The 56,579-nt window shown below is 66.3% G+C and carries 53 protein-coding genes and 1 tRNA gene (1 of these 54 running past the window's edge); 22 read left to right on the forward strand and 32 right to left on the reverse strand.

Features of this window, described 5'->3' with window-relative positions; all coding sequences use genetic code 11:
* The first annotated feature begins 180 nt into the window (after window positions 1-180).
* The 4 genes from AB0M74_RS11785 to AB0M74_RS11800 all read left to right on the forward strand — a co-directional run bounded on the left by AB0M74_RS11785 (window position 181) and on the right by AB0M74_RS11800 (window position 3,978).
* On the forward strand, window positions 181-555 hold the full coding sequence (locus AB0M74_RS11785) for a rhodanese-like domain-containing protein (protein WP_364905120.1): 375 nt from the start codon (window positions 181-183) through the stop codon (window positions 553-555).
* 93 nt (window positions 556-648) lie between these two features.
* Entirely contained in the window at window positions 649-1,752 is a 1,104-nt protein-coding gene (locus tag AB0M74_RS11790) for a DUF4328 domain-containing protein (RefSeq protein ID WP_364905122.1), read from the forward strand.
* Entirely contained in the window at window positions 1,749-2,507 is a 759-nt protein-coding gene (locus AB0M74_RS11795; protein WP_364905125.1) for a glycerophosphodiester phosphodiesterase, read from the forward strand. The genes AB0M74_RS11790 and AB0M74_RS11795 overlap by 4 nt, the downstream gene beginning before the upstream one ends.
* A gap of 550 nt (window positions 2,508-3,057) precedes the next feature.
* Window positions 3,058-3,978: a DUF5926 family protein gene (locus AB0M74_RS11800; RefSeq protein WP_364905127.1), complete on the forward strand. Its 921-nt coding sequence runs from the start codon at window positions 3,058-3,060 to the stop codon at window positions 3,976-3,978.
* 302 nt (window positions 3,979-4,280) lie between these two features.
* Here AB0M74_RS11800 and AB0M74_RS11805 read toward each other — a convergent pair whose 3' ends face one another.
* The 5 genes from AB0M74_RS11805 to AB0M74_RS11825 all read right to left on the reverse strand — a co-directional run bounded on the left by AB0M74_RS11805 (window position 4,281) and on the right by AB0M74_RS11825 (window position 8,811).
* On the reverse strand, window positions 4,281-4,829 hold the full coding sequence (locus AB0M74_RS11805) for a ferritin (protein WP_364905130.1): 549 nt from the start codon (window positions 4,827-4,829) through the stop codon (window positions 4,281-4,283).
* Between the two features lie 71 nt (window positions 4,830-4,900).
* The gene (locus AB0M74_RS11810; protein ID WP_364905133.1) at window positions 4,901-5,449 is read right to left on the reverse strand and encodes a ferritin; all 549 of its coding nucleotides are present in this window, start codon (window positions 5,447-5,449) and stop codon (window positions 4,901-4,903) included.
* A gap of 9 nt (window positions 5,450-5,458) precedes the next feature.
* Window positions 5,459-6,661: an LCP family protein gene (locus AB0M74_RS11815; RefSeq protein ID WP_364905135.1), complete on the reverse strand. Its 1,203-nt coding sequence runs from the start codon at window positions 6,659-6,661 to the stop codon at window positions 5,459-5,461.
* Window positions 6,662-7,208: 547 nt separating this feature from the next.
* On the reverse strand, window positions 7,209-8,003 hold the full coding sequence (locus tag AB0M74_RS11820; RefSeq protein ID WP_364905138.1) for a CPBP family intramembrane glutamic endopeptidase: 795 nt from the start codon (window positions 8,001-8,003) through the stop codon (window positions 7,209-7,211).
* Between the two features lie 46 nt (window positions 8,004-8,049).
* Window positions 8,050-8,811 (reverse strand): DUF2470 domain-containing protein, encoded by a 762-nt coding sequence (locus AB0M74_RS11825; RefSeq protein WP_364905139.1) that lies wholly within the window; start codon window positions 8,809-8,811, stop codon window positions 8,050-8,052.
* Between the two features lie 146 nt (window positions 8,812-8,957).
* On the opposite strand from AB0M74_RS11825, the gene AB0M74_RS11830 reads away from it, so the two are divergent.
* From AB0M74_RS11830 to AB0M74_RS11840, 3 genes are all read left to right on the forward strand, one after another.
* Window positions 8,958-9,386, forward strand: a complete 429-nt coding sequence (locus AB0M74_RS11830; protein ID WP_364905142.1) for a hypothetical protein — start codon at window positions 8,958-8,960, stop codon at window positions 9,384-9,386.
* Between the two features lie 195 nt (window positions 9,387-9,581).
* Window positions 9,582-10,496 carry a prephenate dehydratase gene (gene pheA, locus AB0M74_RS11835; RefSeq protein ID WP_364905144.1) on the forward strand — a complete coding sequence of 305 codons (915 nt, stop codon included), beginning with the start codon at window positions 9,582-9,584 and terminating at the stop codon, window positions 10,494-10,496.
* A complete protein-coding gene (locus AB0M74_RS11840; protein WP_364905146.1) occupies window positions 10,493-11,158 on the forward strand; it encodes a histidine phosphatase family protein in 666 nt (221 codons plus the stop codon). The genes pheA and AB0M74_RS11840 overlap by 4 nt, the downstream gene beginning before the upstream one ends.
* Window positions 11,159-11,163: 5 nt before the next feature.
* On the opposite strand, the gene AB0M74_RS11845 is transcribed toward AB0M74_RS11840, so the two are convergent.
* From AB0M74_RS11845 to AB0M74_RS11870, 6 genes are all read right to left on the reverse strand, one after another.
* Entirely contained in the window at window positions 11,164-11,994 is an 831-nt protein-coding gene (locus AB0M74_RS11845; protein WP_364905148.1) for an ESX secretion-associated protein EspG, read from the reverse strand.
* Window positions 11,991-13,139 carry a PPE domain-containing protein gene (locus tag AB0M74_RS11850; protein ID WP_364905151.1) on the reverse strand — a complete coding sequence of 383 codons (1,149 nt, stop codon included), beginning with the start codon at window positions 13,137-13,139 and terminating at the stop codon, window positions 11,991-11,993. The genes AB0M74_RS11845 and AB0M74_RS11850 overlap by 4 nt, the downstream gene beginning before the upstream one ends.
* Before the next feature lie 43 nt (window positions 13,140-13,182).
* Complete coding sequence (locus AB0M74_RS11855; protein ID WP_364905154.1) at window positions 13,183-13,503, reverse strand: PE family protein; 321 nt, start codon at window positions 13,501-13,503, stop codon at window positions 13,183-13,185.
* 155 nt (window positions 13,504-13,658) lie between these two features.
* Entirely contained in the window at window positions 13,659-14,009 is a 351-nt protein-coding gene (locus AB0M74_RS11860; RefSeq protein ID WP_364905156.1) for a metallopeptidase family protein, read from the reverse strand.
* Between the two features lie 16 nt (window positions 14,010-14,025).
* Window positions 14,026-15,162, reverse strand: coding sequence for a septum formation family protein (locus AB0M74_RS11865; RefSeq protein WP_364905158.1), 1,137 nt, complete (start codon window positions 15,160-15,162; stop codon window positions 14,026-14,028).
* 95 nt (window positions 15,163-15,257) lie between these two features.
* Window positions 15,258-16,964, reverse strand: a complete 1,707-nt coding sequence (locus AB0M74_RS11870) for an aldehyde dehydrogenase family protein (protein ID WP_364905160.1) — start codon at window positions 16,962-16,964, stop codon at window positions 15,258-15,260.
* Between the two features lie 159 nt (window positions 16,965-17,123).
* Between AB0M74_RS11870 and serS the strand changes: the two genes are divergently transcribed.
* The 3 genes from serS to AB0M74_RS11885 all read left to right on the forward strand — a co-directional run bounded on the left by serS (window position 17,124) and on the right by AB0M74_RS11885 (window position 22,071).
* Window positions 17,124-18,386, forward strand: coding sequence for a serine--tRNA ligase (gene serS, locus AB0M74_RS11875; protein WP_364905162.1), 1,263 nt, complete (start codon window positions 17,124-17,126; stop codon window positions 18,384-18,386).
* A 225-nt stretch (window positions 18,387-18,611) separates the two neighbouring features.
* Window positions 18,612-20,474, forward strand: a complete 1,863-nt coding sequence (locus tag AB0M74_RS11880; protein WP_364905164.1) for a bifunctional diguanylate cyclase/phosphodiesterase — start codon at window positions 18,612-18,614, stop codon at window positions 20,472-20,474.
* Between the two features lie 157 nt (window positions 20,475-20,631).
* Complete coding sequence (locus AB0M74_RS11885; RefSeq protein ID WP_364905166.1) at window positions 20,632-22,071, forward strand: MFS transporter; 1,440 nt, start codon at window positions 20,632-20,634, stop codon at window positions 22,069-22,071.
* 68 nt (window positions 22,072-22,139) lie between these two features.
* Here AB0M74_RS11885 and AB0M74_RS11890 read toward each other — a convergent pair whose 3' ends face one another.
* Window positions 22,140-22,784, reverse strand: coding sequence for a TetR/AcrR family transcriptional regulator (locus AB0M74_RS11890; protein WP_364905168.1), 645 nt, complete (start codon window positions 22,782-22,784; stop codon window positions 22,140-22,142).
* Window positions 22,785-22,897: 113 nt separating this feature from the next.
* On the opposite strand from AB0M74_RS11890, the gene AB0M74_RS11895 reads away from it, so the two are divergent.
* From AB0M74_RS11895 to AB0M74_RS11910, 4 genes are all read left to right on the forward strand, one after another.
* The gene (locus tag AB0M74_RS11895; protein ID WP_364905171.1) at window positions 22,898-24,154 is read left to right on the forward strand and encodes an oxygenase MpaB family protein; all 1,257 of its coding nucleotides are present in this window, start codon (window positions 22,898-22,900) and stop codon (window positions 24,152-24,154) included.
* 317 nt (window positions 24,155-24,471) lie between these two features.
* Window positions 24,472-25,428, forward strand: coding sequence for a DMT family transporter (locus tag AB0M74_RS11900; RefSeq protein ID WP_364905173.1), 957 nt, complete (start codon window positions 24,472-24,474; stop codon window positions 25,426-25,428).
* A 183-nt stretch (window positions 25,429-25,611) separates the two neighbouring features.
* Window positions 25,612-26,601: a MauE/DoxX family redox-associated membrane protein gene (locus AB0M74_RS11905; RefSeq protein ID WP_364905175.1), complete on the forward strand. Its 990-nt coding sequence runs from the start codon at window positions 25,612-25,614 to the stop codon at window positions 26,599-26,601.
* Window positions 26,602-26,720: 119 nt separating this feature from the next.
* Window positions 26,721-27,056 carry a calmodulin gene (locus AB0M74_RS11910; protein ID WP_364905177.1) on the forward strand — a complete coding sequence of 112 codons (336 nt, stop codon included), beginning with the start codon at window positions 26,721-26,723 and terminating at the stop codon, window positions 27,054-27,056.
* 176 nt (window positions 27,057-27,232) lie between these two features.
* Here AB0M74_RS11910 and AB0M74_RS11915 read toward each other — a convergent pair whose 3' ends face one another.
* Complete coding sequence (locus AB0M74_RS11915) at window positions 27,233-28,774, reverse strand: MBL fold metallo-hydrolase (RefSeq protein WP_364905179.1); 1,542 nt, start codon at window positions 28,772-28,774, stop codon at window positions 27,233-27,235.
* Between the two features lie 42 nt (window positions 28,775-28,816).
* Window positions 28,817-29,806: a hypothetical protein gene (locus AB0M74_RS11920; RefSeq protein WP_364905182.1), complete on the reverse strand. Its 990-nt coding sequence runs from the start codon at window positions 29,804-29,806 to the stop codon at window positions 28,817-28,819.
* A gap of 135 nt (window positions 29,807-29,941) precedes the next feature.
* Here AB0M74_RS11920 and AB0M74_RS11925 point away from each other — a divergent pair, with 135 nt between their 5' ends.
* Entirely contained in the window at window positions 29,942-30,694 is a 753-nt protein-coding gene (locus tag AB0M74_RS11925; protein ID WP_364905184.1) for a lysophospholipid acyltransferase family protein, read from the forward strand.
* Between the two features lie 60 nt (window positions 30,695-30,754).
* Here AB0M74_RS11925 and AB0M74_RS11930 read toward each other — a convergent pair whose 3' ends face one another.
* Window positions 30,755-31,630, reverse strand: coding sequence for a helix-turn-helix domain-containing protein (locus AB0M74_RS11930; RefSeq protein ID WP_364905187.1), 876 nt, complete (start codon window positions 31,628-31,630; stop codon window positions 30,755-30,757).
* 85 nt (window positions 31,631-31,715) lie between these two features.
* On the opposite strand from AB0M74_RS11930, the gene AB0M74_RS11935 reads away from it, so the two are divergent.
* Window positions 31,716-32,654 carry an SDR family oxidoreductase gene (locus AB0M74_RS11935; protein WP_364905190.1) on the forward strand — a complete coding sequence of 313 codons (939 nt, stop codon included), beginning with the start codon at window positions 31,716-31,718 and terminating at the stop codon, window positions 32,652-32,654.
* Between the two features lie 477 nt (window positions 32,655-33,131).
* Window positions 33,132-33,203, forward strand: a tRNA-Gly gene (locus AB0M74_RS11940).
* A gap of 436 nt (window positions 33,204-33,639) precedes the next feature.
* Here the strand turns inward: AB0M74_RS11940 and AB0M74_RS11945 are convergent.
* The 6 genes from AB0M74_RS11945 to AB0M74_RS11970 all read right to left on the reverse strand — a co-directional run bounded on the left by AB0M74_RS11945 (window position 33,640) and on the right by AB0M74_RS11970 (window position 40,385).
* Window positions 33,640-35,967 carry a heavy metal translocating P-type ATPase gene (locus tag AB0M74_RS11945; protein ID WP_364905193.1) on the reverse strand — a complete coding sequence of 776 codons (2,328 nt, stop codon included), beginning with the start codon at window positions 35,965-35,967 and terminating at the stop codon, window positions 33,640-33,642.
* A gap of 82 nt (window positions 35,968-36,049) precedes the next feature.
* The gene (locus tag AB0M74_RS11950; RefSeq protein ID WP_364905195.1) at window positions 36,050-36,370 is read right to left on the reverse strand and encodes a heavy metal-associated domain-containing protein; all 321 of its coding nucleotides are present in this window, start codon (window positions 36,368-36,370) and stop codon (window positions 36,050-36,052) included.
* Between the two features lie 29 nt (window positions 36,371-36,399).
* A complete protein-coding gene (locus tag AB0M74_RS11955) occupies window positions 36,400-37,356 on the reverse strand; it encodes a hypothetical protein (RefSeq protein ID WP_364905198.1) in 957 nt (318 codons plus the stop codon).
* A gap of 28 nt (window positions 37,357-37,384) precedes the next feature.
* On the reverse strand, window positions 37,385-37,606 hold the full coding sequence (locus AB0M74_RS11960) for a heavy metal-associated domain-containing protein (RefSeq protein WP_364905201.1): 222 nt from the start codon (window positions 37,604-37,606) through the stop codon (window positions 37,385-37,387).
* A gap of 72 nt (window positions 37,607-37,678) precedes the next feature.
* Window positions 37,679-39,097: an MFS transporter gene (locus AB0M74_RS11965; RefSeq protein WP_364905203.1), complete on the reverse strand. Its 1,419-nt coding sequence runs from the start codon at window positions 39,095-39,097 to the stop codon at window positions 37,679-37,681.
* Window positions 39,098-39,623: 526 nt separating this feature from the next.
* Entirely contained in the window at window positions 39,624-40,385 is a 762-nt protein-coding gene (locus tag AB0M74_RS11970) for a carboxymuconolactone decarboxylase family protein (protein WP_364905206.1), read from the reverse strand.
* A gap of 118 nt (window positions 40,386-40,503) precedes the next feature.
* Between AB0M74_RS11970 and AB0M74_RS11975 the strand changes: the two genes are divergently transcribed.
* Entirely contained in the window at window positions 40,504-41,061 is a 558-nt protein-coding gene (locus tag AB0M74_RS11975; protein ID WP_364905209.1) for a TetR/AcrR family transcriptional regulator, read from the forward strand.
* 59 nt (window positions 41,062-41,120) lie between these two features.
* On the opposite strand, the gene AB0M74_RS11980 is transcribed toward AB0M74_RS11975, so the two are convergent.
* The gene (locus AB0M74_RS11980; RefSeq protein WP_364905211.1) at window positions 41,121-41,837 is read right to left on the reverse strand and encodes a GNAT family N-acetyltransferase; all 717 of its coding nucleotides are present in this window, start codon (window positions 41,835-41,837) and stop codon (window positions 41,121-41,123) included.
* 346 nt (window positions 41,838-42,183) lie between these two features.
* On the opposite strand from AB0M74_RS11980, the gene AB0M74_RS11985 reads away from it, so the two are divergent.
* Window positions 42,184-42,843 (forward strand): HAD family hydrolase, encoded by a 660-nt coding sequence (locus tag AB0M74_RS11985; RefSeq protein ID WP_364905214.1) that lies wholly within the window; start codon window positions 42,184-42,186, stop codon window positions 42,841-42,843.
* Here the strand turns inward: AB0M74_RS11985 and AB0M74_RS11990 are convergent.
* Window positions 42,835-43,659 (reverse strand): hypothetical protein, encoded by an 825-nt coding sequence (locus tag AB0M74_RS11990; protein WP_364905217.1) that lies wholly within the window; start codon window positions 43,657-43,659, stop codon window positions 42,835-42,837. The genes AB0M74_RS11985 and AB0M74_RS11990 overlap by 9 nt on opposite strands.
* A gap of 217 nt (window positions 43,660-43,876) precedes the next feature.
* On the opposite strand from AB0M74_RS11990, the gene AB0M74_RS11995 reads away from it, so the two are divergent.
* Window positions 43,877-44,092, forward strand: a complete 216-nt coding sequence (locus AB0M74_RS11995; protein WP_364905219.1) for an FAD-dependent oxidoreductase — start codon at window positions 43,877-43,879, stop codon at window positions 44,090-44,092.
* On the opposite strand, the gene AB0M74_RS12000 is transcribed toward AB0M74_RS11995, so the two are convergent.
* Together AB0M74_RS12000 and AB0M74_RS12005 are read right to left on the reverse strand one after the other, a co-directional pair.
* Window positions 44,078-44,785 carry a sterol desaturase family protein gene (locus AB0M74_RS12000; protein ID WP_364905222.1) on the reverse strand — a complete coding sequence of 236 codons (708 nt, stop codon included), beginning with the start codon at window positions 44,783-44,785 and terminating at the stop codon, window positions 44,078-44,080. The two genes, AB0M74_RS11995 and AB0M74_RS12000, sit on opposite strands and share 15 nt — an antisense overlap.
* Before the next feature lie 24 nt (window positions 44,786-44,809).
* Complete coding sequence (locus AB0M74_RS12005; protein WP_364905225.1) at window positions 44,810-45,532, reverse strand: FadR/GntR family transcriptional regulator; 723 nt, start codon at window positions 45,530-45,532, stop codon at window positions 44,810-44,812.
* A 166-nt stretch (window positions 45,533-45,698) separates the two neighbouring features.
* On the opposite strand from AB0M74_RS12005, the gene AB0M74_RS12010 reads away from it, so the two are divergent.
* Window positions 45,699-46,043, forward strand: a complete 345-nt coding sequence (locus AB0M74_RS12010; protein WP_364905227.1) for a YrdB family protein — start codon at window positions 45,699-45,701, stop codon at window positions 46,041-46,043.
* Between the two features lie 158 nt (window positions 46,044-46,201).
* Here the strand turns inward: AB0M74_RS12010 and AB0M74_RS12015 are convergent, their stop codons facing one another.
* Window positions 46,202-47,215 (reverse strand): WYL domain-containing protein, encoded by a 1,014-nt coding sequence (locus AB0M74_RS12015; RefSeq protein WP_364905230.1) that lies wholly within the window; start codon window positions 47,213-47,215, stop codon window positions 46,202-46,204.
* Window positions 47,216-47,309: 94 nt separating this feature from the next.
* Here AB0M74_RS12015 and AB0M74_RS12020 point away from each other — a divergent pair, with 94 nt between their 5' ends.
* Window positions 47,310-48,548, forward strand: a complete 1,239-nt coding sequence (locus AB0M74_RS12020) for an FAD-dependent monooxygenase (protein ID WP_364905233.1) — start codon at window positions 47,310-47,312, stop codon at window positions 48,546-48,548.
* Between the two features lie 136 nt (window positions 48,549-48,684).
* Here the strand turns inward: AB0M74_RS12020 and AB0M74_RS12025 are convergent, their stop codons facing one another.
* The 6 genes in view from AB0M74_RS12025 to AB0M74_RS12050 are tightly spaced (at most 33 nt apart) and all read right to left on the reverse strand, a layout consistent with a single transcriptional unit that may run on beyond the window.
* Window positions 48,685-49,347 (reverse strand): hypothetical protein, encoded by a 663-nt coding sequence (locus AB0M74_RS12025; protein ID WP_364905236.1) that lies wholly within the window; start codon window positions 49,345-49,347, stop codon window positions 48,685-48,687.
* A complete protein-coding gene (locus AB0M74_RS12030) occupies window positions 49,344-51,011 on the reverse strand; it encodes an ABC transporter family substrate-binding protein (RefSeq protein WP_364905239.1) in 1,668 nt (555 codons plus the stop codon). The genes AB0M74_RS12025 and AB0M74_RS12030 overlap by 4 nt, the downstream gene beginning before the upstream one ends.
* 11 nt (window positions 51,012-51,022) lie before the next feature.
* A complete protein-coding gene (locus AB0M74_RS12035) occupies window positions 51,023-52,702 on the reverse strand; it encodes an ABC transporter family substrate-binding protein (RefSeq protein WP_364905242.1) in 1,680 nt (559 codons plus the stop codon).
* A 33-nt stretch (window positions 52,703-52,735) separates the two neighbouring features.
* Complete coding sequence (locus AB0M74_RS12040) at window positions 52,736-54,445, reverse strand: ABC transporter family substrate-binding protein (protein ID WP_364905244.1); 1,710 nt, start codon at window positions 54,443-54,445, stop codon at window positions 52,736-52,738.
* Between the two features lie 25 nt (window positions 54,446-54,470).
* Complete coding sequence (locus AB0M74_RS12045) at window positions 54,471-56,321, reverse strand: ABC transporter ATP-binding protein (protein WP_364905247.1); 1,851 nt, start codon at window positions 56,319-56,321, stop codon at window positions 54,471-54,473.
* A protein-coding gene (locus tag AB0M74_RS12050; RefSeq protein WP_364905250.1) for an ABC transporter permease crosses the window boundary here: on the reverse strand, window positions 56,318-56,579 show its 3' portion. The gene runs 659 nt beyond the window's last position; only the last 262 of its 921 coding nucleotides appear in the window; the start codon falls outside the window, past its right edge — the gene reads right to left on this strand; it ends in the stop codon at window positions 56,318-56,320. Before AB0M74_RS12050 ends, AB0M74_RS12045 begins: the two co-directional genes overlap by 4 nt.

The following is a 56,579-nucleotide window of genomic DNA, read 5'->3' on the forward strand; positions in this document are numbered from 1 at the left end:
TCCGATGGAGATTTGCACAAGCGACCCCGTAGCGGGGGGTCCGACAGGATCCAGAAGGACAGAACATACCCGAGATATCCGGCCGCTGTCGAGGCCATTCCCTGTCATGGCGGGGGAGTCTCCGGTGCAGCGTGCGCCCACAACTCCCCGGCAGTGCGGCGACCATGGCAGGATCGAAGAGTGACGAGCCCTGAGGTCCCGTCGGTGCCGGTGCAAGCCGTGCCCGGCGAATTCGACAATCCCGCTGACGACACCGCGGCCGACGCCGCCCGGGCGATTCTGCTCGACGTGCGCGAGGATGACGAATGGCAGCTCGGGCACGCGCCGGGCGCGATTCACATTCCCATGGTCGACGTGCCCGCTCGGGTAGATGAGCTGGACTACGACGCCGATCTCTATGTCATCTGCAGGCAGGGCGGTCGGTCGATCGAGGTGGTCAAGTACCTCACCCACGTCGGTTTCGACGCGGTGCACGTCATGGGTGGCATGGTGGCATGGCAGCAGTCGGGCCGTCCGCTGGTCGCTGTCGGCGACCACCAGGCGAAGATCTACTGACGGAAAGAGCGAGGTGCTCGGCATGAGCGTCAGGCCCGGAGGCGGCAGCCTGGGTAACCACGGCGGGCCCGCGAATGCCGCAAAGGAGGCACTGTGAGTACGGTGGTGCAACCTTGCGCGCGCTGTGGCGCGCGCTGGGCCGTGCAGACGACCCCGATGCACTGGTGCCCACGCTGCCGAGGCGTGTTGCTGTCACCTGCTCCGATCGACGCCCCCGCCGAGCGCCGCAACTACCGCTGGGTCGCGCGCAGGCCCGACCAACGCGTACGCCGGGCTTCGACCTCGGGACGAGCCGGTCGGTCGGCCGAAACACCGCACTACGCCGAGATGCCTCGGTGGGGACTGTCGGACCCGAAAGCCGAGCCCGCCGCCGCCCCGAAGCGTCGGCTGGCCCCCTTCTCGGACCGGGTTGTTTCACTGCTGCTCGCCACAGCGGCGGTGTACGCCGTTGCGTGCCTCGCCGAACTCGGGCGATACGGGATTCTGCTGCGCAACCGCACCCGGCTGGTGAATCCGATACTGCTCACCATTTCCGACTACGTGCTGTTGATTTCCGCTGTGCTCGGACTGATGCTGGCGCTGGCTACCGCATTGGCGTTGCTCGGCTGGCTGATCGAGACGCGACGGAGCGCCTACGCGCGGTCCGGGCGACGGGACCCTCGATCGGTGCGCACGCTCGCCCTCGGCTGCCTGATTCCGGTGGTGAACCTGTTGTGGCCCGGCGTATTTCTGACCGAGGCCGCGACGGTGTCCGCGCAGGACCGGCCTGCTGATCCTCGACTGTTGCGGGCAATCCGGATCTGGTGGTGCGGCTGGGTGTTCGGCGGCCTTGTCGTGGTCACCGCGCTGCTGTGGCGGACCGCGGATTCTTTGCAGGTCAAGGCGGATGGGGTGATGTTCACCGCGTTCACCGATGCCAGCGCCGTCGGGGTCGCGTTGCTGACCCTGTGGCTGATGCGGGTGATCGAGGGCCGGGATCTGTTCGGCCACACCAGGATCGCGCGCCGCTGGGTGATCGCGGTCGATCCGCAGGTGCCGGTCATCGAGCCGGTGCAGCCGGGCGGCACGGCCGAAGCAGCACAGCTCGGCTCCGCGAATTCAGCGCAGCGTGGTGCTGCGGATACCGTCAGCAGCAAGGATCAGGACAACGCCAGCAGCGCTGTGCACCGTGAGCACGAGGAGGTTATGGCCAAGTGAGCCAGGGCAGTCGCGCACCGTTCGTGGTCGCACACCGGGGAGCCTCGGCGGCGCGACCCGAGCACACACTCGCCGCCTACGAGCTCGCGCTGCAAGAAGGCGCCGACGGTGTGGAATGTGACGTCCGGCTGACCAGGGACGGGCACCTGGTCTGCGTGCACGATCGCACCGTCGATCGAACCTCCTCGGGAACTGGGCCGGTGAGCGAGATGACCCTCGACGAACTCAAGGAGCTCGACTTCGGTGCCGACGGCGCACCATCGGCCGTGCTCACACTCAGCGAACTGATCGAGTTGGTGCTCGACTGGCGCAGCCGGCCCACCAAGCTGTTCATCGAAACCAAGCATCCCGTCCGCTACGGCGCACTGGTGGAGAACAAACTGCTCGCCGAACTCCAGCGTTTCGGAATCGCGACACCGGCTTCGGCCGACCACTCTCGTGCGGTGGTCATGTCCTTCGCGGCCACCGCGGTATGGCGGATCCGCCGCTCCGCGCCACTGCTGCCGACCGTCTTGCTCGGCGAATCATCGCGCTACCTGGGCGGTGGCGCCGCGACCACCGTCGGCGCCACCGCGGTCGGCCCGTCGGTGAAAACCCTGCGCGAACACCCCGACCTGGTCGACAAGGCCGCCGCCGCGGGCCGCGCCACCTACTGCTGGACCGTCGACGACCCCGACGACGTCCGCCTCTGCGCCGACCTCGGCGTCAGCTGGGTCGCCACCAACCATCCCGGCCGCACCAAAGCCCTTCTATAGCTGGGGTTTTTGGCAGCGCCTGCGGCGCCGCGAACTCTAATGCTCGGTCTCGCTGTGCTCGGGAGGTGTCATCGTGCCGAGTGGCCGTGTTGGTCTTTGAGGTTGCGACTTTGGTAGATGCGGTGGGGTTGTTCGGGAGGTGTGAAAGGCCCCGAACTCTAGTGGTTCTCGCTTCGCCTGGGAGGTGTCGTCGTGCCGGGCGGGTGGGTTGGTAGTTGAGTTTGCGACTTTGTGCGCTCCGGTCGTTCGGGAGCGAGACGGGCCGCGAATATTGGCGCCGGTATCGCTGCGTTCGGAAGATGTCATCGTGCCGAGTGGGGTTGTTGGTGACTGAGGTTGCGACTAGGTGGACGCGGTTGGGCCGTTGGAGGTGGGGCCGGGCCGCGAACTCAGTGCTGGTCCTCGCTGTGCTCGGCAGGTGTCATCGTGTCGAATGGTCGCCGGCGTGCGTCGGTTGGTGACACGGGGTGCGCCGCGAGGTCGGCGATGCCTCGGCGCGTCAGGGGCCCGCGAACCGCTGTGCCGACGGCGCTGCAGTAGGTTTTTGCGCGTGGGTAAGAGCAAGCGCAATAGTCCGAAGCCCGGGGGCAACCGGGCGCAGCGTCTCGCCGAGCGGCGGGCGGTGCTGGAGCAGTCGGGACAGGGTGTCGCGCGCCCGTTCGAGGGGCTGGCCGCGGAGTGCGATCTTGTCGCGCTACGTGAGTTCGTGCCGTCGGCGACCGCGACGCTGAAGCTGTCGCCCGATGTCGCGGCGGAGCGGTCGGTGGTGCTGGCCACGGTGCTGCCCGGTGCGGTCGCCGCGTTGGTGCGTGCGGGGGATCAGCCGACCGGCTACGTCGGCACGCAGGTCCAGTTCCAAGGTGCGGATCCGGCTGCCGATCTCGCGGCCGCGATTTTGTGGACGCAGTCGGCGGAGCCGGGCGAATCGCTTTCTGCTGCGCAGAGTGTGGCGGGCGGGCCGCGGCTGGCCGATGTGATCGATCCCGGTGCCGATCTAGAGCTCACAGTGCATCAGGATTTCGACTGGTGGGTGCCCGAAGGCGTGCAGCCCGATCCGCAGGTTGCCGCGACCATCGAGCAGGCCAAGCAGGCGATCATGCCGTCGGCGCGGCTGGATCTGGGCGGCGATTCGATCGGTGCCGCGTGGTGGGTCGATGCGGGTGAGAAGGCGCATGTGCGCTGGGTTCGGCCGGAAGACGAGGATGCGCTGATGCTCGCGCTGGCCAGGCTGCACGCTGCGGGCGGGCTGCACCTGGGCGAGAGTTCGCGTTTCGCTGGGTCGTTCCGTACCCACGGTCTGCTGGTGCCGGTGTTCGATCTCGATCCCGAGCTGCACGCCACCGAATGGACCAAGCCCGCTATCGAGTTCGGCGCGCGGTTGTCGGAGGCGCTGGCGAAGGATGCGCCGCTTTCGGCCGACGAGCGTCGCTCCCGGGATGGTCTGCGGTCGCGTCAGATCACCTTGCGGTAAACCGAAAAAATCTCAGAGAATTTTGTGAAATACCCTCCTTTCTAATCAGCTCTCGGTTAGGTTCTCTTCATCACCGAAAGATGGTGGTGGTGAGGACAACCTCACCGATCTGATGAGGAAGATAGGAACATCATGGAAGCGATCCTCGCACTGCTCAAGACGCTGCTCAGCACCCTGAGTGCCAAGTAAAGCATCTTGCAGAAACGTTGACGGCGGGGTTGTCGACACCGCCCTCGATTTACCAGCGACAGGCCCAGCTCGTCGTGACGAGCTGGGCCTGATTGCATGGAGAATACTTTCGACTAGACGGTGCCGCCCGCAGCGGAAGGAGCGCCGGACGTATCGCTCGGGCCGCTCATTTCCCGCGCGATGAAATCTTCGAGGTCGAACAGGTTCGCCCCGGCACGATCGGCAATGGTGAGCAGTGTCGTCATGTTGGCGACCTCCTCGACCTGTTCCTTGAGGAACCATTGCATGAACTGTTCACCGAGGTAATCGCCCTCTTCGCGGGCAGTGCTCGCCAATTGGATGATCTGGTCGGTGACGGCCTTTTCCTGAGCGAGTGCCAACGCAATGGGTTCGCGGACATTCTCGAATTGGGATTTAGCACTGTCGATACCCGACAGTTCGATGCTGATATCCCGATCGAGGAAGTACTGCACGATCATCATCGCGTGGTTGCGCTCTTCGACTGCCTGCGCATAGAAGCGCTTGGCCAGCTGCGGCAGATCTGCATTGTCGAACCACACCGCGATAGCGATGTATTGATGCTCGGCGTTGAATTCATGCCGGATCTGGTCATGAAGCAGGCCGTGGAATTTGCTGCGCGGGGACTCCGGATGGCTGGACATGGGAGCGACATTAGCGCTGGTCAACGCGCGTGTCATCCAAGTGCAACCTTATTGAGGCTAGTATTGCCTAATTAATTCTTTGCGGCCCCGGCCATTTTCGGCGCGGTGACATCGGCGCGCGGAGCGGTCCGCAGTTCGCGCGAGATGAAATCCTCGACGTCGAACAGATCACCTGCGGCACGGTCGACGACCGTCAACAACGTGGTCATTCCCGCGACGTCCTCCACCTGCTCCTTGAGAAACCACTGGATGAACCGTTCACCGAGGTAGTCACCGGAGGTGCGGGCCGCATCGGCGAGCGCGGTGATCTGCGCTGCGATGGTTCGCTCCGAGTCCAGCAGATGAGCGATCGCGGCACGGGGGGACTCGAAGGTGGACTGCACCTCGTTCAAACCCTCGACCCGGACATCCAAGTCCCGATCGAGCAGATATTGCACCATGCGCAGCGCGTGTGCACGGTTCTCGCCGGACTTGCCGTAGCAGTATTTGGCCAACTGCGGCAGGCGATTCGAATCGAGGTACACCGCGGCGGCAAGGTATTGCTGGGCGGCGGTGAAGCCATGACGGATCTGTGCGCGCAGCAGGTCGGGGAACGGCTGGGCGACGTCGGTGTCGGGCATGGCTCGACGCTACCTCGTCAGCAGGTCCTCCGGTACGGGTTGGTCCTTGGCCAGCGCATCGAAAAACTTGCCCGCCTTGGTCTTGTCCCACAGCAGCACGTTTCCGCTGTCGGTGTCGCTGAAGCCGCCGACCGGGACGGTGGTCGCCACCGTGTCGCCGCGCAGCGCCCACCCGAGCTGCCCCAGGTTCCAGATGTGATCGTCGTTGTCGACCTTCAAGGATTTGGCGGTGTCCCCGGCGAGTGGCCACAACGTGAACGGGTTGGCCAGGGTGGCGGTGCTGGTCGCCTTTTTCAACAGCGCCGCCATGAACAGCCGCTGATTGTTCATCCGGTCGAGATCGGCGAGCGCGGTCGCGCGGCTGCGCACGAAGCCGAGGGCCTCCGGACCGGTGAGCCGCTGGCAGCCTGCGGCCAGGTCGATGCCTGCGAGCGGGTCGTCGATGGGTTGCGGCACACAGACATCGATGCCGCCCAGGGTGTCGACGATACCCGCGAAGCCGCCGAAGCCGATCTGCGCATAGTGGTCGATCCGCAGACCGGTCGCGATCTCGACGGTCTGCACCAGCAGTTGCGGGCCGCCGAACGCGAAGGCGGCATTGAGCTTGTCTTTGCCGTAACCGGGGATGCCGACATAGGAATCGCGCGGCAGGCTGACCAAGGTGGTCGGCCCCGACTTCGGAACGTGGACCAACATGATTGTGTCGGTGCGTTCCGGTCCGACCTCGCCGCCGGTGGCCAGCTGCCGCTCCTGTTCGGGCGACAGGCCCGCGCGCCCGTCGGAACCGACGAGCAGCCAGTTGGTGCCAGGCGTGTCGCCGACGCGGTCGGCATAGTTCGCCAGTGCGTCGATCCGGTTGAGCGAGTTGTCCAGCTTGATTATCGCGCCGACCGCGGCGACCACGAGCACCACGAGCAGGACGAGAGACCAGCGGAACAGATGCAACTTGCGACGACGCCGCGGAGGTCGAGGCGCGCGATCCCGGCGAGATGGCGGTGCGGCAGGTGGGGGCGGGGGTGGCGTCCGGTATTGGCGGGCCCGCTGGGACTGTTGTGGCGCGGGCTCGTGATAGGGGACCGGTTGCTGTGTCGGCTGGTGCGTCGGTGCCGGTCGCGGTTTCTCCATGGGCGGTGTGCGCCGGGCTCCCTGGTCCGGCGGGACCTGGGAGTAAGCCAGGGGCGAGGCGTAGTTCGGCGATCCGTCGCGGTGCATCTTTCGGGTGGGCTCGACGGGGGCCTGCCCCGGCCGATGCGGTCCGGGGGCGTGTGGCTCGGCTCGGTGCGGTCCGGGGGCGTGTGGCTCGGCTCGGTGTGGTCCGGGAGGGTGTGGCTCGGCTCGGTGTGGACCGGGAGGGTGTGGCTCGGCCCGACGTGGACCGGGAGGGTGTGGCTCGGCCCGACGTGGACCAGGAGGGTGTGGCTCGGCCCGGTGCGGTCCAAGAGGGTACGGCTCGGCCCGCTGCGAACGTGGAGTCGGCGGTTCACCGGGTCTACCAGGCGGTGGCGGGACCCGGCGCGTCCGGGCGTTGTGCTGGGGGTCGTCGCCATTCATCACTAGGCACTCTACTGATCGGGGGCCGCGCGGGGTGGTTTCGCGTCGGCCGGATATCGGGTGGGTACAGGGTCGGCGCAATCGGTCCGTTCGAGCGCTCGTGCGTGAATGCGTGTTCGAGCGCTTCGTGGTCGCCGGTGCTCAGCGTCGATCGTGAGCGCCGGATTATTCGGCGCTCCTAGTGAATTCGCGAATAGACCGAAGTTGGTTACGGCAACCAGGAAACGTGCCCGCGCAAGATCGTGTAGCCGATGTAGGCCACCGCGTCGATCGTGGCGTGCGCCACAATCAGCGGCCACAGGCGATCGGTGCGCTGCCAGTACCGGCCGAAGATCACACCCATCACCAGGTTCCCGATGCCGCCGCCCACTCCTTGATACAGGTGGTAGCTGCCGCGCAGCAGCGCCGAGGCCAGCAGCGACGAGTTCTCCGACCAGCCGAGTGCGCGCAGCCTGGTGATCAGATATGCGACCACCAGGATCTCCTCGGCCGCCGCGTTCGCGCAGGCGGAAAGGATTAGGGCCGACAGTCGCCACCAGTGGTCGCCGAGCGAGCTCGGCACGATGGTGACGCTGACGCCGAGTGCGTGCGCGGTCAGATACAGGCCGAGTCCGGGTAGCCCGATGATGGCCGCGAGTGCGAGCCCGGGCAGTAGGTCCGAACGCCACCGCAATCGCGCGAGTCCGATCGCCCGCGGTCCGATCCCACTGCGCCACAACAGGTATAGGCCCAACGCCGCCCATCCGGCCAGCCGCAACACCCCGAGTAGCTGAAACAGCAGATCAATCGTCGACTGGGTCGCACGCGACGGATTCAGCGCGACGGTCCGACCGCCGACTCCGCCGGGTGAGAGCGCGCTCTCGATCAGCGACAGCGCGGCATTGAGCCCGCTCAGCCCGAAGGTGACGACCAGAACGACCGCGATCTCGAGCCGGACGGCGAATCGCTCCCGATCCGCCGGCTCGGGCCTGTCCCAGGTGGGAACCGATTCAGCAGCGCACATGCGCACGAATCTATTGCCAACCCGCGGTGCGCGGCACCGGTGGACTTCAGATGCGCCGCAACCCGTTCAGGAAGGGGCAGCCGGCGAGCGTGCGGACGGCGCGGCTCAGGGATTCGATGTCTTCGGCGGGGGTGCTGAAGGGCAAGCGGAAGTCGTGGTCACCATCGGCGCCTTCGATGCGCAGGGTCAGGCCGTATCGGTCGATCGCGAGCGGGTGCACCGAGCCGCGCTGTAGGCGGGGCGGCAGGTGGCGGGCGAGTTGGGCGACGACATCGGCGTGGTCGGCGTCCATGTGCTGCAGCCACGCGGACTCGAGCGCGCAGAATGGGTCGGGCTGGGCGTGGCGGAGTTCGTCGACGCAGACGGATTCGGCGCCGGTCGAGTCGGCCAGCACCGCGGAGTTGATCACCACCCGCAGCAGGGTCGCGGTGTATCCGACATCCAGCAGTCCGGGATGCGGATGGTCCTTGGCCACCTCGGAGGCCAGCGCGCGTTGGGCCTGATTCGGCACGGTGCGCACCCACCCGCGCAGCCAGACCAGTGCCCGCACCGGCTCCCGCAATGTCAGCGGCGAGTGATCGGTGAGCTCGAGTACCGCGGGCGCGCCGGCTTCGCCGGAATTGGCGGCCAGCACGGTAGCCATGGACGCGGTCGGCACCGCGATCACCACATCACCGCATTCCCGCAGGTGATGTACCGAAACCGAGGTCGGATCGATGCCCGGCATCGCGAGGACCGCCTGCTCCGCATGCGCGCACGCGTTGCGAACCCGCTCGGGGGTGGATGGTGCGATGGTCGGGTTCGGCATGCAGACCTCCAGTACTCGGTGTTGCCTCGCTTCGCTGGCGCTAGCTTAGGTAAACCTAAGCTAAGTCACGAGCCGTTGTTGCGCAAGCGCTCGCCGCGGCCTGATCCTGAGATTTCCGTCCGCCCGGCCATGGCTACGGTGAAGAGATGGCGGATGGATCGGGAGAACCGGTGTTGGTTTCATTGACGGCGCCCGCACGTCGCAGCCTGGTCACAGGTCTGGTGTGTGCCACCGGGTTCGGCCCGGGGGATACGACGGCGCGCATCGTCGATGTGGATGTCGCGGATGCGGAGATCGCCGATTTTCTTGCGGAGGTCGCGCACATGGACACCGGTTTCATCGCCCGCACCGCCCATGGCGATCGGGCCCTGGCAATCGTTGCGGCAACCGCCGCTGCGCTGTGTGGCGAGGACATTCGCACCGCCCTCAGCTCCCCGAACATTGCCTTCCTGACCGCACTGAAACCGCCGGCGATCGAGGCTGTTCGCAGCGTCCTGCTTGCCGTCGAAACCGACACTCCTGACGAGGTCACCCGTTCGCTCGCACCGCTCGCTGTCGCCGATTCGCCCAGGTGACAAGCGATTTCGCGAGCACGCGGATAACTCGCGGACAGTGCGGCGAGCAGCCGGACAGCAGATCCGCGCCTGCGCGGCGGTAGCGACCTTGCACCGGCGACGGACGCGGCACGGCAGGGGAGTGTCGGGTGAACACAGCTTCCCAGTGCGCCGAATTTTTCCAGCACACCGGCAACCGCAAGTACTGTCGTAATCGTGCCGCGAATCGCGTACTTCGGTCCGTCCGGAACTTTCACCGAGATGGCCCTTGCCAAGCTCGAATCCTCGGAGGCCTTCGACGGGCCGGTCGAGCGGGTCCCCGCGCCGAGCCAAGGCGCTGCGCTGGAGCTCATTCGGTCCGGTGACGTCGACGGTGCGGTCGTGCCGATCGAGAGCTCCGTCGAAGGATCCATCTCGGCGACCTTGGATTCGCTCGCGATCGGCCCGCGACTGCAGATCGTCGCCGAGACCGAATTGGAAGTGACCTTCACAATTCTCGCCAGGTCGGGCACCGAGCTCGCCGATGTGCGGACACTGGCCGCCTATCCGGTTGCCGCGGCGCAGGTGCGCATGTGGGTCGCGCGCAACCTGCCGAACGCGCAGTCGTACACCTCGGCATCGAACGCTGCCGCCGCCGAGGATGTGGCTGCCGGTCGTGCCGACGCTGCGGTCTCCACCGTTCTGGCGGGCGAGCGCCTCGGGCTGACGGCGGTGGCTTCGGGTGTGGCCGACCACGACCAGGCGATCACTCGGTTCGTCCTGGTCACCAAGCCTCGATCCGCGCCGCACGCCACCGGCGCGGATCGCACGTCGATCGTGCTGGAACTGCCCAACGAGCCGGGTTCACTGATGCGCGCGTTCGCCGAATTCGCCACTCGCGGTATCGATCTGACCAGAATCGAATCCCGGCCCACCCGGACGGGTTTCGGCACCTATCGCTTCTATCTCGACTGCGTCGGGCACGTCGATGACGCGGCGGTGGCGGAGGCGCTCAAGGCGCTGCACCGCACCGCGCGGATCAGGTTCCTCGGCTCATGGGCGGCGACGTCGGCGACGGGGACCCCGCCGCCATCGGATGAGGCGGCCGCGGAATGGCTGACCCAGCTACGAAAGGGGGTGGCGGATCTATGAGCGGAAAGCTGATTCTGGTCCGGCACGGTGAGACCGAAGGCAATGTCGCCAAGATCCTCGACACCAAGGTTCCTGGTCTGCCGCTCACCGAACGTGGTGCGGCGCAGGCGAAGATGTTCGGAGCGAGTCTGCTCGCGGAGCCGCGTGCGGTGTTCTGCTCGACGGCGCTGCGCGCCAGACAGACCGCGGGTTACATCGAGGCGGCGACCGGCGTGCCCGCCGAAGTGCTCGAAGGCGTACACGAGGTGCAGGTCGGCGACCTGGAGGGCCTGGCAACCCGGCAGGCGCACGAGACCTTCCAGCGGGTGTACCGGGCCTGGCACGAGGGCGATCTGACACAGCGAGTGTCCGGCGGCGAGTCCGGGTACGACGTGCTCGCCCGCTTTCTGCCGGTGATCGAGACGCTACGGACGACCTACCTGGCCTCCGACGCCGTCGACGGCGATGTGCTGCTTGTCAATCACGGCGCCGCCATGCGATTGGTCTCGCGAACCCTCAGCGGGGTAGCGCCGCCGTTCACCACCAACAACCATCTCGATAACACCGAGACCATCGAATTGGTGCCCCGTGCCGTTGGCGGCTGGGAGTGCGTCCGCTGGGGCCGTTTCACGCCGCCGTTCGGCTACGAGGTCGCACCGACCGCCGACGACCCGATGGGTTGACCGGGTCAGGTCAATGCCGGGTTGCTCGGGAAGTCCTCGCGTTCCGGCAGCGTAGTGATCAAATCTTGCAGTGCGGTCCGCAACCGCCCCGTGGTTCCGCTGCTCAGCGACGTCCACTTCGTGCCGTCGTCGGAAACGCTTGCGGTGGCGATGAATCGGCCGCCCCGGGTGTTGAAGACAGCGATGTGGTTCTCGGCATAGTCCTTGTGGCCGTCACCGTAGATGACCCCGACGATCTCGGCGTGCGAGTGGATCTCCACCATCGCCGAGGCGATCGCCTGTGCGTCGGTAGCGGGATGTCCTACCCTGGCGAGCCGGGCAGCGGTCGCCTTCGCGTCGCCGGCGTCGTCGAAGATCGGGACGAGCTGCTCGGTCTCGGCACGCATGCCGGTCAACTCGAGCGGCTCGGCAGGCCCGAGCGCGGTGATCACCGGTCCGGCCAGATCGTCCTCGACCTGGTCGATGACATAGGAGTGTGGCCCGCGAAGGGCGACGGCAACGAAGTCGTCGCCCTTCGCCAGGCACATGCGACTCGCATTGCCTTCCACGAACAGCCGTATCGCGACCACCCAATGGGGTCGGTACAGCGCCCGCAGCCGGTCTTCGAGCTCTTGATGAACCGAGTCATCGATCAGCAGTTCCCGATCGCTGAGCGACTGAGCAGCCACGGCCATCGCCGCATCGTGATCGGTCACGTTGTCGTAGCGTCCCATCGCCTGGAGCACGATGGGCAGCTCGTCGATCTCCAGCTTCTCCAGGAGAAATTGCATCTCGTCGAGCGACAACACAACCGCCGCGAGCATCGACGGGCCGTGGCCCGCACCCAGCACCGTCACTTAGCCGTCCCGGCGGTGTCCGCACCGATGACGCCGTCGGCCATGTAGCGACCGTCGTTGAAGTTATCGGCGCGCAGGTAGTCGGTTGACTTGTGCTCGGCCTCGTCGTCTTCACCGTCGTGCACCCGGTTGCCGAGCAACGGGCTGCTCGAGGGCGCCGCCGGGCGAACCGGGGGGGCATCCACACGCACGTTGACGGACTCGGCTACCGCGGCCGTGGCAGGGCCGCCGACTGCGGCGCCCGCACCCCAGCCTTCGGGGAGCGCGAGCGATCCATGGGGGTTGGCGCCCGGGGCGGATGCCGCCGAGCGGGTCGCCGCAGCGGCGGAGACCGCCGTACCGACGCCCATCATCGACATCGGCGCGGCGGCCATCCCGCCCATGGACGGCGCCGCGCTGGTGACGGCCGAGATCGCGTTGGCGCCGAGGGTGCCGACCGTGCTGACACCCGAGGTCGCTACCGAGCCGATGACGTTCGCCGCCTGTGTCGCGGCGCTCGCGATGGCCGGATTGTTCACCAACCCGGCTACCGCGGCGATCCCGGACGACACCGGATCACCCTGGAACGTGGCCTCGGCCGAGCCAGGGTCCGCGGTTCCGGCGCCGTTGGCGATCGCGGGCGGTGGCACGAACTCGCCGGGGGTCGCCACGGTCGCGGTGGTGGCCGCCTCGTAGGTCTCCATGGTCAGTGCGGCGCGCAGATCCAGAGCGGCCTTGGCGGCCTCCGCGGCCTCGGAGCTGCCGTTCAGGACGCCGCCGGTGGAGGCAGCCGCGACCCGGGCGCCGTCGACGAATGCGATCTCCGGGAGGCTCGGCATCGCCAGCGACGCAACGGTGTACGCGGTCGCGTTCGCGACGGCCTTCGCGCCCAAGGTGGCCGCCATGACGCTCTGCTGCTCGGCCCATCCGGTGAAGCCGGCGAGCCTGCCGAGCGCGGCGACGCCGTTGACACCCTGCATGCCGATGCCCAACTCGGCCATCACCCGGACGACGGTCGTGGTGGCGTCGATCCAGGCACCGGTCAATCCGCCCCAGGCGACAGCCGCTGCCGAGATCGGGGCGCCGTGTGTGCCCGCGTTGAGCGCGATGGAGTTTGCTTCTGCCATGCGGGGCAGCCAGAACACCCCGGTCATACCTGCGGTCATGCTTGTTTCTCCCCTTTTTTCGTAATCAGAGCTGTCCGCGGGCCTACAGGCCGAGGGTCATCTCGGTGGCCTTCATCATGCCCGCCCGGAGGATGTCCTCACCGACATGCGTGGCGAGCTGCACGCGCAGCGTGGCAGCAGCGTGATGCAGCTCGAGGATCGCCTGGGCGACCGACTGGTCGTGGGTCATCGCGCCGCGGTTGAAGTGATTGGCTGCCAGCAGCGACACCTCGTCCACCCCGGACGGGAGCACGTGGGTCGCCGCGGCGCTCGCTACGTGCGCGGCGGCCAGCCGGTCGGCAACCAGATCCAGCTCTAGCGCTGCGGCCAGGACGGCTTCGGGTGTGATGTCTACACCAAACATGACTCGACTCCTTCTAGTGGCGGCTACTGGGCGGAACCACGAGAATTCCCCCTACGAGTGATAGGACGCGACAGCCAGGCAATCGGTTCCATCGAATCCCCAATTTTCTTTCGTGCTTTGACAGCTGCGCTCCGGTCCCACAGCTGCGTAAAAGCCTAGCCCCATCCCAACTGATGCAACCGGTCTTCGTCAATCCCGAAATAGTGTGCAATCTCATGGATCACAGTGATCGCTACTTCTTCGACGACTTGGCTCTCATCGTCGCAGATTTCGAGGAGCGCGTCGCGGTAGATCGTCACTGTGTCGGGCAGTGATCCGCCGTAATGGCTATCGCGTTCGGTGAGTGCGATCCCGTGATAGAGACCGAGCAGCCGCGAGTCTTCCGAATTGCGAGCCTCGATAAGCACAACCACATTATCGATGGCACCGGCCAACTCCGGTGGAATGAGATCGAGCGCATCGCCGACCAGTTCTTCGAACCGGTCCTCGGACATGGTGACCGACATGAGACGGGCGGCCTGCCTAGCGCGGCTGCGGCGGCAGCGGCGCCGCACCCGGCAGCGGCGCGGGCGTCGAGCGGCCCGTGTTCGGCGGCGGCACCGGTGCCTGGCCGTTGATCAAGATCTCGCCCTTCGCGGAGCCGGTGATCGGCGCGAAGCCTTCGCGGTCGGTCCCTTTGCCGATCATGCAGTCCAGCCTGCGACTGCCTGCCAGCCAGCTGCGGGCATCGACATAGTCGAAGAACAGCGTCAGCGTCTTGTTGCGCACCTGGTCGGGTGACCCCAGATAGTCGGTCGCGGAGCGGGCGCACTCCTCCTCGACGAACCGGTCCTGCTCCTGCTTGGCCGGCGGCCCTCCGGGGAATCGAGCCGCGAGGTCGATGGTGGACACGATCTCGACGGCGTGTGCCTGCGTGCAGTCCACCGGATCGGTCGGCAGGTTCTGGTTGATACCGAGGCAGGTCCCCGCCTCGAACACCTTCGACTGATCGTGTTCTATGGCACTGCCCGTCGACGGCAGCGGGCTGCCGGTGCTTCCGGAGTACTGCAACCCGCAGCGCAGCGTCCGATCACCGTGCTTCCACCCGTCGGGGCTCGGGTACATCAGCCCGACGACATAGCGACCGCGCGGATCGAAACGCCCGCTCATGTACTGCTGCACTGCGGGGACGCAATGCTCTTCCTTGAGCTCGGTGAGTCGCAGCGAGTCCGGGAACCGCGAGCCCGCGCCGAATTCTTTGCCCGGGTACTTGCTCATGTCGATGTCGGCGGCGACCTCGAACAGATGTTTGTTCGAGCACGCCACTTTTACCAGGTCGCCGCGGTCCGGTTTGGTCCAGCTGAGGCAGTCGCCTCTGGCCGCGGTGCCGAACTCCTTGTCGAGCACTGTGTCGACCGGCGACCCTGGAGTGTGCGCCTCCAGGCCCGTTTCGTTGTCGAACCCCGTCACGAACAGGGTGACCATGGCCGCGATGACGGCGCCCGTCGCGACGGCGAGCAGCCCCCAGCGCAGGGTCGGCGCGGACAGGTGCACGTTGCTACCCGTGAGCAACGCGCGGGCGTCATCCAGCGACCGTGGAATCGAGCCGAGACGCGATGGCGTGGCGCCCGAGGGATGCTCGGTCGCCCGCGGGGGCTGAGGCACATCATCGGAGGACATCGCGATCCATCATGGCAGCGTCTGATCTCCGTTGCCACGACCTGGTCGATCAGGCGCGGGCGATGGCGGGCCGACACCGCCGTGACGGCGTGATCTCAGCCGCGAAACGCCGACACGAACACGCCCGGCAGTCGCGCCGGGTTGCCGCTCGCGTAGAACTCCGTCAGTTTGCGCCCGGTCGCTGCGGCGGTGGCATTCGTGATGAACCACGGCGGCTTCGGAGACAACGCGAGTTCACCGTGCACCAGTGACCGTGGCGCCGGCCGGAACGGCCCGCTCACCACCGTGCGCTCCACATCGTCGAGCAGGAAAGCGTTGTGTACCACGCCGATTCCGCTCTGCACGTCGTCGATGGTGTGGCCGGGATAGGCGCCCCACGAGGCCCGTGGCGCGAGGAAGGCCAGCGCGGTCCAGGCATTGACCGCGATCGCGCCGTAGCGCAGCCGTTCGATCGCGTCGTCGAAGGCGACGCCGAGCCGCTTGATGGTGCTCGGGTGCGCGATCACATTGACGCCGAGCGTGCCGGTGAGTTCGGTATTCGCGAAATCGACCGCGTGCTGGAGGAATTCGCCGCCGCCATGGGGTAACTCGACGACGCCGAGCACCGGTGCGAAGTACTCGGTGCGCAGCAGCGGGGTCTCGGTCTGTGGCAGATTCTCGACCAGCAGCCGACGCTGCCCCGGCCCGAGCCGTTGCGCATCGGGATACGCCGCGGCGGCATCGGCGACCCGGTTGTCGCTGCCCGGGTAGTAGGCCGGACGCTGCGGTGCCTTGTCGATCGCGGTGCGCAGTTCGGCGAGGAATTTCTCCTTCTGCGGCCAGTTCGCGCTCAGTACCACGGCTTGGGTGGCGACGCAGTTGTAGCCACCGTTGTGCAGTCGCTGGGTCGCGACATGTTCGGCCTGGAAACGCAGATCGGCGTCGCTCCATTCGCCTGGCACGACGATGGTCGGCGAGACGCCGCCGAGTTCACTGGTAATCGGCTTGTCCAGCAGCGGGCGCTTGTCGGACTTGCGTTCCTGTCCCGCAGGCCCCGGCCCCCAGACGATCGCGTCATGGGTGTGCGCGCTGCCGGTCATGTGCACATGCGCCACATCGGGATGCCGCACCAGATACCCGCCCGTATCTACCCCACCGGTCAAAATCCGCAGCACGCCGAGCTCGATGAGCGGCGCGAAGATCATCTCGAGCACCGTGAACAGCGGATCGGTGATCGGGTTCAGTTTGAGCGCGACCACCCGGTTGTGCGCGTACAGCTCGTACAGCGCGTCCAGTGGCGGAATCGAGGTGATATTGCCTGCGCCGAGTATCGCGCCGATGCCCGCGGTCGCGGTCGGATCGAGCTGGGCGAGCCCGGCGCGTCGGCGCGCGGTGTCGGCGTCGACGCCGGGCCGCAGCCACACCTCGCCCCGGAAGCCGCTGAGCAGCAAACGGTCGTAGACATCCAGCGGCAGGATCGGCACCGCGACCCGGCCCCCGGGCGCCGCCGTCAGCGCGCGTCCGTCGAGCGGACTGCGCCCCTGCTCCAGCGCCGTCAGCGTGGCCGACAGCGCGGCTGTGGCCTGCAGCAGCGTCATCGGTCCCGATATCCACTCCTCACCGACCAGCGGTGAGTCCTCGTCGAGACCTTTCCAGGTGCGAGCGGCGCGCACCCAGTCTGCGGCGAAGCGTCCGGTTCGGGTGTGGATTTCGTCGAGAAGTTCGCGACGGCGGCGCAGCGAGGTCTGGGCCCACGCCTTCTCGCCCGCGATCAGATCCGACAGTGCGCTATCGATTTCTGTTTCGTCGAAAGTTGTGCCCACAAACCAACTATGCGCGCGAACAGGGCCCGATGGACCGCGTCCTGGGATATCGGCGTGAAACAGCAACACCGCGCCTATGAGGCGGCTGCTTGTCTTCGCTCGGCCCGGCGCGGACTGCGGTCGGACAACGTCCGGCTGCGCCTATTAGGCTGGTCACCCATGATCGACCTCCGATTCCTGCGGGACAACCCTGACGTGGTGCGCGCCTCGCAGCGCGCCCGCGGCGAAGACCCCGCCCTCGTCGACGCCCTGCTCGAAGCGGACGCGGCGCGCCGTGCGGCGGTGGCCACCGCCGACAACCTGCGTGCCGAACACAAGGCTATGGGCAAGCTGGTCGGCAAGGCGAGCCCGGAGGAACGGTCCGCGCTGCTCGCGCGGGCACAGGAGATGTCGGTGAAGGTCAAGGAGGCCGAGGTGGCGCAGCACGCCGCCGACGCCGACCTGGACGCCGCGCAGCGCGCCCTGTCGAATGTCGTACAGGAGGGCGCGCCCGCGGGCGGCGAGGCCGACTACATCGTCCTGGAGACCATCGGTACGCCAACGGAGTTCGATTTCGAGCCGAAGGACCACCTGGAACTCGGCGAGTCGCTCGGGCTGATCGACATGGAGCGCGGCGCGAAGGTCTCGGGCGCGCGCTTCTACTTCCTCACCGGATACGGCGCGCTGTTGCAACTGGGGCTGCTGCAGCTGGCCGCGCAACGAGCGGTGGCCAACGGCTTCACCATGATGATTCCGCCCGTGCTCGTCCGGCCGGAGATCATGGCGGGCACCGGGTTCCTCGGCCAGCACTCGGCGGAGGTCTACCACCTCGCCGACGATGACCTGTACCTGGTCGGCACCTCGGAGGTGCCGCTCGCCGGCTACCACTCGGGTGAGATCCTCGATCTGAGCGACGGTCCGAAGCGATACGCGGGCTGGTCGTCGTGCTTCCGTCGCGAGGCGGGCAGCTACGGCAAGGACACGCGCGGGATCATCCGCGTGCACCAGTTCGACAAGGTCGAGATGTTCGTCTACACCACGCCGGAGCAGGCCGACGCGGAGCATCGGCGGCTGCTGGCGTGGGAGCAGGACATGCTGGCCGCTGTCGAGGTCCCTTATCGGATCATCGATGTCGCGGCAGGCGATCTCGGCAGCTCGGCGGCGCGTAAATTCGACTGCGAGGCGTGGGTGCCCACCCAGCAGGCCTACCGAGAACTCACCTCGACCTCGAACTGCACCACCTTCCAGGCGCGCAGGCTGTCGGTGCGATACCGGGACGAAAACGGGAAGCCGCAGATCGCGGCCACGTTGAATGGCACACTGGCGACCACGCGCTGGATCGTGGCGATTCTGGAGAACAACCAGCAGGCCGACGGCTCGGTACGGGTGCCCGCCGCGTTGGTTCCGTTCGTCGGAACCGACGTACTGCGACCGACCAAATAGGCGATGGCCGAACATTCGTCCGTCCGAGCGCCCTCGGCCAACCATCCGTCGGGCACTGGGGCAGCGTTATCGGGGGAGACAGGCATCGTAGGTGAATGGCGCTAGCCGAATGCGTAGCCGGACCCAATAGCCGCTGGGTCGCCGGACCCCATAGCCGCTGGTTCGCCATGCCGGATTCACGGGATGTGGCAACCAGTGCGAATCGTTACCTCTAGGCTATTGCCCGTGCGAGGAATCGGGGCGCGCGGCGATACCCGAACCCGGGTGCGGGCGGCATCGGCGCTGGCGACAGCTATGGTCATGGCTCGGACCACCGGGGCGTTCTACGTCATGGGTGGTGTGCTTGGCCTGATCATTACTGCCATCGCTCCGGGCGACGAGGGTAATCGACCGCTGGTCGGTACAGCTGCGGCGATTGCGCTGACGCTGGGACTCACGCTGCTCGCGTGGGGGCCGCGACTGCCACATTCCATTCATCACGGGTACGTCGCCATCGCGACGGTCCTGGTGACGATCGCGGTGCATTCGTTCCCGAACACGGTCGGCGCGATCAGCCTCGCCTCGTTCTATGTCTTCGTCGCCTGTGACGCGGCGTTGTTCTTCGCCTGGTCGCAGGCGCTCGCGCATATTGCCTTCGCCATGGTGTTGTGTCTGTGGGTGCTGCCGGCGCGGCCCGTTGTCCCCGGTCTGCCCTGGTGGTCCGGGTTGATTCCGGCCGGCGTGACCTTCGGTGTCGGTGTCGTCGTCGGCGTTCTGACCAGGATGGCCTCCGAAGCCGACATCGATGTGCTCACCGGGCTGCTGAACCGGCGTGGCTTCGACCGCGCGCTGAACACCGCGATCGAGCACGCCACCCGCAGCGGGCAGGGCCTGGCGCTGGTGCTCGTCGACCTCGACCGCTTCCAGAAGATCAACGATCACCTCGGCCATCGCGCCGGTGACGCGGTACTGCAGCGCGTTGCCGACACCTGGTCCAAGCTACTTGCTCCTGATCAGCGGCTGGCCCGCTACGGTGGCGACGCTTTCGCGCTGCTGCTGCCGAATACCACTGAGCAGGCCGCGATTCTGCTGACCGAACAGCTGCGGGCCGCGGTGACCACCGGGTGTTCCGCGGGCGTCACGTCGTGGCAGCCGGGAGAGTCGGGTTCGCTGCTGGTCAGCCGCGCCGATGTCGGCCTCTACCGGGCCAAGCAGGCCGGTCGAAACCGCACGGTGCTCGAGTCCTCGCGGCAGCTGCCGCTGGCCGTCGAGCTGCGCGAGGCGATCGACCGCGGCGCGTTGGATGTGCATTACCAGCCGATCGTCAGCCTGACCGAGGGCGGCGGCAAGGCGGTTGGTGTGGAGGCGCTGCTGCGCTGGTCGTCGAGCGCGCAGCCCGACGTCACCACCGAGGGTCTGATCCGGGTCGCCGAAGAATATGACCTCATCTCCGACCTCGACGAGCTGGTGTTGCGCCGGGCCTGCGCGGATGCGGCGCGGCTGCAGGAGACCTTCGCCCAGCTCGATCTGACGTTGAATGTGAACGTCAGCGGTCTGGAGCTCGCCGAGACCGGCTACGCCGATCGGGTTGCGAACATTCTCGCGAGCACCGGCTGGCCCGCCGATCAGCTGGTGCTCGAGGTCACCGAGAGCGAACTCGCCGCCGAATCCCAAACGGCTATCGGCAATCTGCACACCCTGCGGGAGCGGGGCGTGCGGATCGCCATCGACGATTTCGGCACCGGCTACTCCTCGCTGAGCAGGCTCGCCACCCTGCCCAGCGACATTCTCAAAGTCGATCAGTCCTTCGTGGCCGCGATTCGCTCGGATTCCCCTGCCCCGCCGCTGCTCGGCGTCATCGCCGCCCTGAGCAGCGCGTTGGACCTGCAGGTTATCGCCGAGGGCGTGGAAACCGAGTACCAGGCCGCGGTCCTGACCGAGCTCGGATTCGCCCTCGCACAGGGCTACCACTACAGCGATTCACACCCCGTCGCCGACCTGATCAGCGACCTCAACGAGCACCACGGCCGAGTCGGCCCCGGCGCGTCGGACCGTGAGATCGGCGACGGCGACCTGCACACCGCCAACGGATGGGTGCCACTCGGGTGAGCTGCGCCGTGGAAATCACTTGACGGGCTGCGGCGGGGCGATCAGGCTGAGCATCATGCGGTTGCTCTTCTACGGCTGTTGAACCGATAGGTCGCTACCCGCCCGGTTGACGGGTCGCGCCCACAAACTCAGCCTTCAGGCGCTCACGATTCGGACGGTGCTCTTCAAGGGCATCGGTGACCTCATTCCGCTGTATGCGCTGTACGCGTTGTTGTTCGCGGATCATGGGTTGACTACCGGGCAGATCTCCTCGCTGTTCGCGATCTGGTCGACCACCGCGTTCCTGCTCGAGGTGCCCTCCGGCGCCTGGGCGGACACCGTGTCGCGGCGAGCTCTGCTGGTGTTCAGCGGTGTGCTGCTGACCGCGGGATTCGTGGCATGGACCTTGGTTCCCTCCTACCTCGGTTTTGCGGCCGGTTTCGTCCTGTGGGGTGTGTCCGGCGCATTGCAGTCCGGAACCTTCGAGGCACTGCTCTATGACGAACTCGCCGCACAAGGCCAGCGCGCGGCCTACCCGCGCATCCTCGGTTACGCGCGAGCCGCCTCGGAAGCCGCGATAGTGATCGCCATCGTCGCTGCGACACCGTTGTACATCTGGGGTGGATACGCCCTGCTCGGCTGGTCGAGCGTCGTCATCGCGGCAACCCACACCCTCATCGGCCTATCGCTCCCGAGCGCGCCGAAGGCAGTGTCGGCCGCAGCTGTCGAGGACCTGGAAGACGATGTCGCCGAAGCCGATCCCCCCGGTTCGCCGCGACAACGCCAGTACGCGCCTGGGGGTGAGCGCTCGACCATGTCGACGGCGGACCTCGACGAGCTGGAGCGCGCTGTCGCCGCGAACGAGCTGTCTCGTCCCGCAACGCCGGTAACGGGCCGACCCGCGGCCGAGCATCGTCATTCGACAGTTTCGTGTGATGCGGTGCTGGTCGACCAGGCCTTGCCCGAACCGGCGGTATCCAGGCCGTTCGCCAGGTATCTGACGATGCTGCGCACCGGAGTCGGTGAGGCGATTCGGGTGCGGGCCGTGCGAAACGGTGTGCTGTTGGGGGCGCTGCTATCCGGGATCACGGCGTTCGACGAGTACTTCGCGCTGCTCGCGGAGTCGGTCGGTGTGTCGACTGCCGTAGTGCCATTGCTGGTCGGAGTGACGGTGCTCGGCTCATTGATCGGTTCGATGTCGGCCGGACGCACCGAGGCGATGGCGGCGCGGACGATGGCCATTGCGGTCGGGGTAGCCGGTGTGCTGTTTGCCGGTGGCGCACTGATCGCCGGTCTGGCGATCGGTTGGCCCAACGCTGTGTATGTGCTTGCCGGCATCGGCTTTACCGCGATCGGCGTCTCCTACGGCATCGTCTACAACGCGGGCATCGTGGCCGGAGCGCGGCTACAGGATGCCATCGAAGGGTCCGCCCGTGCGACGGTCACCTCGGTGTCCGGCCTCGCCTCGGAGGTGGTCGCGCTCGCGGTATTCGGCTTCGCCGCGGCCGCGGCCCCCTGGCTGTCGATGCCCGTGACAGTCGCCCTACTCGGCGCGACAATCCTGCCGATCGCGCTGGCCACCCCCTCGTGGCTACCCCGCCGTCGACGCACCGACTGATCCGTCGTGCGCCCCTAGGTAACGAGGTCTACCCCGGTCTTCGCCGCGGCCGGATGCCGGTCAGCAGGTCAGTCGAGGGGGCTGCCGATGAGATGGCTTGCGGTGAGCAGGAATTGGTCGGTGGAGCGGTCGATGAGGGTTCGGCGGGTGATGAGGAGGGTGCCCGCCAGCCAGCTGTTGGTGGTTTCCCAGAGGCCGCCGAGGAGGTGGGTTGCGGCGAATTCGGCATGGTCGCCGGCATTTTCGACGACGTCGGCGCCGACTTCTTCGGCACATACGGCCAGCATGATGCCTGCGAACGAACGCATCACCTCGGCCCTGCGTCTCAGCAGGGTCGGGTTCAGCTGAGCCTCGACGGTGGCGATGCGCGCCTTGCGTGGATCGTCGGCGATGAGGTCGACGGCGGCGGCGATGGCGGCTCTGGTCTTCGCGCGGATATCGGCGCCGGTTGTCATGAACGCGGTGACGACGGCCTGGCCGATCTCGTCGACGATCCGGTCGAATAGTTCGCTGAAGACGGAGTCGAGGTCGGTGAAGCTCTCGTAGTAGTAGCGCTCCGACAGCTTGGCCTTGGTGCACAGGCCGGAGACGGTCAGTTTGGCAAAACCCGAGGTCCCGATGATTTCCAGGGCCGCATCCAGCAGTGTGGCGCGCCGGCGCGCCCGGCGCTGTTCGATCGGCACACCGCCATAGGACCGCGAGGTGGTAGTCATCGCCACCATTCTGGCATGGATTCTTGCCAGAATTTCGATTCTGTGAGACGTTCTTGTCAGAAGGTGCCCGAGGCGCGCACCGACGCAAACCTCGAACTGATGGGTGAAGTGCAATGACGCATGACAACCAGCTGCTACCCACGCCGCCGCTGTTCACCGAGTTCCCCTTCCGGCAGGCTGTTGCGGTCCTCGCGCCGGGCGATCTGCGCTGCACCGCCGCTCAGCGCGATTCGTTCCGCCGCTTCGCGCAGGTCGGCGATCGGCTGGCCGACGATGTGGTCGCGATGATCCAACGCCTGCCGGTCGGCGAGGGCCGCCGGATGTTCGAGATCGCCGTCGAGCAGGGCGTCGATGCGGTGCCGGACGCGCCGAACGAGCTGCGGGCATTCTTCGAACAGGTCGAGGCGGACCCGTACTGGCTCGACCGCGGCAAGATCGATCGCGGTGCCCGCGTCGTCGGCCGCACCAGTGTGTGGGGCGGCATCGCCATGGGTATGTTCGCCCTGATGGGTGGCTATCTCGCCTCCCGTGCGGACAAAACACTCGTCGGCACCGGCGACCTGAACGCGATGGCGCCGCGCCGACTCGCCGAAACCACACAGTGGTGGCTGGATGTCACCACTCCCGGTGGGCTGCAACACAATCGGGTCGGATACCAGAGCGTGCTGCGGGTGCGCCTGATGCACGCACTGGTGCGCGCGGGCATGAATCGGCGGCCCGACTGGGATTACGCCGCATGGGATCAGCCGGTGAACCAAGTGCTCACCGTCGGCACTCTCGGCCTGTTCTCCATGGCGAATCTGGTTGGCGCGCAGGCGCTCGGACTGCGATTCTCCGCCAAGGAAAAGGACGCGGTCTTCCACCTGTGGCGCTACGTCGGATTCTTGCTCGGCATCGACGCCGAGATCCTGCCGACCTGTGAAACCGACACCTGGCGCGCCTTCTGGATCCTCGCCGATACCGAATTCATCCCCGACGAGGACTCCCGCCGCTTGGCTCAGGCCCTCGTCACCGCGGCGGGCGGCTTGTTCGTCGGCAACGACACCGCGCCGCGGCGCCTGGTCCGTAAGGCGGTCACCGGCTATATGGTCGCCTACAGCCGAATAATCCTCGGCCCGACCAACTCCGACTTCCTCGGCCTACCGAACAACAAACTTTTCCAGAGCACGGTCATGGCCACCGCCGTCGTCAACGGCGTCCTGGAGATCCCCCGCCAACTCCTCCCCGGCGCCACCCGATTCCAAGAAGACCTCGGTGCCCGTATCCGCACCCGCCTGGTCCGCGGCTCCATCGCCCGCAACGGCGGCGACCGCACCTACGCCCGCCACGACACCTTCGCCACCCGCGGCACAGCGCTGCGCACGGGGTAGCTCTACCAGCCCGGCGCCGCGGTGCGCCGCCGATCAACGGTGCGCAACTCGCCGTCCCCACGACGAACCGCATCGTGTCGAGACCGAGTAACCATGCGCATGCGGGCCCGCACCCGGCAGTGCTCGCCCCGCACGCTTTCGGACCCCATGCTCGGCGTGGGAACCGGACACCCACTACCTGCGGGTGTCGGGTTGTCACGCATGGGGATCGAGGCGGGTGTCGCAACCGCCGATGGGTTGGACTCTTCTGCGTAGAGGTGTGGTTGTCACGGTCGGTGGTGGATCGGGCTGCGGGCGGATCGCGGTACGGTGCGGGGGTGACCGGGCGTAGGCAGGTGGGGCTGGTCTTCGGTTTCTGTATCGGGGCCGGGGTGGCGGTGCAGGGGCGAATCAATGGTGCGCTCGGGGCCCGGTTGCAGGACGGAATCGCCGCCGCGTGTATCAGTTTCGGCCTCGGGCTGGTGCTGCTCATCGTTGCGTTCGTTTTCAGTCGCCACCTGCGTGGCGGGCTCGCGCGGGTGCGGGTCGCGCTGGAATCCGGTGAGCTGCGCTCGTGGCAGCTGCTCGGCGGCCTGTGTGGTGCGTTCTTTGTCGCGTGTCAGGGGCTGACGATCGCCGCGATCGGTGTCACCGCGTTCACGGTGGCTGTTGTGGCAGGTCAGCTGGTGAGCAGTCTGGTGGTGGATCGTCTCGGTGTGGCTCCCAGCGGCCGCACCCCCGTCACCACATTGCGCCTGGGCGGCTCTGCCCTTGCGATGGTCGCGGTGGTCCTGGCCGCGGCCGGTCGATCAGGGACGGCGGTCGGTTCTTCGGCCGTCCCGCAGTGGCTGCGTGACGGCCCGGTCGCACTACTGGTCGTCCTGCCCGCGCTGTCGGGCATCGGTCTGGCCTGGCAGCAGGCTGTCAACGGTCGGGTCGGCACTGTCGGCGGTCCCTTCGCCGCCACTCTCGTGAACTTCGGCATCGGCACCGCGGCCCTGCTCGCTATCGAAGCGCTCATTCTCGCCCGCACCGGTTGGCCCACCGAATTCCCCAGTGAGCCTTGGCTCTATGTGGGCGGCGTCATCGGTGTCGCCTTCATTGCCCTTGCGGCCCTCACCGTCCGCTGGATCGGGGTCCTGCTCCTCGGTCTGACGTCGGTGGCAGGCCAACTCCTCGCCTCGGTCCTCTTGGACATCGCGATTCCCACCGGTGCCGGACTGTCCGTCATGCTGGTCATCGGCTGCGCCCTCACCTTCGCGGCGGTTGTCGTCGCCGCCCGCTCCCGAAGCTGAACCACCGAATCTCAACTGATCCGCCACCAGGTCCGGTGGCTGCACCGCAACGCACGCGATCGACCGGCCGAGCGGGTCAGGACGGAGGTCTTCGAGGCCGCTGGCCAACCTGCGGCGACGACCACTGAAAACCGTTCCGTGTTGCATGTCTGCTGGGCATGACCGATGTGGGATGGTGCCGTCATGCTGATCGAATACGGGGTGTGGGTTTCGCGGCTGGCGGTGAGTGCGGTGTTCGGTCTGTCGGCGGTGGGGAAGCTGATGGACCGGGCTGCGATGCGGAAGTCGACGGCCGACTTCGGGGTACCGATCCGATGGGTGCCCGTCGTGGCGTGGGGGCTACCGGTGTTGGAGGCGGTGATCGCGGTGGCGGTGCTGCCGCCGTGGACGGCGGTGGCGGCGGCCATGCTTGCCACGCTGGTGCTCGCGGTGTTCACCGGTGCCGTCCTTCGACTGCTGGTGCGGGGAAAGCGACCTGCCTGTTCGTGTTTCGGTTCGCTGAGCGACGCGCCGATCGGCGCCTGGACCGTTGCCCGCAATGGGGTGTTGATGGCGCTCGCGGTGCTGGTCGGCTGGGGTTCACTCGCGTATCCGCGGGTGCCGGTCGGGCTGCCCGCCGACAATGCGGTCGGGCTGGGCGTGGTCGCGGCGCTCGTCACGCTGCTGGTCTGGATATTCGGTGAGGTCCGCGGGTTGCGGCGGCGGGTGGACGAGCAGGCGCTCTCGACCCTCGGCGCAGAAGGGCTGCCGGTGGGGGCCGTCGCGCCCGAGTTCGAACTGTTCGACGTCGACGACGGCCGCACGACTCTGGAATCGTTATTGGTCCATGGGCGCCGAGTATTGCTGGTGTTCGTGCATCCCAGTTGTGAGCTGTGTGCCGCACTGGCTCGGGAGTTGCCGCGGTGGCACTCGCGCACCGCCGAGGCACTGACCATTGTGGTTGTCGGCAACGGCGACGCCGCCGAGCAGGCCGAATGGGCGCGGGAGCAGGGGCTCGACGGCATTGCGGCGCTGGTACAACAGGGTAACGAAGCCGCCCTTCGCTACCGTGTCCGCGGCACGCCGTCGGCCGTGCTGATCGACGCCGAAGGCCATATCGTCGCGCCGGTCGCCAGGGGTGCGATGGCGGTCCGGGAACTGATCATGACATCGAAGAAGGTTGTACGGCAGTGAGGAAATACCACATTTCATGAGCAAATCCCATCGCACCAGGTAGTCGAGTCGATACGATCGAAGAGCTAGGTTCCTCCAATGAAACTCGGTTTGCTCTACTCGACAGAGGGGAAATCATCATGGCGGACTTTGCATTCACTGACTATTCCGGCAAGGAATTTGTCATCCGGCTCACCAACGAACAACGGATATCCGAGGCTCGCCGAATTCTGTCAGGCGAGGAAACTATGTCGGTCCATGTGATGGGCCGTATCAGGAAGATGCCGGCGCAGTACAACCCGGGCTGGAACTTCCACCTCGATCCGGACACCATCACCTTTTTCACCATGGCAATCGAGGTCTGCGACGCGAGTATCAACTACGTAGACGACCATCTCGACGAAGCTTGCGGCGCCTTCTTGCCGGGTTGCTTCTGGTGTCCATGGTCCTCGAAGCTCACCCGCGAGATCGCCTGAGCAAGCCTTTTCGGAGAGCTTCGCCCGCGGTCCGGTGCTGTCCGGCGCCCGGCGGGAACCGCTTGTTTCTTATCGCTGGTCAACCGCGTGCGCAGCGAGGCTGCGCACGCGGTTCAGGCGGTCGATCGACCCTCCGCGCCGCGAATTAGGTGCTCGACCAAATTATCGAGACCGATTCAGGCCAGCTTGCGAGAACGAAGTTCGTGACCCTTCGAGGTTTTACAACGCCCCGATTCGAGATCCCACTGCCACCCGTGCAAATTGCAAAGGAGCGTATTGCCCTCGACGACACCGAATTTCGAAAGATCGGCCTTGAGGTGTGGACAACGCCGCTGCACTTCCCAGCCGTCGAGTTCGGTGGACGCGGAATCGTCGTGTGCCTCGGCGAACCAGCCGTCGGCATAGGCGATGCGCTCGTCGGTCAGGCACTTGAAGAACGTATAAAGGAATTCGTTGTAGCCACCGATGCGCCATGCCTGGAATCGGGTGGACAGGAAGATGGTGTTCACCCAGTCCGGCTCGTTGTCGCGCAAGACTGTGCGCACCAATTCCGGGGCGATACGGAAGCCGTAGCGGTACTTGCCTTCGCCCTCGACCGGACCGCGCACCACGCGCTCGGGGAAGTCCAGCACCACGGTCTCGTCACCGAGGACGAGCCCGACGGGGTAGCCGATGCCGTCGCAAATCAGGTCACTCTGCGCCATGATCGGCTCGAACAGGGCTTTCAACGGCTCCAGCAGCGGCTCGCCCGTCGCGGGCGCCCAGCTGGCCTTCTCCGCGGCCAGCACCGGCGCGAGACGCTGCGCCATTTGTTCGATGTATTCGGCCTTGTTGTCGTAGATCAGGCCCGGTTCGAACGGATGGGTCAACTCCAACTCGGAACCGCGCACATCGGCGACGGAGCCGGGGATCATCAACACCCCGCCCTTGTTGCCGTGGATGCGCATCTGTTCCAGGAACACCATCTGGTCCGGGAAGATATTGCCTTCGTCGTCGCGGTCGTCGTTGAGATAGCGCAGCTCGTCGTCCAGGAACACCGGCGGCCCCGCCGACGGCACCACCCAGGTGGCACCGACCTGCTCGATATAGCTGCGGCACCGGTCCATGCCACGCTGCCGCTTCTGCTTGCCGAAGTTCGACTTGGTGCGGCTCGGGATGTCGTAGACCATCGGGTACCAGATGGCGCCCGAGTACTGCAGCAGATGAATGTCGATCCGGCCGAACGCGTCGTGCAGCACATCCATGTCGACCGGCCGCGCGTCGTTCATGTTGAAACAGGTGGTCCTACCGTCGGAGACGACAATCCCGGAGTCACCGATCGGACCGTCCGCCGGCGCGCGCAACGCGATGATCATGATGTCCAGGTCGCCGCCCGGACCGGTGATCGTGTGCTTGACCGAGTCCTCGGTCTCGACGAACTTGGTGAAGCCGAGCAGCTCGAGTTCGCGCTTGAGATCCGGCACCGGGTAATCCGGCAGCAGCACGGTCGCGTCCTTGTTGACGTGCTCGGCCAGCGTCACGGCGTCGAAGTGGTCGCGGTGCAGGTGCGAGACGTAAAGGAAGTCGCAATTGCCCAGCTCATCCCAGTCGAGCTGGGTGTTGTCGGGGAACGGGAACCACGAACCGAAGTAGGCGGGGTTGACCCAGGGATCGCAAAGGATCGACCCGGCCGCGGTGCGAATATGGAATCCGGCGTGTCCGACGCTGGTGATTTGCACGAGCTGTTCCTCCTAGCCGTTACCAGCCATCCAGAGTAATGGCTACGGTGAAACGTCCCCGATGCAGTAGCCCTTGGAGCCCTCGTGGCCATCGGTCAGGGTGAAAGTCCGCGTCTGGGTGACCCCGGCGGCGTTGGTGACCGGCACCTGTACCGCGATGTAGTCCGCGCGCAGTCGCTCCGATTGTATTTCCTGGTCGGCGAACTTCGTGGCGCCGGTCAGCTTGCCTGTGTTGTTCGCCAGCGGCGCGGCGATCGGCTTGCCGGTGCCGGTGGGGTCCCAGGTCGCCGGGCTCGCCTTGCACACCAGCGGGTAGGTGCCCTCCTTGTCGGCGGGGTCGAGCGGAACGCCGACGGATCGGGCCAGATACCGGCGCACGGTGTGCCGGGCGTCGGCGTCGTTCAGGCCGGAGTCCTCGCCCGTCGCAAACACGCGTGGGCAGGCATAGCCGGTGTCGGCGGCGGTGCGGTCGATGGTGACGGTGGTCGTCCTGGTCTTCCAGGTGACGGTGTCCTCGGTTGCGACGCCGGGCTGGGTGAGGGCGCTGAGGATGGCCTGCTTGCCCTCGTACATGTCGGCCACATTCCCCGGGGCCATGGTCCAACACTTGGCCTGCAGCGCGGTGATCGTTTCGGTTTGCAGGTCGGCGGCCCAGCGCTGTACCGCGGGTGCGGCGGCAGGGAGGCCGGGCACGGCTGCGACCTGCGGGGCGTTCGCGGGAATCGGCGGGAGGACCGAGGTGCTCGGTGTGGTCGGGGCGAGGGTCGAGGGTGTGGTGGTGTGTGCTGTGGCGCGCGTGGGCTCCTCGTTGGGGATGCCGACGGCCGAGTCGCAGCCGGCGAGCAGGACCGCTGCGGCGACGACGAGTCCGCCGACCAGGCTCCCGCCGATACGTGGCGTTGTCCGCAGGTCGCCATGGCGCGGGGTGCGGCGCTGCTGGTGCGCTGCCGGGTGCTCGAATTGCCTTGTCCGGTGGCGATGACGCGGGTCTTTCCGGTCGCGTTCACGCGTTATCGGTCGGGCGCGGTCCACTTCGAAGGTCCTCTTTCGTAGGTCTTGCTGTCGGGGCCTGTCGTGCGAATTCCATGTCCGGTTCGGCGCTCGCGAGACAACGTGCGCGGCGGCGCTCTGCCGGATGGGACAGTCTGCGACTACGCTAGCGGAATTGTGGAACCCGTCTACCGGACGATCGTCGGCCTGGCCCGTACCGTCTTCTTCGTCGAAGGTCTGAAATTCACCGTCAAGGGTGAGGAGAATATCCCTGCCCGGGGTGGTGCTGTGATCGCGGTCAACCACACCGGATACATGGACTTCACCTACGCCGGGCTTCCGGTGCGCACACCCAAGCGCTATATCCGCTTCATGGCCAAAAAAGAGGTGTTCGACAACAGCATCTCCGGGCCGATCATGCGGGCGCTCAAGCACATTCCCGTGGACCGATCGGCGGGTGCCGACTCCTACCAGGCCGCGGTCGAGTACCTGCGCAAGGGTGAGCTGGTCGGTGTGTATCCCGAGGCGACCATCAGCCGCAGCTTCGAGATCAAGGATTTCAAGTCCGGCGCCGCGCGCATGGCGATCGAGTCCGATGTCCCGATCATCCCGATCGTCATCTGGGGTGCGCAGCGCGTATGGACCAAGGGTTTCCCGAAGCGCCTCGGCCGCACCAACACTCCGATCTCCATCGCGGTCGGCGCGCCGATCCAGCCCTACGAACCCGCTGCGGACCTCACCGCCCAGTTGCGTTCCACCATGCAGGAAATGCTGCTCGATCTGCAGCGCGACTACCCGCACGAGCCGGGCGCCTACTGGGTTCCCGCCCGACTCGGGGGCAGCGCGCCGACCCTCGAGGAAGCTGACGCCATGGATGCCGCAGAAGCCGAGGAGAAGGCGGCCCGTCGGGCGGCGAAGGATTCTCGGTAGGGGAGCGACGACGCTATCTCGTACTGCCGAGGGGGAGCGTCGGGCGTCCACTGAACTTGCTCAGGCTGGTCTGGTCACGCCCGAAATCTCACGGCACGGCGCCGGTGGGGGAAGGTTCCCCCGGAAGAACATGGTCGGCGGTACACCCATCAGAGCTTTGAAGTCCGCCGACATATGGGATTGGTCGTAGTAGCCGTTTTCGGCCGCGACCTGGGCCAATGAATTCAGTGGAATCTCGACCTTCGACTGGTCGTAGTAGCCGGTGGTGGCGGCCGGTCGGGCTGCGTGGGCGAGGATGTGGCGGACTCGGCCGATGCGGGCGTAGTGCTTGGGGGAGACGCCGACACCGGTGGTGAAGAGGTTGCGGAGTTGGCGTTCGCTCACGGCCAGGTCGGCGGCCAGTGCGTGGACCGGGGTCGGTGCGGCGGACATCGCGGCGACAGCGGTGCGCAGCAGGGTTCGGTGGGCGCGCTGGGTCGGGTCATCGGAGATGCGTCGGGGAAGGACCTCGGCCAGGAAGGGCAGTACCTCCTCGGGTGCGAGGCGCGTCAGCTCGTCGGCCAGATCGGCTGCGACACCGGGAAAGTCGGCGAGCCGGAACACCCGGTTCGCAAGCTCGGTGGCCGGTACGCCCAGCAGCTGACGAGTGGCTCCCGGTTCGAGGCGAAGGCGCACGCATCCGGCCGGCTTCTCGGCCTTGGCATAGGTTGCCTTGGTTTGCGGGCCGACGACCATCGCCTCACGGTGCCCTGCCGCCTCGGCACGCAGCACAATGGTCGTCGCGCCCTCCGGAACATGCGTGAAGGGCAGTGACACGTCGGCGACGGTCGGGATGTGTCCGAGCTCGGTGATCCACGGCCGCAAGGATTCGGGCGCTGCCACCGTGGTCTCGATGAGCTCGTCGGTCAGCGTGTGCGCCGGATACGTGGTGGTCACTCGATCAACTGTAGGCAGTGCGAGGCCGTCCAGGTGTGCCGAAATTTCCTATAGTCCGCCAGGCGGCGACGGCAGGCTGGCCACCATGATTCTCATTACCGGTGCCACCGGAACCATCGGCAGCGAAATCGTTCGTCAACTCGCCGCGCGCGGCGAACAGGTCCGTGCCGTGACGCGAGACCCGCACCGGGCGCAGCTGCCCGCCGAAGTCGAGGTGGTGCGCGGCGACTACACCGACACCGCATCGATGGTCGCGGCCATGTCGGGCGCGGACGCCGTCTTCATCGTCGGTGTGCTCGGACCCGACGACGCCGAAGCCGACCAGGCATTGGTCGCCACCGCCAAGGCGTCCGGCGTCCGCCGAATCGTGAAACTGTCGGCCATCGGCACCGGCGACCCCGAACTCGGACGAGTCGGCACCTGGCACCTGCCCGGTGAGAACGCCGCGCGTGAAAGCGGCCTCGAATGGACGATCCTGCGCCCGAGTTCCTTTGCCTCGAACACCCTGAGCTGGACCGATGCCATCCGATCCGGACAGCCCGTGCCTAACCTGACCGGTTCGGGCACCCAGGGCGTCATCGACCCGCGCGACGTGGCCGCGGTGGCCGTCGAGGCCCTGCTCGTGCCCGACCACTCGGGCCGCGTCTACACCCTCACCGGCCCGGAACTGCTCACCGGCCCGGACCAGGCTGCCGTGTTGGCCGCCGTCCTCGGCCACCCGGTGGAGTCCATCGACATTGCCGAAGACACCGCCCGCGAACACATGCTTGCCGCAGGCATGTCGGTGGAATTCGCCGATGGCGCCCTTGCCGGTCAGGCTTACGTCCGCGCGGGTGGCAATGCGGTCCTCACCGACGACGTCCACCGGGTCCTCGGCCGCGCCCCCCGCACGTACGCCGAATGGGCCACTGACCACGCGACCGCATTCGGCGCGGTGGCGACCCCGGTTGCTCAGGGATCTCAGTCGTCGCCTGCACCGCTGACCGTGGTCGAGTCCGCTTGGCCGAACCGCGGTCAGCGGTGAGCCGAACTCGGTGGGCAGTGGTCTTCGCCAGGACAGGTGGCAACGCCGCTCGCACCCTACGCTGCCCAAGCGCGCCCGACGCGTCCACTCAGCGCGGCGTTGTGGCAGCCGGAATCCGGTCGTAGTCCAGCGTGGAGTCTCCTCGACTCCGGCCATCCCGTGAAGTCGCGCCGCGATTGGTACCAGAGTCGTGCCCGCCGCACGGCGGTCGGCGCGTCACGCAGTTGCACGCCCGCGTGCACCGTCTTGTAGTCGATGCCCTGCTCGGGTCATCGAGGGCGCGACCACCGTCGTAGATGACTCGAATAGTGTTGCCGTGCACGTGAATACAGATCAAACAGTGCACATCTGACGGCTCATCCGACACGTGCGTACCGACGATGCGCCGTCCCGGATTTCCGAAATCCGGGCAGCACCTACTACAGTTCAACGTCGCAGAACATGCGCGGCCGAAATCGGGTCGCGCAGGCCATGCACGCGGATGTAGCGCAGTGGTAGCGCATCACCTTGCCAAGGTGAGGGTCGCGGGTTCAAATCCCGTCATCCGCTCTTACGGGCCCGGTCCTTCCGGGTCGCTATGCCAGGGTTCACGCACGTCCCGCAGCCTTGGCGCGCTTGGCACCAGGTCCGGCATCGCATCAGCCCCCGCGGTGATCGCGGTGGCAATCGCCGCGCTCTACTCGTTCGCGAGGTGCACTGGGGCAACCGTCATCCGTCTACTGGTGCGCTTCGCCGCCGACGACACCACCGTCGGCGACACCGTTCAGCGCGGAGTCCCGATCCACCTGGCGGCCGACGAGTCTTCCCATCGGGTTTCCTCGTGCACGGCCTTCCACGGCAGAACGGTGACAATCGAAGACGTCGTCGCTGATCACCGGTGCGGCGTGCTCGAGCCTGCGTCGAGGCGGTAATGGCGCAGCGGTTGCCGGACCGATGGGCGGGGCGACCCTTGTCAGCTGCCGCCCCGCCCGATCCTGCCGAGCGACTACCGCGCGGTCGAGCGGAAGCTGCGCAACCGCAGGCTGTTGCTCACCACGAAGACCGAGGAGAACGCCATCGCCGCGCCTGCGAGCATCGGGTTCAGCAGCCCTGCCATAGCCAGCGGGATCGCCGCGATGTTGTAGGCGAAGGCCCAGAACAGGTTGCCCTTGATGGTGCCCAAGGTTTTGCGGGACAAGCGGATGGCATCGACCGCGGCGCGCAGATCGCCACGCACCAGCGTCAGATCGCTTGCCTCGATGGCGACGTCGGTGCCGGTGCCCATGGCCAGCCCGAGATCGGCCTGTGCCAGTGCCGCGGCATCGTTGACACCGTCGCCGACCATGGCGACGACCTTGCCCTCGGCTTGCAGCCGTGCGACGGTGTCCACCTTGTCCTTCGGCAATACCTGCGCGATCACCTCATCGATGCCGACCTGATCGGCGATCGCGCGGGCCGCGGCGGCATTGTCGCCGGTCAGCATGATCGGGGTGAGCCCGAGGGCCTTCAACTGCGAGATCGCCTCGGCGGAAGTGGGTTTCACCGCATCGGCGACAACCAGCACGCCACGTGCCTTGCCGTCCCAGCTCACTGCGACCGCGGTCTTGCCCTGCGATTCGGCTTCGTGCATGGCCCGCTCGAGGTCGGCGTCCAACTGCTGTGACCAGTCGGCGAGCAGCCGGGCGCGTCCGACGATCACCGCGTGGCCGTCGACAACGCCCTGCACACCGAGGCCCTCGATATTCGCGAAGCCCTCGACCGGCTGCAGTTCGCCGACTTTGTCGCGCGCGCCCTTGGCGATGGCCTGTGCGATGGGGTGTTCGGACGAATCCTCCAGCGCTCCAGCCAGTGCCAGGATCTCATCGGCGTCCTCACCGACCGCGGCAACGACATCCAGCAGCGCCATCTTGCCGGTGGTAACGGTGCCTGTCTTGTCCAGCACCACGGTGTCCACCCGCCGGGTCGATTCGAGTACCTCGGGACCTTTGATCAGGATGCCCAGTTGCGCGCCTCGGCCCGTGCCGACCATCAACGCGGTCGGCGTGGCCAACCCGAGGGCGCACGGGCAGGCGATGATCAGCACCGCGACCGCGGCGGTAAAGGCCGCCGCGATGGAACCGCCAGTGCCGAGCCAGAATCCGAGCGTCGCGACCGACAGTGCAATCACAATGGGCACGAAGATCCCAGAGATTTTGTCCGCCAGCCGTTGGGCCTGCGCCTTGCCGGTTTGCGCGTCCTCGACCAGCTTCGCCATCTGGGCCAGCTGGGTATCGGCGCCGACTCGATTGGCGCGCACTACGATCCGCCCGCCGACATTCACCGTCGCGCCGACCACCGCATCATCGGGCCCGACCTCGACCGGCGCCGATTCACCGGTGAGCATCGAGGCGTCGACCGCGGAGGAACCCTCCACCACCACGCCATCGGTGGCGATCTTCTCACCCGGCCGCACGACGAAATGATCGCCGACGACCAACTGGTCGACGGGGATGCGCTGCTCGACCCCGCTGTATCCATCGCCGTGCTCCCGCGGCGCTGTGTGGTCACGCACGCTGCCTCGTGCGGGCCCGTCGCTCGCACGGCGCAGCACCGAAACCTCCTTGGCGCCGAGTTCCAGCAATGCGCGCAGTGCCGCGCCTGCCCGCCGCTTGGACCGGGCCTCGAAGAAGCGTCCGGCCAGGATGAAGGTGGTGACGCCGGCCGCGGCCTCCAAGTAGATGCTGCCGCTGCCGTCCATTCGCGAGATGGTGAACTCGAAAGGATGCGTCATGCCCGGCATCCCGGCGGTTCCCCAGAACAGCGCGTACAGCGACCAGCCCAGCGCGGCCATGGTTCCCATCGACACCAGAGTGTCCATGGTTGCCGTCCCATGACGGAGATTGGTCCAGGCCGCCTTGTGGAAGGGCAGTGCACCCCAGACGACGACCGGTGCCGCCAGCGTCAGTGACAGCCACTGCCAATTGGTGAACTGCAGTGCGGGCACCATTGCCATGGCGATCACCGGCACGGTCAGCACCAGCGATACCAGCAGACGGGTGCGTAGTGACCTGGTCGGATCCGGTTCGGCCGCAGTGGTTTCCGTCGGCGCATCGGTCCTCGGCGCGGGCAGTGCGGCGGTGTAGCCTGCCTGCTCGACCGTGGCGATCAACTCCGCAGACGAGACAGTGCCACTGAAGTCGACTCGAGCCTTCTCGGTCGCGTAGTTCACCGTCGCGGTGACCCCGTCGAGTTTGTTCAGCTTCTTCTCGATGCGATTGGCGCAGGACGCGCACGTCATGCCACCGATCACCAATTCGACCTGGCCGGTGGCGGATGGTTGTGTCGCGGTGGTCATCGTGTGCTCCTGTTCTGTGCGGCACGGTATTCGAAGGGGCAGCTGCGCGGCGATGGCGCCCAGCCGTTGGGCCGAGGCGAGGTCAGCGGGATCGGCAGCAGCCGCTCACGGATTCGGCGATCCGTACCGAGGTCGGTGCGATCGGAATTGTGGTGGTGCGAGCGGATACGACGGTCGACCCCGCGAGTTCGGCGCGGTAGCCGGCCTGCTCGACTGCGGCGACCAGGTCGGCCGGGGAAAGCCCGGCCGGGTGGTCGACGCGGGCGGTCTCGGTCGCGAGGTCAATTGTTGCGGTAACGCCATCGAACTCGTTCAACGCTCTTTCGACGCGGTTGACGCAGGAGCCGCAGGTCATGCCGCTGATCGTCAATTCGACCCGTGTTGTCTGTGCGGTAGTGGACATCAGATGCTCCGTTCTGCTGTGCGAGGTGATCAGTGCCCGTGACCGGGCGAGGCCGGTTCGGGGGTCGTGCTGTGTCCGGAATGTGCGGCGGGGTTCGTGGTACTTGCCTGGGCTGTGTTCACAGTGAATTCGGCTGTGTGGACGACACCTTCGTGCTGGAAGTCGAGGAACAGCCGGAAGTCGCCTGCGCTGGGTGCGGTGACGGCGAAGGTGATGCCGGGACCTGCCGGGGTGGTGCCGTCGCCGGGATGGCCTTCGGGGTGGACGTGCAGGTAGCCGAGGTCGGCGGCCCGCAGCGCGACGAGGTGACCGTAGGCGCCCAGGTAGGGCTGCAGGTCGGTGACCGGCTTGCCGTCTCGGCTCACGGAGAGGGTGACCGTGGCGGCTTGTCCTGGCGTCACCGCGCCGGTCAGCGTGACCGTGTAATCGCCGACCGTGCTGGTGGCCGCCGCAGCGGGCAGTGGTTGTGCGTCATAAGTGCCCGCCACCCGCAGGTCCGCGCCGAGGGTGAGATTGTCGCCGCCCTCCGCGGTGAAATCGGCGAATACCCGGTAGTCACCGGCGCGAGTGAGATCCAGTGGGACGCTCCATGTTCCGGCCTGGTCGAGAGTGGGGTGCACGTGCTGGAAGCCGACCATGTCGCGGCGAACCACGATCAGATGCAGGTCCTTGTCGTGACTGCGCACGTAGCGGGTCACCGGTGTGCCTGCCGGATTCAGGATGCGGAATCGGAGAGGAACATTCGCTGCCGCGGTGGTCTGTGTGGTGTCCAGCCGCAGGGTGTAGCCGTTTTGCGTGGCCATGAGTCCGGCAGGGTATTCGTCGTGGCTCGGCCCGCCAGAAGTGGTGCCCCCGCCCGCGTGGGTACTCGAATCGTGCGCGGCAGGTTCGGTGTCCGGTCCGATCGCGGCGCCGATGGCCAGAGCGATCCCGAAGACCGCCGCGAGACCCAGGGCGAAGCCGGCGAACTTGCTGGTTGCGTTCATCGGGATGCTCCGTTCGGAAAATGTCGAGTTAGTTGGCGGTGACCTGATATCCGGCCTTGTCGACGGCCGCGGCGATCGCGCCGGGCTCGACCGGGGCCGCGCTGTCGACGGTGACCCTGCCGGTGGCGAGATCGACGTCGACAGCGGTGACGCCGGCGATCTTGCCGACCTCCTTGCTGACCGAGTTGGCGCAGCAGCCACAGGTCATTCCGGTCACGGTGACAGTGGCGGTGGTAGCTGCGGTGCTCATGAGGTCTCCTTCTGGCGCGGGCGGCGGCTGCCGCCTTATTTGATAGTTACCATACCCCCCTAGGGTATTTAGTCAAACGGTTTCGGGCGCGGATTCCGGCTCGGGGGTGCGCATGGTCACCGCCGCGAGGCCTGCCCCGGCAATCGCGATGACGCTCGCGCCGAGGAATGCCGCCGAGAAACCACTGGTCAACTCGGGTAGGTCGCCGACCTTGTCGGCCCCGAACGCCGTGGCGACCGCCGTCATCGCGGCCAGTCCGACAGCCGAACCGACCTGGTAGCTCACATTGACGATGCCGGAGGCCAGGCCACCCTCTTCGGGGCGTGCCGCGGAGATAGCCGTACCCAGTGAGGGTATGAAGGCGAGCGACATGCCGCCTGCGGCCACCAGTGAGGCGGGCAACACGTCGATCCAGAAGTTGCCGGTCGGCCGCACCAGCGACATGATCCCCAGTCCGATGCCGAGCGTCAGCAGCCCGGTGACGATCATCGGCTTCGCGCCGAAACGCTGCATCGCCCGCGGCGCGATCACCACCATGCCGAGCATGATCAGCGTCGTCATCGGCAGCAGCGCCGCGCCCGACGGGAACGCGCTGTAGCCGAGCACCTGCTGCAGATAGAGATTGAGGAAGAACCACATCGGTACCCAGGCCGCGCCGAGCAAGAGCTGGGCGATATTGGCGGCGGCGAGGTTCGGTGCGCGGAAGATGCTCAGCCGCATCAGCGGCTCGCTGCGGCGAGATTGCAGGTAGACGAATCCGGCGAGCAATGCGGCCGCGGCGGCGAGGACCGCCCAGGTCTGTCCGGACGCCCAGCCGACCTCGGGTGCGCGGACGATGCCGTAGACGGCGGCGGCGAGTCCTGCGGTGACGGTGGCGGACCCGAGCAGGTCGACCGATCCGGAGCGGGCGGGTGCGCTCGGCATCAGCGCGGGAACGGCGATCAGCGCGAGCACGGCGATCGGGATATTGATGTAGAAAACCCAAGGCCAGCTGATGTATTCGGTGATCACACCGCCGAGGAACACTCCTGCCGTGCCGCCGGCGGGTGCGGCGGCGCCGTAGACGGCGAGTGCCTTCGTCAGTTCCTGTGGCGAGGAACCGAACAGCATCATCAGCAGTGTCAGCGCCGACGGTGCGATGAGGGCGGCGCCGCCACCCTGGATAGCGCGACCGGCGAGCTCGACGCCGACGGTGCCCGCCGCGCCCGCGATGGCGGATCCGGCCAGTAGCACCACCCAGCCCGCGGCGAATACCCGACGCGCGCCGAGTAGGTCGGACAGTCGGCCGCCGAGTAGCAGCAGTCCGCCGAAGGCGACCACATAGGCGTTGAACACCCAGGTCGGGTTCTCCTGGGAGAAGCCGAGTTCCGCCTGCATCTTCGGCAATGCGATGCCGATGATCGAGGTGTCCATGATGACCATGAATTGCGCCGCGGCGATCACCGCCAATGCCAACCACTTTCGTGTGGTCGGTCGTACTTGCGTAGTCATGTCGAATCCGTCCTTTCCGAACAGCTGAACGATGATCGATACCCTACCCCCCTATGGTATAAATCTGTCAAGATCGATACGCCTGCATTCGCTCGGAAGCGTGTTGTGGAAGCTGTGATCGAGAGGTGAACGGTGCGGCGGCATGTAAAGGACGTCGGGGAGGGTGCGGCGCTATCGGAGCGTGGATCTCGACGGTGTTGTGGAACCGCATGCGAACACTCGAGTGCCCCGGGCGGACCTATGTCCTAGGTGGGTTTGTGCGCGGAACGCGCTCTCGTCCAGCTGAATCCGACGTTGCGAGTAGGACTGCATCGGGCTGGCCTGCGAGTCCGGAGGTGTCGTGAGTCCGGAGGTGTCGTGAGCCCGGAAATGCCGCGAACCCGGAAATGCCGCGAGCCCGGTCCTGACGATTGATGATCGTCAGGACCGGGCTCTGCGGTGATCGGCCGATCGGCGGCGCGAATTCGGTCGCTCGTCGCGCACCGAGGCCGGAATCGAGTTGGCCGGGATGTGAATCGAGGGGCGTTCAGGACTCGGGGTGGTAGCTGACAACGGCGACCGCCGGTGCCGACACGACCTGCACCTCGGCGGTTTCGGAGACTTTGACGTGCAGGAAGCCGCCTTCGATCAACACCTGAACGTTATCGATCGTACGGACGGGCCGCCCCTCGACGTCGAGGATCGAGTAGCCCTCGACTAGGGCGACTGTGCGTGCGGAACGCCATTTCGTAGTCATTGCATTGCCTTTCGGGGTAATGGCCGGGACCGGAGGGAAGTCCAGCTCGGGCTGTGCGACGTGATTGAAGTAGTTGGACAGAATATTCAGTGAGACGTGGCCGACGACCTCGCTCAGCTCGGCATCGCTCACCCCGCTGTGTCGGGCCGACGCGATCAGGCCGTCGTCGACGCGGCCCCGGGAGTGCAGTACTTCTTTGGCGAAGTGCAGCACCGCATCCGCGTGCGGGTCGTCGGCGTCGGCCGCGCGGGTGGCCGCGATCGCCTCATCGGTGAACCCCATCCGCCCGGCCCGCATGGTGTGCGCGGCCACGCAGTAGTCGCACCCGTTTTCGCTGGCCACCAGTAGCGCAAGCTGCTCGCGGACGCGGGCGGAGAGCTTTCCGCGCGTCAGCGCGTCGCGCAGGGTGAGGTAGCCACGCAGCGTCGCCGGGCTGTTCGCCATGGCGGCATAAAGATTCGGGACCCGGCCCAGCTGTCGTTGAACTTCGGTCAGCAGATCAGCCTGTTCCGCGTCGGCGGTTTCGGTGGAGACGAGAGGTAGCCGCGACATGTGCACTCCATGCTCGAACGTAATGGTACCGATCGGTGCCGAATCAAAACGGTACTGATTGGTGCCGAAATAGTCAAGCGGAATGGTACTGATCGGTGCCGTCCTGTAGGGTGGCGGCATGGCAACACAGGCCAAGCAGCGTTTGCTCGCCACCGCGGAGGAACTGTTCTACGCGGAGGGCATCCGCGCCGTCGGCGTCGACCGCTTGCTCCAGGAGTCCGGCGTAGGCCGCGCCTCCTTCTATCGCCACTTCACCAGCAAGGACGACTTGGTCGTCGCGGTGCTCGAGGGCCGGGACCGCCGCTGGCTGGACTGGTTACGGGAATCGGTCGAATCACAAGCGCCCGATCCCGTCGACCGACCGCTGGCCGTATTCGATGCCCTCTCGGAACGCTTCGCCCGCAAGGACTTCCGTGGTTGCGCCTTCATCAACACTATGGTCGAGGTAGCCGACCCCGCCGCCGCCGCGCACCAAGCGGCGGACCGCCACAAACGCCGCGTCATCGACTACCTCACCGAACTGCTCACTGCGGCAGGCCGATCCGACGCCGAAGAACTCGCCGCCGAGTTCGCGCTGCTCGTCGACGGCGCGATCGTCACCTCGGTGCGCGAGGCAAGCCCCGCCGCCGCGGATCGCGCGCGCACCATCGCCCGCAGACTGCTCGCCTCGGGCTGATTGATCGCGCGGCGCCCCTGCCGTTGCCTGATGCCGACGACCGCCGTTGGCCAAGCGCGCTATGCCTGTGGATCGGCAATAAGAACGTGGAATTGCGGCGCGCCCTGCCAGACGGGCTGGAGAGTGCCGACGCGGCGTGCGCCCCAATGTCTATAGATCGCGTAGGCATTCTGGTTGGCCGGGTTGACCAGCCACGTCATCCGTTGTTCGGTGCGGTCGGCGAGTAGTCCACGGTACAGAACACCGGCGATACCGTATCCAGTGCGCTTCTTATCGACCATGAGTTCACTGAGCGCATAGGTTTTGGTTCCGTCCTCGACGGTGAACTCCTCTGTGGCTGGCTGCCCCGCGTCCAGTACGAGCCCGGTCCACCATGTGGTGTCGGCGCCCAGCGGCCAGCCGAACGCTTGACCGACAGCTTCCCCGTCGATGATGGCGAGCACCATCGAGAAGCCTGACATGCCCGAGTAAACCTCGAATCGCTCCATGAACGCTTCGGTGGATTCGAATGGGTTTCCGGTGGCGATGGCGTCAACATAGCTGCGTGCCTGCACGTCTGCGATCGTGTGGCGGACGGCACGTGCTCGACTGCCGGAAAGGGACTGTAGGACAACCGTTTCCGCCATATGATCCTCACCTGGTCGTGTGGGCTGCGAACCGATCGTATCGTTGCTGGAAGTCGTCGTGGCGGGGTTTGATTGCGGCAGCGCGCACGGGTTCCAGAACACGCAGCGTCCGGCCGGACGACACTCCTGCGCCCAGGTTGTCGAGAACATCCGCGGCCACAGTGATGGCGTCGTCGATGTTGCCGAGTTAGGTCACCAGGTCACAGTCCGACGCCGAGCCAGCGGCCGAATGAAGCGGCGCAGCCATGTCCGGCGGGAGATGCAATGCCGATCTGTCTTCCTCGGGTCGCCCGCGTCCGGTATGACCGCCCGCACGCGCCAGGTTGGCGGCCACGTGGTCCCGCCCGCGTGCTGGTGCGCGCCGAACGCCTGTGGGTTGAGCCGCGCTCACCCGCAGCCCGCCGGGCATGTGCCGCACGCACGGTTGCTCCTGCGTTGGCGGGGTGTAAGCGTCACCCGAGGAGCCTGCGTGCGGCCATCGGCTACCGTGTGCCCCATGATCGGGGCAGTTGTATTCGATGTCGGGGAAACACTCGTTGATGAGACACGCGAGTACGGAACGTGGGCAGATTGGCTTGGGGTGCCACGCCATACCTTTGTCTCGGTATTCGGTGCGGTTATCGCCAACGGCCAGGACTACCGCGAAACGTTCCAAGTCTTCCGGCCTGGATTCAATTTGGCCGAGGAACGGAAGGCTCGAGCAGAAGCTGGTCAACCAGAAACGTACTCCGAGGAGGACCTGTATTCCGACGTCCGGCCAGCCCTGTCGAAACTTCGTGAGATGGGGGTGTGGGTCGGGATCGTCGGCAACCAGACCGTCAGATCGGGCCAGATCCTGCGTGGTCTCGAGCTGCCTACCGACTTCATTGCCACATCGGATGATTGGGGCGTCGAGAAGCCTTCAACTGCGTTTTTCTCCAAGATCGTTGAAGTGGCACCCTGCGGCGCCGACGAGATCGTCTATGTGGGCGACCGGATCGACAATGATGTGACACCCGCGAAGGTCGTCGGCATGCGGACCGCCTACATTCAGCGCGGCCCGTGGGGCTGGATCCATCGCGACAAGCCAGAGGTCGCGGAGCTGTCCGATTGGAAGATCCGCGACCTCAGCGAACTGCCGGAAATCGTTGCCGCCGAGAATAACGCGTCAGCCTGACAGTGACCTGATCATGGTGTGCCAGTTGTAGAGCTGATCGTCTAGGGCCCTCATCTGAGGAAGCGAATCCCACTCACGCAAGGACTGGCGCACATCCTTCACGCGTTCCATCGCTGTGGCGTACCAGTGGTCCCCGAGCACTTTTAGCGCCTCTTCCAGGTAGGAGCATGCCTGCTCGGGATCTCGCTCCAGCACGGCAGCGGCGGCGAGATCTGCAAGGAACACCGCGCGCTGCTTGATGGCTTCCACCGGCAGATCCGCGAGTGCCTGCTCCAAGGTCGCGCGAGCTTCCGCACCCTTACCGGCAGCAAGCAACGTGTTGCCTTTGAAGCCTGCGAGCCTTGTGGCCGAGAACCAATCCAGCCAAGGAGGACTGGGGTTCTCGTCGGCGTCGTATTGGCTGTACACCTCTTCGGCGTGCTGGATTAGCTGTAGCGCGCGACGCGTGTCGCCGAAGCGAGTTTCTACTTCGGCTTCGACCGCGTCGAGCCACGCAACCATCTCCGAACTGACATTCCCGCGGCCCGCGAACACGCGCGCGCCGTGGAGCTTGTCGCGTGCCTCCTCGCGGCGCTCCGGATCGCCCGAGAACGCAGGCGCGAACGCCATATGCGCCAACACCGCAGCACCCAGCAAATCGTCGTCGGCTTCAGGCGCGACGGAGATGTCACCGGAATCGATGATTGCCACGCCGACCCCGGACCGCTCAGTGCCGAGGTGGCAGTCCATGCCATGAGCATCCACCACTCCTGCCTCGAACAATGCCGGCCGCGAACACGAGCCGATCTCGCCCTCGATGCGGAGTACACCGCGCAAGTCTTCCCGCCGAGTTCATCCAGCCCCGGTGACACGTATTTCGCCGCCCTGGTCCGCGAGGCTATCCGCCTCGCAGAGAAGGCTTCCCGCGTCGCACAGCCAGTCGAGCGCGGGTAAGGGGGGCCCGGCCGGGCCGTGTACCGGCCGGGCATCCACCCGACACGAAAGGCGGCCCAACCCTCACGGCGGGTTCACGGGATTGGGCCGTTTCTATCTGATGGAGGAACCCGCGAAGATCACCGTCGAATGTGTGGTCGCAGGTGGCGGAATCGCAGGGCTGATGACCGCCGCTCGCCTCGCCGCAGCCGGAATACAGGTGGTGCTACTCGAGGCGCGGGCCACTCGGATCCGGCGCAACAACCAGCTACCACGGCACGATCCACTCCGGCGCTCTACGCGCGAGGTCGATCAGCGGTGTTCAAGCCGAATGTAGGTGCCGGGCAGTGGGGGAGGCGGTGACTTCGGCGGGGTCCGGATGGGTGCCGAACAGGCGATCGGCGGTGCCGGAGGTGGTGACGGTGAACCAGAAGTGCTCGTTCTTGTAGTGGTGGTGGCGATGGTTGCGCCAGACCGCGCGGTAGAGAGAGCCTTTCGGCTTGTAGTCGGTGTGGATCAGGTAGTGGGTCCACTCGTAGCCGACGCCGAGCAGGGTGATGGTGAGCAGGAAGGTCAGGCCGAGGCCAAGGCGTGGGAATGCCAGGGCGGCGAGCGCGATCAGGACGACGACCAGTACCGACAGTGTCTTGGTCGGTATGAAGATCAACGGGATATCGCGCGGATCGACATGGTGCTCACGGTGTTTGCGGGCCAGTTCGCTGTCGATGGCGACCGGACCGAGCTTGCGTGGCCGCCAGTGCAGCACGGTGACGTGCACGATCCATTCGAAGATCGGGAACACCGCGAGCATCACGGCGGGCACCAGTGCGTCGGTCAACTGCCAGTCGCCCAGAATGATTCGGCCGGTGAGGGCCGCGAGCAGGGTGATGCCGATGAGCCACGGCGAAGGGTGCCGGACGAACTCGCGGAACGCCTCGCCGAGGGTGAGCCCGCGCCGCAGCGCCCGCTCGTCTCGCGCAACGCGGGCCCGAGCGCTCGAATCCTGTTCGGGGGAATGGGGTTTCGTCATGGTTCTTCCTAGGGTGACGCGTGATCAGTGCCCGCCGAGGGCATCGATCAGGATGGTGGTCGCCGGCTCGAGCAATGCCCGGGCGATCTCGGCGGCCTGTTGCGGCCGGCCCGCCACGATGGCGGCGGCCAGTTCGCGGTACGCCTCGACATTGCCCACCTCGGCGGACATGATCGGAGCCAGCGCGGTGAGCGCGGGTTCGTAGGCGGCGCTGAGCATGTTGAACATCAGCCGGAACACGATGGAATCGGCCGCGTCGATGACGTGATCCCAGAACTCCATCGCATGCCGCTGCCGAGCCACCGGATCCTGTGCTGCGGCAAGTGCTTCCACTGTGCGGTCGAGCGCGGCGCCGACGGTGGCGGAGTCGTTCTTGCCCAGCCGCATAGCCGCCAACTCGGCAACCTTCGGTCCGTTGTGCAGCCGGGCCTCGAGAATGCTGCGCGCAACCCCCGGATCCAACTCCCCGCCCTGCACCAGCAGTCGAGGCAAAACCTCCAGCCCGGCCCCCCGGCGATAGTCCAGGACAGTCGTCGCATCCCCCTGTCGCACCGCCACCAAACCGGCCGCCGCCAGTCGCTGCAACGCCTCCCGAACCGCGGGCCGAGAAACCCCCAACGCCTCCGCCAACTGCCGCTCGCTGGGCAATGTCGCCCCCGGCGCCAACTCCCCACTCAACACATCCGCCGCGATCTGCTCGAACACATCGCCGGACACCGACCGCTTGACTACCGGTTGCAACGCCATATGCCTACTGTGCGCCACATCGGCCAGATGGTCAAGTGGTAAGACCAATTCGGACGCAACTCGACGTCCATTGCCACTGTCTGACGCCAACTTGACGAAGGCGACCCAGTCCAGCACACTGCTCTCATAAGAGAGCGATGCTCTCAGTTATTTGAGGAGAACGGACATGCTCGAAGTCTGGAAGTGGGCCAACCTCACGCTGGCATTCGTGATGGAGTTGGCCGCGCTCGCGGCGCTGGCACTGTGGGGCTGGAAGACCGGCAATGTGATTGCGGTCAAGCTCGTCTTGGCGGTGGGCGCGCCTGTCCTGGCGGCGCTGGCGTGGGGCCTGTTCGCGTCGCCGAATGCGACCTTCGACCACTCGCTGCTCGCAGTCGTCACGAAGGTCTTGGTGTTCGGCGGCGCTGCGGTCGGATTGTGGGCCGTGAGCTACCGGGCGGCCGCGGTCGTCTTCGTCACAGTCCTCGTCGCCAACCTGCTGGCGATCAGGCTCGGGCACTTGACCGTGTGAGCACGCGAGGTGGTGTGCGGAGTCCAGGAGCTCTGATGGGAATGGCAAGTCGAGACGCCGAAGTGAAACGTGCCCTGCGCGCACGAATGACCTGTGAGCGATGGCCTGCGGTTTCGTGATCGCTCCTGGGCTGACGCGGAACTCTCGTATCCGGTCACTTATGAGAGACCGAAGTTCTCTCCATCGTGGGCGATAGTGGCCCAGCGATGTATCAGGCGGCGACATGCGTGGACGAGCTCAGGTGGGTGGAGTTCGGTGAGTTCGGTGTCGAAGGTGGCGAGGATGCCGGCGATGCCGGCCCAGGACCAGGCGCCGAGAGTGAGTCGGCAGTGCTCGGTGTCGAGGTGTTCCACGACGGAGCCGCCTGGCGCCCAGCGGGCCACGATGTGAGCGGGCAGGTTGAGCCGGGCGGTGCCGGTGCATTGCCAGGCGGCGGGGCTGTCGCCGCGGTCGTGGGTGCTCATCACGAAATGAGCGAGGTCGTCGTCAGGGAGCGCGCGGGCGGAGAAGTGCTGCGTGGTGGGGCGGGGGTGCAGTCGATCGACGCGGTGCACTCGCCACTCGTGGTCGGTGAGGTCGTAGGCGACCAGATACCACCGGGCCGCCCAGACGACCAGATGGTGGGGTTCGATGCGATGTGCGGGCAGGAAGTCGGGGTCACTGGGTTCGGGGCGGGTGCCGTCGGGACGCAGTGTCTCGGTGACGAGCAGGTGGCGGTGGCGTACCGCGGTTCCGATGGCGGTGAGCGCGGCCGGGTCGATGGGAGGCGCGGGGAACTCCCAGTAGTTCTGCAGCCGGGTCAGGCGCAGGGATTCCATGGAAGCCCGCAGCGCAGGGGGCATGACCTGGTGCAGAGTGGCCAGTGCCCGCGCCGTGTCGTCCCCGAGGCCGAACATCGTCGCGGGCGCGGTCTGCAGGGCCACCGCGATCGCGAGGGCCTGGTCGTGGTCGAACAGCAGCGGCGGCAGAGTGTGCCCGGCGCCGAGCCGATAGCCGCCATCGGGGCCGTGGATCGTGGTGATCGGGTAGTCGAGCCGGCGCAGCGTTTCTATGTCGCGGCGGACGGTGCGTTCGCTGACTCCGAGCCGGGCGGCCAGCTCGCGCAGCGGCCACTGCCGTCCGGATCCGAGCAGCGACAGCAGCCGCAACGCCCGGTGTGAGGTGTTCGCCATCGTCCCATCATGACCGGTAGTGGCCACTCGGTGTCCACTACTGATGTCAGGGTTGGCTCTGTTCGACAAGCGATGGCAGAGAGGACGGTCGGGTATGCAGGTGGTCGTGGTCGGCGGCGGGATCGGCGGGCTTGCACTGGGCGCGGGGCTGCGTCGCCGGGGGTTCGAGGTTGCGGTATTCGACCGCGACACCGATGTGGCGGCGACGGGTGGTTACCACATCACCCTGGACGAGCGGGCGCAGTCGGCGCTGAAGAATCTGGTGGATCCGAAGATCATGCAGCGGTTGCTGGCATCGGGTTCCGCGCTGCGGCTGCGCGAGCGTGACGCGTTCTGGGACCGCCGTGGCCGGCTGCTCGGCCACGGGCCGGATCTGAGCGGCAGCGGCAGTGTCGACGTCGATCGGATCACCCTGCGGATGCTGCTGGCCGAAGCAGTGGGTGATGACCTGCACCTGGGATGCAACGTGTCCGGTGTCGGCCACGACGACCACGGCGCACCCCAGGTGCTGTTCCACGACCGGGCGCCGGTCTCGGCGGATCTGGTGGTGGGCGCGGACGGCGCTCACTCGGTAGTAGCCCGCCACCTGGCGGGAGGTCCGACCAACAGCCCCGCGGGCATCATCGGGTTCTCCGGCCGCACCCTCCTGCGAGACCTCAGCCCCGGTGAGCAGCAGCGGCTCAGGCCACGATCGGGGACAGCGATAGGCCCACGCGGGGCAGCGCTCTATGTCGGCTTCCTCGACCCGGTCGGCAACGCCGCGCTCGACGCTCCCGAGCTGCGGATGTCGGTCACCACCGGCCCCACCTACATCTGGGGCGCCATGTTCCCCGAATCCGCTGCCACCGATTCCCTACGTGACCTGCGGGGCGGCGAGTTGCAGGCGGCGCTGCTGAGCCGCTTCCGCGAGCGGCGCTGGACCGAGCGCACCCTCGAAGTCATCGCCCAGGCCGACCCACACAGTGTGGCCGGGTTCCGCTTCAACGCAGCCTCCACCCGCGCGGACGATCTCGCGCCCTGGCCATCGGGTCGCATCACCGCGTTGGGCGACGCTGTCCACGCGACACCACCCACCGCGGGAATGGGAGCGGGCGCGGCCATTCGCGACGCCGCCAGCCTGCTCGAGCACGTCAGCGACGTTGCCAACGGCACCGCCACCCTCACCGACGCAGTGCGCGATTTCGAAGCCGGCATGCGCCGGCGTGGCAGCGAAGTCCTCACCCTGGCCATGAAGACCGTCCGGTGGATCCTGGTCACCGACACCACACTCGGCGCCGCAGCCACCGCCGTGAGTACCCCGATTCTGGCCGCGGCCGCCCGGCTACGTCACTGACGAGCCGTGCAAACGACGGTGTCGCCTGGGCTCGAATACGCTGGCTGGTGGCCAGGTCAGAACAGAGCCCCGGTGGCAGCCCATGCCACGACATCCGGCGTTGATCTCAGCGATTGGTGGACTGTGTCCCGGCGAGTCAGCTGGGGTCGGAGCCTCGGATGGCGGAGAGCCAGATAGTGCAGACGGCGGCGACGGTGGTGGCGGCGAGGAAGGCGGTGAAGCCACCTTCGGCGATGTAGACCCACATCAGGGCGATGAACGGGGCCGCGACTGTTGATTGGGCGTCCAGCAGGAGGCGGCGGGTCGGGCGGGTGGAACTGGTGGCGAGCGCGGGGGCGTCGGGGTCGGGGCGAGAGGGGTTGTCGATGAGGCGGCCGGGGGGTTCGGTGTCACGGATGCGGCCGGAAGGGTACAGGCGCAGGGTGCCGGTGTGGATTGATCGGTCGGTGATCTCACCGGTGGTTTCGGTGAGGGCCGGTAGGGCAGAGTCGAAATAGACGGGGAGCCAACGGGGTCGACCGGTGTCGGTGATTTCGAGCCAGGTTCGGCTGAGGAGCCGGTGGTCTTGGCGGATACGTTTGATGCCGACGGTGCGGGTGGCGCTGGTCGATCCGTTGGACAGCAGGCCGAGAGCTCTGCTGAGCTGGTAGCTCGTGTAGCCGAGGATACCGAGTGCCACTGTCGCCAAGGCGGCGAGTTGGTCCGGGTCGGCGAACGGCGCCCAGGCGAGGCAGGTCGCGAGGGCGCCGATCGTCACGGTGACCGGGTAGGCCAGGGGGTGGCCCGATCCGGAACTCACTTCAGGAAGCCGACTTTGGTGTAGTCGGGGGAGGCGAGGCCGAAGGCTCCGTAGTTGGCCAGGTTCTCGCGGACCGCGTAGGTGCCCGAAGCCTGCTGGAGCGGGATCGAATAGCCCTCGGCGAAGATCATCTGATCGCACTGGTTGGCGAGCGCGATCGCCTTGTCGGGGTCGAGCTCGGAGATCGTCTTGTCGATGAGGTCGTTGAGTTCCGGTGAACCGATCCTGGCCTTGTTGCCCTGCAGATTTTCCGGGTTGTAGGCATAGATCTGGGGCAGCCCGGTGAGCGGGAGAATGCTACCGCCCCAACTGAATTGGGCGATATCGAAGTTGCCCGGATCGATCACGTCCTTGAAAAGGCCACTGCCGGGCACAGTCTGGATCGTCAGCTTCACGCCGACCGCGGCCAGATTCTGCTGCACGATCTGTGCGGTCTGCACCCACTGATCCTGCTGGTACATCACGTCGCGGATTTCCAGCTTCCGGCCGTCCTTTTCGCGGACGTCGCCGTTGAGCTTCCAGCCGAGCGCATCGAGCATCCGCGCGGCCTCGGCGGGATCGAACGCGATGGGACCGGCGTTGTCCTGGTAGCCATTCTGTCCCGCCATGAAGATGTGATTGTTCAGCGGCTTCGGGTCGGTGACGATGCCGTTCTGGGCCGCGGTCACCAGTCCCTGCCGATCGATCGCCTTCGAAATAGCAATGCGCAGTTGCGGATCCGAGAGCAGCGCGCCGGGCGCACCGTTGAAGGTCAGATGCGACCAGCTCGGCTCCGGTGTCCGGCGGATAACGACATTCTTCGAGTTCTTGGCCGCGGTCACCAGCTCGATGCCGGACATGTACCCGTAGTCGAGCTCGTTGTTCTGGATCGCGGGCAGCATGGCGCTGTGGTCGAGCACGCTGAGGGTGATGGTGTCGAGCTTGGGGGTGTCGCCCCACCAGGTCGGGTTGCGGTTCAGCGTGATCCGGTTCTGGGCGCGATCGATGGCGGTGATGACGAACGGTCCCGAACTGACCGACAGCGAGTTGAGGTCGAGATGGGTGAACGCATCGGGATTCGCGGTCACCGCCTTCGGATACAGCGGGCTGAACTGGCCTTGCCATTCGGCGTAGGGCTTGTCGAAGGTGACGATCGCCTGCCGATCGTCGACGCCACGTTCCACCTTCGCGACCCGTTCGAAACCGGCGGTCGAGGAAACCAGGAACGCATTGTCCTTACCGCTCAGCGCCGCCGCCTGAGAGCGCAGGTCCTCCCAGGTGATGGGGTTGCCGTCGGACCAAACGGCCTTCGGGTTGATTGTGTAGGTGACCTGCTGCGGGGCGGTGCTCGTCAGCTCGATGTCGGTGAAGTAGTTGTGGTCGACGGTGAGCCGGCCCGCGGCGTCGCTGACGAACGCGCCGGGCATCGTCGGAGCGATCACGATGGCGCCGTCATCGGTGCCGCCATCGACATGCAGGTAGTTGAAGTTCGACGGGAAGGCGCCGAGCGCCAACCGCAGATTGCCGCCGTCGCGCAGTTCGCTCCGGTCTTTCGGATTGATGTCGTTGGTATTGCCGATGGTGCTGGTGCCCGAGGCCACGTCGCTGCTGGAGCAGCCGGCCACGATCATCCCGAGCGCGACGACCGGGATGGCGCACCGGGTGCCGAGGGAACGAAGCCGCATCGCCGGTCCTCTCATTTCAGAAATCCGATCTTGGTGTAGTCGTAGGATGCCAGCCCGGCCGCGCCGTAGTTCGCGAGGTTCGCACGGACCGCGACATTGCCGGGTGACTGCATCAGCGGCAGGGAATGACCCTCTTCGAACACCTTGCGATCGACCTGGTTGGCCAGCTCGATGGCCTTCTTCGGGTCGAGCTCCGAAACCGTCTGCTCGATCAAGTCGTTGAGCTCCGGCGAACCGATGCGACCGTAGTTGCCCTGCAAATCATTCGGGTTGTAGCCGAAGATCTGGAAGAGACTGCCCAACGGGAACGGATCACCCACCCAGCTCCACTGCGCGACATCGAAATTGCCCGGCTGGATGATATCGGTGAAATAACCCGTGCCCGGTTTGGTTTCGATGGTCAGCTTGACGCCGATCTGGGCGAGGTTCTGCTGGATGATCTGCGCCATCTGCACCCAGACGTCCTGGTTATACATGACATCGCGGATTTCCAACTTGCGGCCGTCTTTCTCACGGACATCACCGTTGAGCTTCCAACCGAGTGCGTCCAGTTCCTTGGCCGCCGCCGCCGGATCGAAACCGAGGCTGTTGTCCCGGTATCCGTCTTGGCCCTGCAGGAAGACATGGTTGTTCAACGGTTTCGGGTTCTCGACCAGGCCGTTCTGAATGGCGCTCGCAATGCCCTGCCGGTCGATCGCCTTCGAGATTGCGACGCGCACGCCCTGATCGGCGAGAATTGAGCCGGGCGCACCGTTGAACGTCAAGTGCGACCACTGATTTCCCGGTGCGCGACGAACGGCGATGCCGGATGTGTTCGTCGCGGTCTTCAACTCATCCCTGCTCGCGAGACCGACCGCGTCGATCTCGTTGTTCTGCAATGCCGGAAGGGCGGCAGAGCTGTCCAGGACGCTGAAGGTCATGGTGTCGAGTTTCGGTGTGTCACCCCACCACTTGGGGTTGCGACCGAGTACGATGCGGCCCTGAGCGCGGTCCACGGACTGGACAACGAACGGCCCCGATGACAGCGTGAGGCCGTCGAGTTGGCTCTTGTTGAAGGCATCCGGTGTTGCTGTGACGGACTTGGGGAACAGGAACGAGAGGCCTGCGAATTGTCCCCGCCAGTCGGCGTAGTGCTTCTTGAAGGTGATGACCGCCTGCCGATCGTCGACACCGCGCTCGACCTTCTCGACCCGGTCGAAGCCGTTATTGTTGGCGATCAGGAACGATTTGTCGGCACCGCTGAGCGCGTTGGCCTGGGATTTGATGTCTTCCCAGGTGATGGGGGAGCCGTCGGACCATACGGCTTTCGGGTTGATCGTGTAGGTGACCTGCTGTGGCTCGGTGCCGGTCAGCGCGACGTCGGTGAAGTAGTCGGTGTTCACCGAGAGTTCTGCTGCCGCATTGGTTTTGAACGCCCGTGGCATCATGGGACGCTCCACTCCGCCGGTATCGGCGTCGTTTCCGTCGTTGTGCAGCGAATTCCAGTTCTGTGGCAGCGCACCTATCGCGAGGCGCAGGTTGCCTCCATCGCGCAGTTCGCTGACATCCTTCGGGTTGATGTCATTGGTGGTGCCGAGCGCGGCGGCGGCACCTTCCGGCGCGGCCTCCTCGTCCGAACTGCACCCGGCCGCGATCAAGCCGACCGTGACAAGGGGAATCGCCAGTCGTGTCGTCCATGAACGAAACCGCATGGTCCGCTCCTTTCCGCAGGGAGGCTGCTTGGGTTACTTCAGGAAGCCGATGGTGGTGTAGTCGTAGGACGCGAGCCCGGGCGAACCGATATTGGCCAGCTCGGCACGGACACCGAAGCTGCCGTCGGATTGGGTCAGCGGCAGGGAATGGCCCTCCTCGAACACTGTGCGATCCACCTCGTTGGCCAACTCGATCGCCTTCTTCGGATCGAGTTCGGCGAGGGTGCGATCAATGAGGTCGTTGAGCTCCGGTGAGCCGATGCGGCCGTAGTTGCCCTGCAGATCGTTGGGGTCGTAGCGGTAGATCTGCCGAATGCTGCCGAGCGGGAACGCGTCACCCTGGAAGATGAATTGGGCGGCATCGAAGTCACCGGGCTGGATGACATCGGTGAAATATCCCGCGCCCGGCTTGGTGTCGATAGTCAGCTCGACGCCGATCTGCGCCAGGTTCTGCTGGATGATCTGGGCGATCTGCACCCACAGCGGGTCGTTGTACATGACGTCGCGGATGATCAGCTTGCGTCCGTCCTTCTCCCGGACATCCCCGTTGAGCTTCCAGCCGAGTGCGTCGAGCTCCGCGGCCGCGGCGGCGGGATCGAAGCCGAGGCTGTTGTCCCGGTAGCCTTCCTGGCCCTGCAGGAAGACGTGGTTGTTCAGCGGTTTCGGATTCTCGACGAGGCCGTTCTGGGTCGCTGTCGCGATCCCCTGTCGGTCGATGGCCTTGGAGATGGCGACCCGCACCCGCGCATCGGCGAGGATGGAGCCGGGTGCACCGTTGAACGTGATGTGTCGCCACCGGTTGCCCGGTGCGCGGCGCAGTACCAGGCCCTGGGTGTTGCGCACCGTTTTGACCTCGTCGATGCTGGTGAGCCGAACCAGGTCTATTTCGTTGTTCTGCAACGCTCCCACCCATGCCGGGTGGTCGAGCACGCTGTAGGTGATGGTGTCGAGCTTCGGCGTCGCGCCCCACCATTTCGGGTTGCGGCCCAGCACGATTCGGCCCTGCGAGCGGTCGGTGGACTGCACCACGAACGGGCCCGCACTCGGCCCTATGGCGTTGGCCAGACTGTGGTTGAACGAATCCGGTTCTGCGGTCACGGATTTCGGGAACAGCGAAGCATTGCCCGCGAACTGGCCGCGCCATTCCGCATACGGGTGCTTGAAGGTGAGGACCGCTTGCCGGTCGTCGACACCGCGCTCCACCTTGTCCACGAACTCGAAGCCGTTGGTGATCGCGATCAGGAAGCGTTTGTCGGCCCCACTGAGCGCGCTGGCCTGGGATCGGATGTCCTCCCAGGTAATGGGGTTGCCGTCGGACCAGACGGCCTTCGGGTTGATCGTGTAGGTGACTTGCTGCGGGGTGGTGTTGGTCAGTGCTATATCGGTGAAGTAGTCCTTGTTCACCGAAAGCTCGCCCGCCGCATCGGTGGTGAACGAGCGCGGCATCATCGGTCGTTCGATCTCGGCGATCTCGCCGTCGTTTCCGTCGTTGGACAGGGTATTCCAGTTCGCCGGATACGTGGTCGTCACCAAGCGCAGGTTGCCGCCCGCACGGATTTCCTCGGCGTTGCGCGGGTTGATATCGCTGGTAATGCCGAGCGCGTCCGACAGCCCCTTGCCCGCGTCGGAGTCCTCGGCGCCACAGCCGGTCGCGACCAGGCCGACCGCGACCGCCACCACGGCACATCGCAGTGCGGTCATTCGGGTTGAGCCCATCCCGGCTCGGCTCGATCGGATCCGCATTGCGCTCTCCTTTGCTCCCCGGCCGCTACCGGCTCACGGCCGGAACCGGAATCGCATCGATCAGCGCCCTGGTGTACTCATTGCGCGGATCGGCGAAAATCTGTTCCGCCGGGCCGGATTCGACGATCTTGCCGCGGTACATCACCGCGATGTCGTGGGCCAGGTTGCGGACCACCGACAGGTCGTGTGAGACGAACAAGTAGGACAGTCCGCGTTCGAGCTGCAGGTCGCGCAGTAGGTTCAGCACGCCTGCCTGGATCGACACGTCCAGTGAGGACACCGGCTCGTCGAGCACGAGTAGCTCCGGATCCAAGGCCAGCGCGCGGGCAATGCTGATGCGCTGTTTCTGGCCGCCGGAGAAGTCGGCCGGATAGCGATCGGAGTGTTCCGGGCGCAGGCCGACCTGTTCGAGCAGTGCCGGTACCCGCCGGGCGATTTCGGCGCGTGGACGGCCATCGATGCGCAGCGGCTCGGCGAGTGCGTCGAAAATCGGCAGCCGCGGGTCCAATGACGCGGTCGGATCCTGGAAGACGATCTGCATCTTCCTGCGGATCTCCCGCTTGTGCGCCTTGGTCAGGGTTGCGACATCGCTGCCCATGATCTCGATGCTGCCGGATTCGGGCCGGACGAGGTCCAGAATCTGGGTGAGTGTGGTGGATTTTCCGGAACCCGATTCGCCCACCAACGCCAGAGTGCGGCCGGCGCGGACTTCGAAGCTGATGCCGTCGACCGCGCGCACCTCGCCCTTGCGGCGCCGGAACACCACACCCGCGGTGATGGGGAAGGTCTTCACCAGCTCGGAAACCTTCAGCACCACACGGTCTTCGGTGACGACCTCGGTCGGTGGTTCGGAGATTTCCTGGCGGTAGGCCGCGAACAATTCCTTCGAACCGACCTCCGCGGTGCGGATGCAGGCGGCGGAGTGCCCCGGGTTGGTCTTCTCCAGCGGTGGTTCGGCCACCCGGCAGTCATCAATGGCGATCGGGCAGCGCGGGGCGAAGGAGCAGCCGGGCGGCAGCGAGTGCATCGCGGGTGGTGCGCCGACGATCGGGATCAGCGGACTGCGCGCCGGGCCGTCGATGCGAGGGATGGAGCCGAGCAGCCCCACCGTGTACGGCATCCGCGGCGCGTTGAAAAGCTCTGTGGTGGTGGCAGTTTCGACGATCTTGCCCGCATACATGACCGCGACCCGGTCGGCGAGGGTGGCGGCGATGCCCATGTCGTGGGTGATCATGATGACGCCTGCGCCGGTGATGTCGCGCGCCTTGCGCAGCAGGTTCAGGATCTGCTTCTGCACGGTCACATCGAGCGCGGTGGTCGGCTCGTCGCAGATGATCAGCGCGGGATCGTTGGCGATCGCCATCGCGATGACAACGCGCTGGCGCATGCCGCCGGAGAACTCGTGCGGAAACATGGTGGCGCGCACCGCGGGCTCGGGGATGCCGACCAGGTCGAGCAGCTCCACTGCCTTCTCTGCGGCTTCCTTCTTGCCCATCGTGCCGTGCGCGAGCAGCGCCTCGGCGACCTGATCGCCCACCCGGTACACCGGGGTCAGCGCCGAAAGCGGGTCCTGGAACACCATGCTGATGGAACTGCCGCGCAGCTTGGACAACTGGCGGTCACCGAGGCCGAGCAGCTCGCGCCCGCGCAACCGAATGGATCCGTTGATGCGCGCCTGCTCCGGCAGCAGCCCCATCACCGCCAGCGACGACACCGACTTGCCGGAACCGGATTCGCCGACGATCGCCAGTACTTCACCATCGGAGACGGTGTAGTTCACCCCGCGTACGGCATCGATCCGGCCTTCCTCGCTGGGGAACGAGACTCGCAGATCGGTGACCTCGAGCAGGGGTGCGGTCGAACTTGCTCCCGTCATGCTTTAGCTTTCTTCCGCGAGCGGGCCCGCTTGGCGCCCGGATCGAATGCGTCGCGCAGGCCGTCCCCGACCAGATTCGCGCTCAGCACGGTGATGATCAATAGGCCACCGGCGAACAGGAACAGCCAGGGGTAGGTCAGCGCCGATTTGGTACCCGCCGCGATGAGCGAGCCGAGCGACACATCGGGTGGCTGCACACCGAAACCGAGGAAGCTCAAACCGGTTTCGGCCATGATCGCCGAACCGACGCTGAGCGTG

Origin of the sequence: Nocardia sp. NPDC051463, from assembly GCF_040681975.1 — a bacterium.
In the GTDB taxonomy this organism is placed as follows: Bacteria; Actinomycetota; Actinomycetes; order Mycobacteriales; family Mycobacteriaceae; genus Nocardia.

Bases quoted from the DNA above. Each gene is read 5' to 3' on its own strand.
- AB0M74_RS11805 (WP_364905130.1), bottom strand. From the start codon at position 4,829: ATGTCCAGCCATCCGGAGTCCCCGCGCAGCAAATTCCACGGCCTGCTT.
- AB0M74_RS11810 (WP_364905133.1), bottom strand. From the start codon at position 5,449: ATGCCCGACACCGACGTCGCCCAGCCGTTCCCCGACCTGCTGCGCGCA.
- AB0M74_RS11815 (WP_364905135.1), bottom strand. From the start codon at position 6,661: ATGCACCGCGACGGATCGCCGAACTACGCCTCGCCCCTGGCTTACTCC.
- AB0M74_RS11820 (WP_364905138.1), bottom strand. From the start codon at position 8,003: ATGTGCGCTGCTGAATCGGTTCCCACCTGGGACAGGCCCGAGCCGGCG.
- AB0M74_RS11825 (WP_364905139.1), bottom strand. From the start codon at position 8,811: ATGCCGAACCCGACCATCGCACCATCCACCCCCGAGCGGGTTCGCAAC.
- AB0M74_RS11830 (WP_364905142.1), top strand. From the start codon at position 8,958: ATGGCGGATGGATCGGGAGAACCGGTGTTGGTTTCATTGACGGCGCCC.
- AB0M74_RS11840 (WP_364905146.1), top strand. From the start codon at position 10,493: ATGAGCGGAAAGCTGATTCTGGTCCGGCACGGTGAGACCGAAGGCAAT.
- AB0M74_RS11850 (WP_364905151.1), bottom strand. From the start codon at position 13,139: ATGACCGCAGGTATGACCGGGGTGTTCTGGCTGCCCCGCATGGCAGAA.
- AB0M74_RS11855 (WP_364905154.1), bottom strand. From the start codon at position 13,503: ATGTTTGGTGTAGACATCACACCCGAAGCCGTCCTGGCCGCAGCGCTA.
- AB0M74_RS11860 (WP_364905156.1), bottom strand. From the start codon at position 14,009: ATGTCGGTCACCATGTCCGAGGACCGGTTCGAAGAACTGGTCGGCGAT.
- AB0M74_RS11865 (WP_364905158.1), bottom strand. From the start codon at position 15,162: ATGTCCTCCGATGATGTGCCTCAGCCCCCGCGGGCGACCGAGCATCCC.
- serS (WP_364905162.1), top strand. From the start codon at position 17,124: ATGATCGACCTCCGATTCCTGCGGGACAACCCTGACGTGGTGCGCGCC.
- AB0M74_RS11890 (WP_364905168.1), bottom strand. From the start codon at position 22,784: ATGACTACCACCTCGCGGTCCTATGGCGGTGTGCCGATCGAACAGCGC.
- AB0M74_RS11895 (WP_364905171.1), top strand. From the start codon at position 22,898: ATGACGCATGACAACCAGCTGCTACCCACGCCGCCGCTGTTCACCGAG.
- AB0M74_RS11905 (WP_364905175.1), top strand. From the start codon at position 25,612: ATGCTGATCGAATACGGGGTGTGGGTTTCGCGGCTGGCGGTGAGTGCG.
- AB0M74_RS11910 (WP_364905177.1), top strand. From the start codon at position 26,721: ATGGCGGACTTTGCATTCACTGACTATTCCGGCAAGGAATTTGTCATC.
- AB0M74_RS11935 (WP_364905190.1), top strand. From the start codon at position 31,716: ATGATTCTCATTACCGGTGCCACCGGAACCATCGGCAGCGAAATCGTT.
- AB0M74_RS11945 (WP_364905193.1), bottom strand. From the start codon at position 35,967: ATGACCACCGCGACACAACCATCCGCCACCGGCCAGGTCGAATTGGTG.
- AB0M74_RS11950 (WP_364905195.1), bottom strand. From the start codon at position 36,370: ATGTCCACTACCGCACAGACAACACGGGTCGAATTGACGATCAGCGGC.
- AB0M74_RS11955 (WP_364905198.1), bottom strand. From the start codon at position 37,356: ATGAACGCAACCAGCAAGTTCGCCGGCTTCGCCCTGGGTCTCGCGGCG.
- AB0M74_RS11960 (WP_364905201.1), bottom strand. From the start codon at position 37,606: ATGAGCACCGCAGCTACCACCGCCACTGTCACCGTGACCGGAATGACC.
- AB0M74_RS11965 (WP_364905203.1), bottom strand. From the start codon at position 39,097: ATGACTACGCAAGTACGACCGACCACACGAAAGTGGTTGGCATTGGCG.
- AB0M74_RS11970 (WP_364905206.1), bottom strand. From the start codon at position 40,385: ATGTCGCGGCTACCTCTCGTCTCCACCGAAACCGCCGACGCGGAACAG.
- AB0M74_RS11975 (WP_364905209.1), top strand. From the start codon at position 40,504: ATGGCAACACAGGCCAAGCAGCGTTTGCTCGCCACCGCGGAGGAACTG.
- AB0M74_RS11980 (WP_364905211.1), bottom strand. From the start codon at position 41,837: ATGTTCTCGACAACCTGGGCGCAGGAGTGTCGTCCGGCCGGACGCTGC.
- AB0M74_RS11985 (WP_364905214.1), top strand. From the start codon at position 42,184: ATGATCGGGGCAGTTGTATTCGATGTCGGGGAAACACTCGTTGATGAG.
- AB0M74_RS11995 (WP_364905219.1), top strand. From the start codon at position 43,877: ATGGAGGAACCCGCGAAGATCACCGTCGAATGTGTGGTCGCAGGTGGC.
- AB0M74_RS12000 (WP_364905222.1), bottom strand. From the start codon at position 44,785: ATGACGAAACCCCATTCCCCCGAACAGGATTCGAGCGCTCGGGCCCGC.
- AB0M74_RS12005 (WP_364905225.1), bottom strand. From the start codon at position 45,532: ATGGCGTTGCAACCGGTAGTCAAGCGGTCGGTGTCCGGCGATGTGTTC.
- AB0M74_RS12010 (WP_364905227.1), top strand. From the start codon at position 45,699: ATGCTCGAAGTCTGGAAGTGGGCCAACCTCACGCTGGCATTCGTGATG.
- AB0M74_RS12015 (WP_364905230.1), bottom strand. From the start codon at position 47,215: ATGGCGAACACCTCACACCGGGCGTTGCGGCTGCTGTCGCTGCTCGGA.
- AB0M74_RS12020 (WP_364905233.1), top strand. From the start codon at position 47,310: ATGCAGGTGGTCGTGGTCGGCGGCGGGATCGGCGGGCTTGCACTGGGC.
- AB0M74_RS12030 (WP_364905239.1), bottom strand. From the start codon at position 51,011: ATGCGGCTTCGTTCCCTCGGCACCCGGTGCGCCATCCCGGTCGTCGCG.
- AB0M74_RS12035 (WP_364905242.1), bottom strand. From the start codon at position 52,702: ATGCGGTTTCGTTCATGGACGACACGACTGGCGATTCCCCTTGTCACG.
- AB0M74_RS12040 (WP_364905244.1), bottom strand. From the start codon at position 54,445: ATGCGGATCCGATCGAGCCGAGCCGGGATGGGCTCAACCCGAATGACC.
- AB0M74_RS12045 (WP_364905247.1), bottom strand. From the start codon at position 56,321: ATGACGGGAGCAAGTTCGACCGCACCCCTGCTCGAGGTCACCGATCTG.